The organism is Litoreibacter janthinus, from assembly GCF_900111945.1.
In the GTDB taxonomy this organism is placed as follows: Bacteria; Pseudomonadota; Alphaproteobacteria; order Rhodobacterales; family Rhodobacteraceae; genus Litoreibacter; species Litoreibacter janthinus.
Genome location: NZ_FOYO01000001.1, coordinates 3,081,984 through 3,139,144, shown reverse-complemented (window position 1 = coordinate 3,139,144; position 57,161 = coordinate 3,081,984). Strand labels below are relative to the sequence as shown.

Genomic DNA, 57,161 nt, shown 5'->3' with positions numbered 1-57,161 from the left:
GCGGCTCAGTTTGGGTGAACAGGTTGCGGGTGAAACTGTTCTCGGCCTCCAGCCGGATAATCCAAGGGGCCACATGACCAAGCTCTTCTAGCGCATCGCCGGAGAATAGACATTGATGCTCCAGCCCTGAGCCTAACAGAAGTTCCGGCAGGTCTGGGAGTTTGGCGGCGTCGAGTATGGCGAAGGTTGCCGGTACCGCATCTCCGATGGGCCCAAACAACGACGCGAAAAGCGGGTCCGGCACAGCTTTGCGTTCTGTCGTGTCCGTCTGTGCGTCAAGCGGTGTCAGTTCCGCAATCAGGTCAACCGTTCCGGCCGGATTGGTCGGGTGGTCAGAGTGTGCGGTGGCATCGCTGGCGCCGTTAAGCAGCCAGATGTCTTCCATGATAAAACCCGAATGTTCAATTCAATGCTAAAATGCTTCTTCAGCATGCACCTCGATCATGAGTCGAGCAATGGATTAATCCGCTTTGTTTTCAGGGTGTTGGATTGGGTGGGAGTTGGCTAAGGGCGCGATTTAACTTTAATTTGCTGTGTCAGCTCGCCGCTGTCGCGATTGAAAATGAGGATGCGATCATCGTCTGTCACCACGGCATACCAGTTTGGCGCCTGCGTGAAGGACGCCGCGCGGGTGCCATCGGGGAGGGTAATATAGTCAGGTAAAGCCATGGTTGGCGGCGAGCCGTTCAAGCGGATGACAACCAGTGCAATCATCACTACAAGGCCCACAATCATCGTCGCGGTCAGGGTTGTCACCAGCCGTCGCAGAAACTTCAGATTGGCGGGTTCTTCCGCTGGAAATTCGGGATCACTGTTCATGTCGCCTCAAACTATCGCGGTCGAGATCACTGACGCCCCGCCCGCGCGCCTTGATAAGGCATTGGCATTGTTTGCACCAGTGGATGCGCAGCTCAGCCGCTCGCGATTGGTCAAATTGATCGAAACTGGTGCCGTTTCGCTGGATGGGGCGATTGTGACCGATCCCAAGACAAAGTCGCAGCTTGGGCAGGTATGGATGGTCACGATCGGCGAGGCCGTTGATTACGACACGGTTGCCGAAAATATTCCGTTGGATGTGATTTTCGAGGATGACGCGCTGATCGTGGTCAACAAGCCCGCTGGCATGGTTGTTCATCCTGCTCCCGGCTCGCCCCACGGCACGTTGGTAAATGCTTTGTTGCACCATTGCGCGGACAGCCTGTCAGGCATTGGCGGGGAAAAGCGCCCTGGTATCGTTCACCGTATCGACAAAGAAACCTCCGGCCTGTTGGTCGTCGCCAAAACCGATGTCGCGCATCAGGGACTCGCCAAGCAGTTTGAAAAACACACGGTCGAGCGGCGCTATAACGCGCTGGTCTACGGTGTACCTGAGGCGTCTGATCCTCGCATTAACGGATTGCCCGGCGTCGCCTTCGAGCAAGGGAATATCCTTCGCATTATTGCCAATTTAGCCCGCCATAAAACGGATCGCCAACGACAGGCCGTGGTGAAAAACATTGGTCGCCATGCAGTCACCCGCGCAAGGGTACTGGAACGGTTTGGCAATCCGCCGGTCGTTTCGCTGTTGGAATGCTGGCTGGAGACAGGGCGGACGCACCAAATCAGGGTGCATTTGGCCCATGTCGGTCACTCTCTTGTGGGTGATCCCGTCTATGGCGGGCGGCGTAAACTTGCCAAGAATGCCTTGCCCGAGGCGGCTCAAGATGCCATCCGAGACTTCCCGCGTCAGGCGCTTCACGCAGCTACACTTGGCTTCCAGCATCCCGTTTCACACGAAATGTTGCGGTTTGAGGCACCTTTGCCGCCTGATTTTCAAGCACTTTTAGATGAATTGGGCTGAACTTCTGACAATTATGTGAATACTCGTAACATAACCCTTTTGGAACCAAAGTCGAGTTCCTACATTAATTATTGAGAAACCCGCACAGTCTATGTGCGCACCAAAAACTTGAGCGGGGCGAAACCTGCTCTTATATTTACGATCCGACCAAGCACACCTTTTATGGGGGGCACGATACAATGGCGAATTACACAGGACTGCCAGCTCCAAGTCCGGAGCAAGGCCTGAACCGATATATGCAAGAAATCCGCAAGTTCCCGATGCTGGAGCCTGAGGAAGAATACATGCTGGCCAAGCGCTGGGTGGACCACGAGGACACTGAAGCGGCCCACAAGATGGTCACATCGCACCTGCGTCTCGCGGCAAAGATTGCCATGGGCTATCGCGGCTACGGCCTGCCGACCGCTGAAGTCATTTCCGAGGCCAATGTCGGCCTGATGCAAGCGGTCAAAAAGTTTGACCCCGAGAAGGGCTTCCGCCTCGCAACCTATGCGATGTGGTGGATTCGCGCATCTATTCAGGAATACGTCCTGCGTTCGTGGTCCATGGTCAAACTGGGGACAACCTCGGCTCAAAAGAAGCTGTTCTTCAACTTGCGCAAGGCCAAAAACCGCATCGGTGCCTTGGAAGAGGGCGACTTGCGCCCCGAGAACGTTGCACGGATCGCGCATGATCTGAATGTGACAGAGGATGAAGTGATCTCGATGAACCGGCGCATGTCGGGTGGTGATGCGTCGCTGAACGCGGTTATTTCGGCAGACGGCGAGGGTGCTACACAGTGGCAGGACTGGCTGGAAGACGAGGATGCCGACCAAGCAGGCGACTACGAAGCCAAGGACGAACTGGACACCCGCCGCGAATTGCTGGCGGAGGCGATGGAAGTCCTGAACGACCGCGAAAAGGACATACTGGTGCAACGTCGCCTGCAAGATAAGGCGATCACCCTTGAGGAGTTGTCAGGTCAATATGATGTATCGCGTGAGCGTATCCGTCAGATTGAGGTTCGCGCCTTCGAGAAGCTGCAAGAGCGCATGCGCGCCTTGGCCGCCGAAAAAGGATTGCTTGAGAGCGCCTAATTTTCGCCAAACTGAAACCTTAGAACGGGGCCGTGCAATGCGCGGCCCTTTTTCTTTGGCTGCGGTGGAAGGGGTGCAATGAAGGCAAGCCAGTCAGAACAGCGGGTGCGCGGATGATGTTCTCGCGCATAGCTCCTGTGGTGTTGTTCACTGCGTTCTCGTTGAGCGTAGCCGGTGCGTATGTGAGCGAAGGCCGTCAGCCGCTGACGCGCCCGGGGGTCATGAGCGATGCCCAGATGGAAGCGCTCACCACGTACTACACCGAAATGAAGCTGGCCCTTCAGGTCGGCGATGATGCCCGTTTTGAGGAACTGATCAACCAGCAAATTCAAAACATGCAGTCAGGGGCCACGCAGAGCGTTCAGCCAGACAGGCTTCCTGCGCCATATGGCGAACTGCGCGACTTGTTGATGGACGGCAGCGTCGCGTCGACGAAGGCGCTTTTGGCCCGCCATCCCGATCTGGATTTGAATGCGCCGCAAGGCCGGTATGGGGCCGTTCCGCTGATTTGGGCGACGGGGCATCCGGAGTTCATGCCCGCAATGGTCAGGCTTCTTCTGGAGCACGGTGCGGACCCCAGCTTCGAGGCCGCATCCGGATATACTCTGGTGCACGCGGCGACGTCGCCATTCACCTATTACTCCCAACCTCAAGACATGGACGCGCTTTTGGACATGCTTCCGCCAGAGCTTGCCGTTCAGCCGGACCGACGTGGGCTGACGCCTCTACACCTCGCGCTCATCAATTCCCACACGGTTCAAGCTTCGGGCCTGCTGAACCACGGCGCTGACCCTAATGCACCGCCGCCTCGAAACCTGTCGGTGGAGTTTCAGCCGGGTTATCCCCCGCTCATGATTGCGGGCGGCAATGTTTCGTTGGTGCAGGTCCTGTTAGGTGCGGGCGCTGATCCCACCGCGACAAACCTGCAAGGGCGCAGCATTCTGGACGTGGTGACCGAGGACGCTCGGCAGTCGGAGCTAGAGCTTCAAGACCGCCTCAGCGCCAGCGCCGCAGAGGAAAGCGACCGCGAATATGCCGCCGACTATGCGCGTGCAAGGGACATGATACGCGCGGCCGTCGACGGGCGCTTGGCGCGAGGCGACTAAGCCCCTAGTCTCCGTGCAACCAGCCAAGGGAGATTACCATGACCAAACCGCTCAACTGGGGCATTCTAGGTGCCGCCAAATTCGCCTATGAGCATATGGGCCCTGCCATTCATGCTGCCCGCGGGGCGCATCTGGCAGCGCTGGCCACGTCGTCCGCCGAAAAGTTCGCGGCGTTTTCAGACAAGTTCGGCGCGCTTCGCCACCACGACAGCTACGACGCACTGTTGGCAGATGACACCATCGATGCGGTCTATATTCCCTTGCCAAACAGCTTGCATGTCGAATGGGGCCTCAAGGCGCTAGAGGCGGGAAAACATGTGCTGATCGAGAAACCGGTCGCGATGAAGGCAGATGAGATCGACGCGCTGATCGCAGCGCGCGACCGCACCGGCCTGATGGCCACAGAGGCCTATATGATCGTCCATCACCCGCAATGGCAGCGGACGAAGGCGCTTCTGGCAGAGGGCGCAGTGGGCCGATTGCGGCAAGTGTCGTGCGCGTTCTCTTTCGACAACCGTGACCTTAGCAACATTCGCAACAAGCCCGACATGGGCGGCGGCGCATTGCCCGATATTGGCGTTTATGCGCTTGGCTGCGCGCGGTTCGCAACGGGTGCAGAGTTCGAGAACGTCGCTGCCCAGATCGAATGGGAAAACGGTGTAGACACCATGTCCCGCATTCAGGCCAGCATCGCGGGGGCGGGGTATCAAGGGTATGTCTCCACGCGCATGCATGCCTTCCAAGAGGTTGCGTTTCATGGGGAGGAGGGGATGATAAAGCTGCCCGCACCGTTCAACCCGAATGTCTACGATATGGGCCGGATCGAGCTGCAACTGGCGGATGGCGTCACGCGGGTCGAGCGGTTCCCGGCGGCCAACCACTATGTCAATCAGGTGGAGGCGTTTTGCGCCGCCGTGCAAAACGGGGCGGATTATCCGTGGTCGTTGGAGAACGCCAAGGGCACGCAGGCCACTATTGATGCGGTCTATGCGGCGGCGGGTTAGAGGCCGAGCTCTGCGCGAAGTTTCTTGGTCAGTTTCGCCGCGACCATGTCGTATGAGGCCCGTATATGCGCCTTGAGCTCGGCGTCGGACAGACCGGGCGGCTCGTAGTGCTGTATCCACTTCATCCCGCGTGACGCCAGATAGGGAGCTGGGCGTAGGCCTGGCATATCAGGCAGTATTTCCCAAGCGATATCAGATACTTTGAAGGTGAACGCATCCACTCCGTCGGCCCAACCACACAGCGCGAAGACTTTGGGGCCGACCTTCCACACATCCGCATTGCCCCATTGCACCACATGATTTGTGGCAGTCAGGGTGGCGCAAAAGGCGTTGAATTCGTCTCGGGTCATGGGCGGCTCGTTTGGGATGTTTGGGCAGTGTGATGTGCAGATGCCCCTATGGCAAGGGAGCAGAGTTTACGCGTGTGGATTTCGATTGGCATGGTTGCTACAGAGATTGCAGCACATGCCACGCGTTCCCGTTGCAGGCAGATTTTCAGCATATTGGTGCCAGAATGACATTGAAAACACATACCCTATGACCGCTTCCAACTTGCCCGCGCGGCCCCGCATATCCGACATGAACAGCGCCTTCATCATTGGCAGCGCGCTGACCTTCTTGGCCCTTTGCGCCCTGTTTTGGGGGTTTACAGCGGATGACGCCTATATCGTCGGGCGATACGCAAAGAACGCGGCGGCGGGCCACGGGCTTGTCTACAATTTGGGGGAATATGTAACGGCGCTGACGTCCCCGTTACACGGGTTGCTGGAGACGGGGTTGGCGCTGCTCGGGCTTGATCCGGTGACCAGTTACCGCCTTATCGCGCCATTCGTGGTGCTCGCGGGCTGGTTTGTCGCGCTTCGCCAGACGGGCATTCAGGGGCAGGCTTTGGTCGTGTTCACTGTGGTGGGATTACTGTCGCCATTCTTGGCGCTGTGGACCGTCGGCGGGTTGGAGACCCCGCTGCTGGCCTGTTTTACGACGCTACTGGTGTCCAAACTGATCGTGGTGAACCGTGCGGGAGTGGTCAGCGGCCGCGACTTCGCCATTTTGGGGTTGCTTGCAGGGCTGATGTTTCTGACGCGTTTTGACAGTGTTTTGGTCAGCGTTCCCGTCCTTTTGGCGGTTTTGATAACGCAATACCGGCGACCAGTCATTTGGGCAGGGGCTGCGTTTAGCTTGGCGTTGGCGGTAAGCTGGTTGGTGTTTTCTTGGGCCTATTATGGCGACATTTTTCCGACGTCTTATTACGTGAAATTGGCGGTCGGTGGTCGGCCACCTATTGATAGCCTGTCGGCGCTTTTGAATTTTGTTGTCCTGTCCGGCCTTTTGGTGCTCGTCTTTTTCGTGCGCTCTGGGGATGTGGAAAAGCGAACACCACTGTCGAAAGCAATCTTGCGTGGGGCGGCGATTAGCGCTGTGCTGCTACTGCTTTACGCCAGCCGGTCTTCGGGGCAGCACATGATGTTCGGCTACCGCCTGTTCATGCCGTATCTGATGGCGGCGGGGTTGGTGCTGTCTTTGTCACTTAGAAAAGAGCGCCCAATGTTGACTTCAGGGCTGGTTGGCGGACAGGCCGCGATGATAGGCATCGTCACGTTTTGCGGCGTAAACCCCGCCCCATTGGCGCGGCTTCCGCTGCTGGACCGCGCTTATGCGGAATATGAGTTTATAACCCCCCAAACCTATGGTCTTTTTATGGATATGCTGAAGGCGGATGCGCAAGACGTCGCGGCGCATTGGCAGGAGACTGGCCGAGACGAGCAACCGCGCATCTACTTGCGGACCGGTGGCACGGGCTACTGGTTGCCCGAGTTCTACGTGTTCGAGGCGCTGGTGTCGTACCGTCATGGATGCGGCGTACAAACAGAGGGCTCCATCCTCGGCGCGCATTACATGCAGCAGCTTGGTTTCAGTAAGATGGGAACATATGTCGAGGACAGGGGCCGCGCGCGCGATGATGTGGCGGATGATGCACCACTGATGTTCTCGACGACGCTAGATTGGATGGGCCCGCAGGTAACCGGCTACCTGTATGGGCCGGAGCCAACGCCGCTTGAGCTAAGCACCACAATTGGGGGCGGATGCAGCAAGTCGCAGTAGCGCCCGCCCCCTTGGGGGCAGGCACTTGATCGGAGGGGGTTACTCTTCCATCGCTTCCAATTCGTCGATCATTCCCGAGATCATCGACAGGCCCTTGTCCCAGAATTTCGGGTCGGAGGCGTCTAGTCCAAACGGGGCCAGAAGCTCTTTGTGGTGCTTCGATCCGCCTGCCTTGAGCATGTCGAAATACTTGTCCTGGAAGTCGTCTCCTCCTTCCTCGTAGACCGCGTAGAGCGCGTTTACCAAGCCGTCTCCAAACGCGTAGGCGTAGACGTAGAAGGGCGAGTGAACGAAATGCGGCACGTAGGACCAGAAGGTGTCGTAGCCGTCCATGTATTCGAACGCTGGTCCCAGGCTTTCGGCCTGAACCGACATCCACAACGCGCCGATGTCGTCCGGTGTCAGCTCGCCTTGAGCGCGGGCGGCGTGGAGTTTGCACTCGAAGTCGTAGAAGGCGATCTGGCGCACGACCGTGTTGATCATGTCTTCGACCTTGCCGGCGAGCAGGATTTTACGCTCGGCTTGGGATTTGGCCTTGGACAGCATTTTGCGGAAGGTGAGCATCTCCCCGAAGACCGACGCGGTTTCAGCCAGTGTGAGCGGGGTGGAGGACAACAGCTCGCCTTGGCCCGCGGCGAGGACTTGGTGGACGCCGTGGCCAAGCTCGTGCGCGAGGGTCATGACGTCGCGGGGTTTGCCGAGGTAGTTCAGCATCACGTAAGGGTGCACGTCGGCGACGGTGGGATGGGCGAAGGCGCCGGGGGCTTTACCGGGTTTGACGCCTGCGTCGATCCAGCCGCGTTTGAAGAACGGCTCGGCAATGCCGGCCATTTCCGGGGCGAAGTCGTGGTAGGCCTCCATCACGGTTTGCTGCGCCTCTTCCCAGCCCACCAAGCGCGGGTCTTCTAGTGGCAGTGGCGCGTTGCGGTCCCAGACCTGCATCACGTCAAGGCCTAGCCACTTACGCTTCAACTCGTAATAGCGGTGCGACAGCTTGGGGTAGGCGGCGACAACGGCGTTGCGCAGGGCCTCGACCACCTCTGGCTCTACATGGTTGGCAAGATGGCGGCCGGTTTGGGGCGTGGGCATGCCACGCCAACGGTCTTCGATGTCCTTTTCCTTGGCCAGAGTGTTGTGGACGCGGGAAAAGAGTTTGACGTTCGCGCCGAAGACACGAGACAGTTCGCGGGCGGCGGCCTCGCGCTGGCTGCGGTCAGGATCGGTGAGCAGATTGAGGGTCCCCTCGATGTTCAGCTCGTCGCCGTTCACCGTGAATTGCAAACCCGCGATGGTCTCATCAAACAAACGGTTCCACGCGGCAGCGCCAACCGTGGACTGGTCGTGCAGGAATTTTTCCAGCTCGTCCGACAACTGATAGGGCCGCATGGCGCGCAGACGGTCGAAGATTGGTTTGTAACGGGCCAGATCGGGATCTTGCCCGAACAGCGCATCAAGCTTTTCGTCGGATATGCGGTTGATTTCAAGGGAGAAAAACACCAGGGGCGTGGAGAACGCGGTGATCCTGTCTTGCGCGTTGGCCATGAACTGCGCACGCTCGGCATCGGTGGTGTTCTGATAGTAGCGCAGACCCGCATAGGACATAACGCGACCTGACACGGTGTCGATCTTCTCATAGCGAAGCACACATTCCAGCAGGCCCTTGGCGTCCAGGTCGGCCAGTTTGCCTTCGTAGTCAGAGGCGAAATCGGCGCAGGCTTGCTCCAGCCAGTCCATGTCTCGCTTGAATTCCTTGGCGTCGGGCGCGGTGTACAGATCGCTCAGATCCCAGTCCGGAAGGTTGCCCAATCCTCCGCCACCCTCGGCCAGATCGCGAAGGGGTAGTTTTGGGACGGGCAGGAATGGGGTGTACATGGGAAATCCTTTATTCGTGTTTCCCCGCAACTTATGTGCGGGGGGCAGGGGCAACAAGGCGTCGGTTATCAATTCACGGGGATTAGGCGGAATGGCCGTCCACTGTGGGCGCGCCGCGCGGGCCAAGATCGTCATTATGGACGATCACCCCGTCATCGGTGAACAGGACGACACCATAACCGCCGGGCTCATCGATGGAATGGTCGCTACCTGCGACGCCCAGATACATCGGCGTCTGGTGGCATGTGCCTTTGAAAGTCGCGTAGGGCGTGCCGCGTGCACCACCGGAGATGGTCCGGTGCACATGGCCACAGAGCAGTTGCACCACGTTGGGAAACTCTGCGATCAGTGCGTGGAGTTCGTCATCGTTGCGCAGGCGAATGTCGTCCATCCCGTCGAGGCCCGTCACAAAGGGCGGATGGTGCAAGGCCAAGGTGACCGGTGCACCTTGCGCGGCGACTAGCGCGTCGCGAAGCCAAGCCATGCGGGCTTCACACAGAACACCGGAATGGCGCGGGTTGGCATTGTCGTCGTAACTGTCGAGGCAGATCAGGTGATGATCGCCCAATTGCACGACATGCTGCACATGGCCAGACGGGGTAAGCGGGGCTTCGGGAAACGCCTCGATGAATTTTGCCCGATCATCGTGATTTCCCAGCATGAGCGAGACCGGTACGGCGACATGTGCAAGGAGGTCGCGCAGTCGGGCATATTGGGCGGCGCGTCCGTGATGGGTCAGATCGCCCAAGATCACGAGATGGGCGGCGTCAGGGTGGCTCTGCAACGCGTGATCCAAGACTTCGGTCAGCCGTTCTGCAGGCTCCAGTCCGATGATGTTGCCGCCGGATTCGACCATATGGGTGTCGGTAAGAACAATAAGTTTCATGGCGTTAGGTGATCCTGCTCAAGGCTCCGATACGAGCCGCTCACAAGAGCCTAGCTTCCGGTTTCACCGCTCGCCAGTCAAACCAGCCAAAATCATGACGCCGCCCGCAAAGCGGGCGACATTCAGGTCAAACGTCTTCGAACTCGATAAGCAAATCTTTGGCGTCAATCTGACCACCTGGAACCACGTGGACCGCCTTGATAACGGCGTCACGTTCGGCGTGGATGCCGGTTTCCATCTTCATGGCTTCGATTGTCAGCAGCAGATCGCCTTCCTTGACCTCGGCCCCCGCGCGCGCCGCAACGGTCGCCACAACGCCGGGCATTGGGGCGCCGATGTGGTTCGGGTTGCCGACCTCGGCCTTTGGCATCCGAGCGGTGGCGGACGTCGCTTTGCGGTTTGGCACGCGGATCACCCTTGGCTGGCCGTTTAGCTCGAAGAAGATCTTGGCTTCGCCCGCATCATTGGTTTCGCCTTCGGCCTGCATGCGGATTTCCAGCGTCTTGCCGGGATCAATCTCGGCGCTGATTTCCTCGCCGGGCTCCATGCCATAGAAGAACGTTCGCGTGGGCAAGGTACGCACTGGGCCATAGAGTTCGTGGCGTTCTGCGTAGTCGGTGAAGACCTTCGGATACATCAGGTAGCCGTTCAGATCCTCGTTATCGATCTCCCGCCCGCCCAGCTTCGTGGAAAGCTCGGCGCGGGCGGCTTCCAGATTGACTGGCTCCAGCTTTTCGCCGGGACGGTGGGTCATCGGCTTTTCGCCTTTGAGAATTTTCTTCTGGATTGCCTTGGGCCAGCCACCCGGAGGTTGCCCTAGATTTCCGCGCATCATGTCGATCACGCTGTCAGGGAACGCCACGTCGGTCTTCGGGTCTTCGACTTGCGCGCGGGTCAGGCCTTGTGAGACCATCATCAACGCCATGTCACCGACCACCTTGGAAGATGGCGTCACTTTCACGATATCACCAAACATCTGGTTTACGTCTGCATAGGTCTGCGCGACCTCATGCCAGCGTTCCTCTAGCCCGACGGAGCGAGCTTGCGCCTTGAGGTTGGTGAACTGCCCACCTGGCATCTCGTGCAGGTACACCTCGGAAGCCGGAGCTTGCATGCCGCTTTCAAACGCCGCGTACTGGCCGCGGACCGCTTCCCAGTAGTCAGAAATCTGGCGCACGGTTTTGATGTCTAGGCCGGTGTCGCGCTCGGTGTGGGACAAGGCTTCGACGACGGAGCCGAGCGTCGCTTGGCTGGTGTTGCCCGACAATGCGTCCATGGCGCAATCGACCGCGTCCACGCCTGCAGCTGATGCGGCAAGGATCGACGCAATCGCGCCGCCAGCGGTGTCGTGGGTGTGGAAGTGGATCGGCAGCCCGACCTCTTCCTTCAGCGCTTTGACAAGGATTGTGGCAGAGGCGGGTTTCAGAAGGCCAGCCATGTCTTTCAGGCCCAGAACATGTGCACCAGCGGCTTTCAGCTCTTTGCCCATATCCACATAATATTGCAGGGAATACTTGGCACGATCAGGGTTCAGAATGTCGCCGGTGTAGCAAATGGCACCTTCGCACACCTTGCCGCTTTCGCCCACAGCGTCCATGGCGACGCGCATGTTTTCAACCCAGTTTAAGCTGTCGAACACGCGGAATACGTCCACGCCGGTCTCGGCCGCTTGGCGCACGAACTCCTGCACTACGTTGTCAGGATAGTTTGTGTAGCCCACGCCATTGGACGCGCGCAGCAGCATTTGCGTCATGAGGTTGGGCATAGCCGTGCGCAGATCGCGCAGGCGCTGCCACGGGCATTCCTGCAAGAAGCGGTAGGCGACGTCAAAGGTCGCGCCGCCCCAGCATTCCATCGAGAACAGTTGCGGCATGTTGGACGCATAGGTCGGCGCCACACGGATCATATCGATGGAGCGCATGCGGGTCGCCAGAAGGGATTGGTGACCGTCACGCATGGTGGTGTCGGTGATCAAAAGTTGCTTTTGGTCCTGCATCCAGTCGGCCACGGCTTGTGGGCCGTGATCTTCCAGAATGTTGCGCGTGCCATAAGCGGGCTCGCCCACAGGCTCAGGTGCTTTGGGAATGCGGGCCTCGGCGGGCACAGGACGCCCTTCGGTCTCAGGGTGGCCGTTGATCGTGATGTCCGCAATATAGGTCAGGATCTTCGTGGCACGGTCGCGACGCTTCTTGAAATCGAACAGCTCCGGCGTCTCGTCGATGAACTTGGTATGGTACTCATAGTTCAGGAAGGTCGGGTGTTTGAGCAGGTTTTCCACGAAAGCGATGTTGGTCGATACGCCACGGATACGGAACTCGCGCAGGGCGCGGTCCATGCGTGAGATCGTGGCCTCGGGGGTCGGGGCCCAAGCGGTCACCTTTTCAAGCAGGCTGTCGTAATAGCGGGTGATCACAGCGCCCGAATAGGCGGTGCCGCCATCAAGCCGGATACCCATGCCCGTGGCAGAGCGGTAAGTGGTGATGCGCCCATAGTCAGGGATAAAGTTATTTTGCGGGTCTTCGGTGGTCACGCGGCACTGCAGCGCGTGACCGTCCAGTTTTACGTCATATTGCGACGCGCAGCCGGTGGCCTCGATCAGCGACTTGCCCTCAGCGATCAGGATTTGCGCGCGAACGATGTCGATGCCGGTCACTTCCTCGGTGACAGTGTGCTCCACCTGGACGCGCGGGTTGACTTCGATGAAGTAGAATTTGCCGCTGTCCATATCCATCAGGAACTCGACGGTGCCAGCGCATTCGTAGTTCACATGCTCGCAGATTTTCTTGCCCAACTGGCAAATTTGTTCGCGCTGCGTGCCCGACAGGTAAGGGGCAGGGGCGCGTTCCACGACTTTTTGGTTGCGGCGCTGAACCGAGCAGTCGCGCTCATACAGGTGATAGATCTGGCCATGGCTGTCGCCAAGGATCTGCACCTCGACGTGGCGGGCGCGCTGGATCATCTTTTCCAGATAGCCCTCACCATTGCCGAAGGCGGCTTCGGCTTCGCGGCGACCTTCAAGAACCTTTTCCTCAAGCTCGTCCTCGGAAAAGATCGGGCGCATGCCGCGACCGCCGCCACCCCAAGAGGCTTTGAGCATCAGCGGATAGCCAACTTCGGCAGCTTGCTCTTTGATCTTCGCCATATCGTCGCCAAGAACTTCGGTCGCGGGAATGACAGGCACATCGGCTTCGATTGCAACGCGTCGGGCGGAGGCTTTGTCACCAAGCGCCCGCATCGTCTCAGCCTTTGGGCCGATAAACTTGATTCCGGCGGCGTCGCAGGCATCAACGAATTCAGGGTTCTCGGAGAGCAAACCGTAGCCCGGATGGATCGCGTCAGCGCCCGACATTTTGGCGACGCGGATGATTTCTTCAATGCTCAGATAGGCGGCCACGGGGCCAAGCCCTTCGCCAATCTTATAGGCCTCATCCGCTTTGAAGCGGTGGAGGCCAAGCTTGTCTTCCTCGGCGTAGACAGCGACGGTTTTCTTCCCCATCTCGTTGGCAGCGCGCATCACTCGGATGGCAATTTCGCCGCGGTTGGCAATGAGGATTTTCTTGAAATCGGCCATGGCAGGGCGCCCCTATCTGTGCAGTTGCAGCATGAATAGGCTTAAAGGCGCATGTCGTAAACTGGTTACAACTGGGTATATCTAATTTTTGGTGGCGCTAACACCTACCTGTTTGCTCGAGTTTGCTAGGGCCGGAGCAGCCTGCCGGGCAAGTCGTCCAGCGTTCTCGTGCCCAATTGGCCCATGTTGGAGGCCATATCCTTGGCCAGCATATCCGCCAAATGGGCCGGACCCGCCTCACCCAAGGCCCCAAGCGCGTAGTGCCACGCACGTCCCAGCATCACGAAATCCGCCCCCAATGCGATGGCGCGCAGGATATCGAGACCCCCTTCGATACCGCTATCGAAGATAAGCGGCAAAGTGGTCGCGGCCCGAACGTGGGGTAACGTCTCGATGGTGGCGGGGCCGCCGTCGAACTGGCGGCCGGCATGGTTGGAGACCCACAGCGCGTCCACGCCCTCGTCTTGCAAGCGGGCAGCATCGTCGGCATTGGCCACGCCTTTGATGATCAGCGGGCCGTCCCATTCATCGCGCAAGTATTTGACGTAATCCCAATCCGGCGAGGTGCGCAGCAGGTAGCCAACATGCGCGGTCGAGCTGCGCATGGTCTTGTCGAGTTTTACGCTCTCGGCATAGCCATCCATCAGCTTCATGCGCGGCATCCCAGTCTTGCGGATACCATTGAGCCAAGCGGGGCGCATGGCAGCCTGCACGGCCAAACGACCTGTCAGACGTGGCGGCTGGGTCAGGCCACCACGGGTCTGGCGTTCGCGGCGCGAGGCGACGGGCACATCAACGGTCATAATCAACGTATTGAACCCAGCGGCTTTGGCGCGGGCCATCATGTCTTTGCGGATGTCCGCATCGCGGGGCGGGTACATCTGAAACCACGCGTTCTCGCCAAGATAGGGGGCGACGTCTTCGGGCGTTTGAGTCGCCACGGTGGACATGGAGTAGGGGATGCCTTGGCGGGCAGCTTCTGCGGCCAGCAAGCGCTCGGCGCCCGGCCAGATCAGGCCCGACATGCCGACAGGGGCGATTCCAAATGGCAGCTTGTAGTCGCGGCCAAGGAAGGTGGTGGAAAGATCCGGCGTAAATTCGCCGTGTAGGATGGAGGGGCGCAACAGCACCTCGTCCAACTGGGTGCGATTGCGTTTCAAGGTGGCTTCTTGGCCGGTAGCGCTGTCGAGGTACTCCCAAACGAAATGAGGGATGCGTTTGCGGGCGCGGGCCTTTAGGTCGGACAGTCCGGGGTATTTTGCGTGGTGATCCATTGGGGCGACCTCAGAACTGACCTAGGAACTTATACAGCCGACGTTGCGCGTCGCCGGTCCAGATATTGATATGGCCTGCACCCTGCACTGGGTAAAGCTCCTTTTGCTTCGAGCCTGCGGCGGCAAGGATTGCTCTCCCCATCTCAGGCGGGATCAGGTCATCCTTGGTTCCGTGCAGGATCAACAGCGGGGCCTGCAACTTCGGCGCGCGCTCAATCGAAGGCCAGCGGCTCAACATCAGCCCCGTCGCGATTGGAAGTTGAGGGTGCATATGCGCGGCTACATCTTTGAGCGAAGTGAACGGTGCTTCTAAGGCAACTGCGCGGGGACGCGGTGTGCTTGTTGTGGCGAGGTTGATTGCAACGGCGGCCCCGATGCTCTCGCCGTAAAGGATTGGAACTGTTGGCGTTCCGGTCAGTGTGCCGTCTGTCAGGGCGGCGTAGAGCGCACGAATGTCCTCGGAAATTCCAGCCTCGGTCGGCCAGCCCTTACTGCCATTGCTGCCGCGATAGGAAGGCGCCACGATCCCGTAGCCGCGATCCATCAGGCGCTGCAGTCGAGCCGTGCGTTTCGCAATATGACCCGCGTTGCCATGTAGATACAGTACTGTCGGCTTGCCGCGCTTGGGCGGTGCAGTCCAGACGACCATGTCGCCGACTTTGGTTTCCGTGATGCGCGCGTCCGAAGGGGCAATGGCCCGCGGGTCAAGCGGGTAGACGACCAGTCGTTCCAGCCCGAAATACGCGCCGAAGAAGAGGGAAAGAAGGACAACTGCCCGCAGTAAAACCCGCATTATTCGACCGTATAAGGCAGAGTGCCGCGCTGGTCGTGATCCACGCTGAGCTTGCTTTCAAGTGGCGGGACGGAGCGTTGGTGGCAGTCGCGGCGTGGGCAAATTCGACAGGAAATTCCAATCGGCTCAAAAGCTTGCGGGCTGGCGGGCAACAAGTCGTCTGCGTAGACAAGCGCACTGGCGTGGGTCATCTCGCAACCCAGGGCAATGGCATAGCGACGGGTGGGCGCCGTGAAGCTGCCTCCCGGTTTAGAAACATCGCGCGCGATAGAGATATACCGCACCCCGTCCGGTGTTTCGGCAAGTTGGCGCAGGAAACGTCCGGGCGTTTCGAAGGCGCGATGGACGTTCCACAAGGGGCAGGGGCCACCAAAACGGGCAAATTGCAGGCGGGTTGCAGAATGGCGCTTGGTAATAGTTCCAGCCTGATCCACGCGCACAAAGAAGAACGGAATCCCTTTGGCACCGGGCCGCTGCAGCGTTGACAGACGATGCGCGACTTGTTCGATCGACGCGCCGAATTGGTCTGCCAGTTGCTCCAGATCGTGGCGTGTGGATTGTGCCGCTTGCAAGAACTTCGCGTAGGGCATCAGGGCCGCACCTGCGAAGTAATTGGCCAGTCCGATTTTGGCGATATGGCGCGCGGCGTCAGTTTGGAACCGCGCGAGGTCCAAAGTCGCCTCCAAAAGCTCATTTTGTTCGAGAAGTGCAATCTGGTGCAGCAATTGGAACCGTTGCGTGGAAGGGAGGGCGCTGGCTGCAAGGCGCAGTGCGTTGCTCACCGGATCATAGCGGCGAAGGTTTTTACTATCGGTGAATTGCAGCTCGAACTTGAGGTTGCCAGCACGCAGGATGTCACCGTCTACTGTGCTTGCAAACAGCTCTGCGGCACGGTCGACGGCATCAATGTAATTATCGCAATAGTGAAAGAAGTCGCGAACCTCCTCCCACGGACTAGGCTGCAAATTGGTGGCTTCCTGCCCCAAAACCTCGTCCAACGAGGCGAGCCGCTCATGGGTTTGGCGGTAAGCGCGGTGCAGCTCGATAAAAGCGCGTGACAGCGCAGGGGCGTTTGATGCGGCTAAGCGTAAATCGGCTAAGGGCGGGGCAATTTCGGCAAATATCGGGTCCGACAGGATTTCGGACATGTCTGTGACCATCCGCTCCGCATCGCCGGTGGATAGCTCGGTGACGTCGAAGCCGAACTCGCTGGCCATTGCAAGGACCACAGACGTCGAGACCGGACGGTTGTTGTTCTCCATCTGGTTGAGATAAGGCAGCGATATCCCAAGCTTGGCCGCAAATGCCTTTTGCGTCAGCCCGATACGGGTGCGCAGTTCGCGTAACTTTGTGCCGACATAGAGTTTTCGTGGGGCCATCTTCGGCGCACCTTTGCAAGTTTGCTATGCCCCGTCATAGCCTTTGCAAAGCCGTCTCTCAAGCAGAGTTGCTGGCGCTTTCGCGGCGTAGCACCAACATGATCGACACAAGGCTTGCCGCAGCGCTCAGTAACATCACCCATTGCAACGGGAAGCTGCCATGGCCGTGTTCCAGCAGCGAGCCTGACAGGGCAGCCAGCGCCGCTCCGCCGCCAATCATGATCGCACCGCCTACACCGGATGCGGTGCCTGCCAGATGTGGGCGCACGGACAGAAGGCCAGCAGTGGCATTGGGTAAAACCATGCCATTGCCCAAGCCCACAAAGGTACAAAACGCGAAGAAGGTGAAGGCTGACCCGTAGCCGATTGTCGTGACCAGCAAGGATGCGGCCATTCCGAAGACCAATAGTACGCAGCCGATCAGGATCATGCGGTTCACCCCAATGCTGACGGAATAACGCCCCGAGAAAAGATTGCCGATGAAGTAACCGATGGCCGGGACGCCGAACAGATAGCGCGTCGTGGTGGGCGGGAGCTCATACACGACCGAGGCCACATAGGGCGACCCGCCAAGAAAAGCGAAGAACGCGCCGGAGGCGAACGCGGCGGACATTGCGTACCCCCAGAAACGCGGGGAGGTAAACAGTTCTGGGTAATCTTTGAATTGCGCAAGAAAGCTTACGGACTTTGCTTGATTGGTCTCGCCCTGATCCGCCCAGCAAAGCAGTGCTAGCCCTGCGCCAAAAGCGAAAGTGAACAGGAAAATACTGCGCCAGCCGAAGATCTCGTCGATGAAGCCGCCGATAGTTGGTGCAAACATTGGCACCAGAGACATTCCCATAGTCACATAGCCAATGGTTGAGGCGGCTTCCGCCATTGGGACCACGTCCCGCACGATTGCACGCGACATCACCATTCCAACCGCCACGGAGGCGGCTATCATGCGGAAAGTAAGGAACATTTCGATGGTCTGTGACGCATAACAGCCAATCGATGCCGCTGCAAAGATGACAAGGGCGCCGATCACAATAGGGCGCCGTCCGTAGCGATCCGACAGCGGTCCGATTAGAATTTGCAGCACGGCGGTGAAGGCCAGATAGAGCGAAATTGACAGCTGCATGATGCCGTATTCGGTGTGAAATGCCTCTGTCATCGCCGGGAGCGACGGGAGGAAAATCGACATGTTCATAGCCGACACGCCGGCCAGAAGCACGAGCGTCACAATATGCGGTGGGGTAGCGCGATCAAATAGGCGCGCGGACGAATAACTCATTTCCAGAACGATAGGGGCGGCACTTAGAGAGGTGAACCCATTAGTTCAGCTATTTGCAGCTTTGCATTATTCACCACTGTAAATTTGCTTAATTTGCAAATTTGCCGTTTGGTTCTTTGCCGCATCGCGGCGCAGGTGTAAGTTCCGCCCAACTTATATGGGAGGCCCGCGCCATGAAAGATATCCTCAGCGAATTGGAAGACCGCCGCGAAACGGCCCGCCAAGGGGGCGGTGAGCGCCGCATTGCCGCTCAGCACGCCAAAGGCAAACTGACGGCGCGTGAGCGGATCGAGCTTCTACTTGATGAAGGCAGCTTTGAAGAGTTCGACATGTTCGTGGCGCATCGCTGCACCGAGTTCGGCATGGAAGCCGAGCGGCCCGCAGGGGACGGGGTTGTGACAGGCTGGGGCACCATTAATGGTCGTCTGGTTTACGTGTTCTCCCAAGACTTTACGGTGTTTGGCGGCTCACTCTCGGAAACGCACGCGCAAAAAATTTGCAAGATTCAGGATATGGCGATGCAGAACGGCGCGCCGGTGATCGGTATCAACGATTCCGGCGGCGCACGTATCCAGGAGGGCGTTGCGTCCTTGGCGGGCTACGCGGAAGTTTTTCAGCGCAACATCATGGCATCGGGCGTCGTTCCGCAGATTAGCGTGATCATGGGGCCATGTGCAGGCGGCGCGGTCTACTCGCCCGCCATGACAGACTTCATCTTCATGGTCAGAGATTCGTCTTATATGTTCGTCACCGGCCCTGACGTGGTGAAAACCGTCACCAACGAGGTGGTCACTGCAGAGGAATTGGGCGGCGCGAGCACCCATACCAAGAAGTCCTCGGTTGCAGATGGCGCGTTTGAGAATGACGTGGAAGCCTTGGCCGAAGTGCGCCGTTTGGTCGACTTCCTGCCGCTCAACAACCGTCAGAAAGCTCCGGTTCGCCCGTTCTTTGACGACCCGGCACGCATTGAAGACAGCCTTGATACGCTGGTGCCATCCAACGCGAACACGCCCTACGATATGAAAGAACTGATCACCAAACTGGCGGATGAGGGTGATTTCTTTGAAATTCAGGAAGACTTTGCCAAGAACATCCTGACGGGGTTTGTGCGCCTTGAAGGGCAGACTGTCGGCGTTGTGGCAAACCAGCCGATGGTTCTGGCGGGCTGCCTCGACATCGACTCGTCGCGCAAGGCGGCGCGTTTCGTGCGGTTCTGCGATGCGTTCGAAATTCCGATCCTGACCCTTGTAGACGTGCCGGGTTTCTTGCCGGGGACATCGCAGGAATACGGCGGCGTTATCAAACACGGCGCGAAACTGCTTTTCGCTTATGGCGAGGCCACCGTGCCAAAGGTGACCGTGATCACCCGCAAGGCCTATGGCGGCGCCTATGACGTGATGGCGTCCAAACACCTTCGCGGGGATTTCAACTACGCATGGCCGACTGCCGAGATTGCGGTGATGGGGGCCAAGGGTGCGGTTGAAATCCTGTATCGTGGTGAGTTGGGTGATGCAGAAAAAATCGCCGCCCGAACAGCCGACTACGAGGACCGCTTTGCCAACCCGTTTGTGGCCGCCGAGAAGGGCTTCATCGACGAGGTGATCATGCCGCACTCCACCCGCAAACGCGTGGCGCGGGCCTTCGCATCGCTGCGCGGCAAGTCGTTGAAAAACCCGTGGAAAAAGCACGACAATATCCCGCTTTGAGGTCGTGATGCCGAAATTCCACAACATCTCTGACGCGCCGACACATGTCGCTCCGTTTTCCCATGCCGTGGAAAGCGACGGCTGGGTCATTCTGACGGGCCAAATGCCCACCAAGCCGGGTGGGGCCACGACTGACCCGCTCGAAGCGGGCGTGGAAGCGCAGACGCGTCAGGTGATGCTCAATCTTGAGACCGTGCTGAAGGGCGTCGGGCTTGATCTGAGCCATGTGGTGCAATGCCGCTGCTTTCTGACCGAGTTCGAGCGCGACTATGCGGTGTTTAATGAGACCTACAAAAGCTTCTTCCCTGCCGACCGATTGCCTGCGCGCACGACCATCGGGGTGACGGCTTTGGCCGTCGGCGCTTTGGTAGAGATCGACTGCGTAGCGAGGCGGCCCACATGAAGCTCGCGGCGCTTTTGATGGTTATCGGAACGGGGGCGTTTGCCGCCGAATCAAAGCCGTTGCGCGCTGTGTCAGGCGTAGAATACCTGCCGTTCGAAAATCTGTTCGAGCCGCCCGGAGCATATGATGCTGTGCGACGGATGGTTCGGATGCGTCTGGTTGCCCCACAAATCGCCAATCGGGCGCAGTTCGGATTCGAAGTGATCGAGCCCGACTTTCAGGCGCTCTGCGAGAGCGAAGGCCTGCGGATTGTTGCCGAGTTTGCACCCAATGCGCGTGAAATTGTAGTGTCTGTTGCCTCAGAAGAGGTTCCTTTCGGCGAATCCGCGCCGAATGTCGTGCAATATTTCGACTTGTTCACGGTCGAGGACGGCACCTGCGTTTGGGGCGGAATATGATGAAAACACAAAATGTTGGCCCACAAGGCTCAAGCTGTGGCGCGGATGATGCATTCGCAACACATCGCGCCACAGACACATTGAAGATATATTTTTTTGCCAATGGAACGGCTACCTTGCAGCCAGGTTACATTTCTGTGACCCCTAATGTGTGCGAGGAAGGAGTGGGGATTAGCCCCATTAATGATTCGTCAGACCAAAACAGGAGACTCAGATGTCCAAGAGCATCAAAGCAATCGCCGTCTTCGGCTTCGTTGCAATCGTCGCAGCTTGCGGCGGCCAGCAAGAAGAAGAAGTTGTTATTGTTGAGCCAGTTGCTGCAGAGCCAAGCTACAACAAGTACTAATATATTTGCGGGGCGGGCTTCTCGCTACGCCCCGCAAAACCCCTCCGGCCAGACGGCTTCCACTAGGCCTGTCGCCGAATCGCTTTTCTCAAAACTTGATCTGACCTCGAAACGCGCCCGCGCGAGCAGTTGGCGTTTGCGCTACGGCTGGGGCAGTCCCAAGGACGTTCGCGCAAAGGTTTCGACATGCTGAAGCATAAAGGGTTCCCCTCACGGCTGCCGGGGACGGATTTTCAATTTACGATTCGCCGCGACAACAAGAACGGCCCCACGCCGTTGATTGCGCGGGAACGCTACGCCGACAGACGCCCTGCGGATCGACGCGCAGATGCCGGGTTCATGTGGGCGCTGGTGCAGCACTTCGGGGATGAACCGTTCGAGCGTGGCAATCTCGATGCTGGGCGCCTGAACTGGGTCTTCGGTCGCGAAGTCGTGCCCGCAGAAGAGCCTTTCGATCCCGCGAGTTACGAGGCGCTTCTGCGGATCGATATGAACCGCGTGCAGGCGACTTTTCCGAACGCTTTTGCTGAGGAATTCATCGAGTAATGGGCGGGATTGTGCTTCCATTTGACGGAATTGAGCGAAATGATGCTCAATTTGACGCTAGGGCAACATCCTTGTTTTCTCGCTCGCTGGCGCGTCGCATCCTAGGGGTGCAAGTCAATCCCTCCAGCACAGCGATGGACCTGCAAGTACAAGACCGTTACCCTTCCCCTCTAAAGAGGTCTGCTTTTGCGAGCAGACCTCTTTTTTTATTCAGATCAAGCGGCTGGCGGCATTGCGCCGATGCTCACCCTGTGCGACGCGCAGTTTTCCGCCCGATCCGGGGCGTTTCAAATAAAATGAAACTTTTCCCCGTGTTCAGGTGTTGGGTCTCCAAGAGTAATCAAGGAGAACCCCAATGCGTAAGACACTCATCACTTCGACTTTTATCGCCGCGGCCTTCGCTCTTTCAGCTTGTGACAGCGACGCTGAACGCGGCCTTGTGGGCGCCGGCGCCGGCGCGGCCATTGCCTCTGCAACTGGCGGTAGCGCAGTCACTGGTGCCGTTATCGGCGGCGCCGCTGGCGTGTTCTGTGACGACGCCGGCATCTGCAAATAAAAACCAGACAACCGACAACAAGACCAACAGGGCCGGGATGCGCGCAAGCGCGTCCCGGCCTTTTTTGATGCAAGACCCCCAGTCAATCGGCTGGGCAAGAGGGGACCTGACCTAATGTTCAAGAAAATCCTGATCGCCAACCGCGGCGAAATCGCCTGCCGCGTTATCAAGACCGCACGTAAAATGGGCATTAAAACGGTGGCCATTTATTCGGACGCCGATGCGCAGGCACTTCATGTGCAGATGGCGGATGAGGCGGTCCATATCGGCCCTGCGCCAGCGAACCAGTCCTACATTGTGATCGACAAGGTCATGGCCGCGATCAAGGAAACCGGCGCCGAGGCGGTGCACCCCGGCTACGGTTTCTTGTCTGAGAACTCCAAATTTGCCGAAGCACTGGAGGCAGCTGGCGTCGCCTTTATCGGGCCACCTGTCGGCGCGATCGAGAAGATGGGGGACAAGATCACCTCCAAAAAAATCGCCCAAGAGGCAAAGGTGTCTACGGTGCCGGGCCATATGGGCCTGATCGAGGACGCGGACGAAGCCGTGAAGATCTCCAAACAGATCGGGTATCCGGTGATGATCAAAGCCTCCGCTGGGGGTGGCGGCAAAGGGATGCGCATCGCTTGGAACGACGAAGACGCCCGCGAGGGGTTCCAGTCTTCCAAGAACGAGGCCGCCAACAGCTTTGGCGACGACCGGATTTTCATCGAGAAGTTCGTGACCCAGCCACGCCACATTGAAATTCAGGTTCTGGCAGACAGCCACGGCAACTGCATCTATCTGGGGGAGCGTGAATGCTCCATTCAGCGCCGCAACCAGAAGGTAATTGAAGAGGCCCCGTCGCCTTTCCTTGACGAAGCCACCCGCAAAGCCATGGGAGAGCAGTCCTGCGCCTTGGCGCAAGCCGTGGGCTACAGCTCTGCTGGTACGGTGGAGTTTATCGTTGATGGGGAGCGCAATTTCTACTTCCTCGAGATGAACACCCGCCTGCAGGTGGAACACCCTGTGACCGAGTTGATCACAGGTGTCGATCTTGTCGAACAAATGATCCGCGTCGCTTACGGCGAAAAGCTGGCCTTGACCCAGAAGGACGTCAAGTTGAACGGCTGGGCGATGGAAAGCCGTCTATACGCAGAAGACCCGTATCGCGGCTTCTTGCCCTCGATTGGCCGCCTGACCCGCTACCGCCCTCCTGCAGAAAAGCACACGGACAAGCGTGCCGTGCGTAACGACACGGGCGTCTACGAGGGCGGCGAGATTTCGATGTATTATGACCCGATGATCGCCAAGCTTTGCTCTTGGGGGCCAACCCGCGGCGACGCCATCGAGCATATGCGTGTTGCTTTGGACAGCTTCGAGGTGGAGGGCATTGGCCACAACCTGCCTTTCTGTGCCGCTGTGATGGACCACCCGAAATTTGTGTCAGGCGACATCACCACCGCCTTTATCGAGGAAGAATACCCTGAAGGGTTCGAGGGCGTTGCCCTGCCCAAAGACACTTTGGCACGTATCGCATCCTCGGCTGCCGCAATGCACCGCGTTGCCGAGATTCGTCGCGCTCGCATTTCGGGCACGATGGACAACCACCGCCGCAAGGTGGGCAAGGACTGGGTCGTCACGCTGCAAGGCGAGAGCTTCGAGCTGAAGATCAAAGCTGACAAGAAAGGCGCCACCGTGACCCACGCGGACGGCACCAAGCACCGTGTGACCTCCAAATGGACACCGGGCGACAGCCTTGCAAAGTTGAAGGTCAATGGCGACAAGTTGGTGCTGAAGGTTGACAAGATTTCAGGCGGCTTCCGTATGCGCCACCGTGGTGCAGACCTGAAGGTCCATGTGCGCACGCCGCGTCAGGCGGAACTGGCGTCTTTGATGTTGGAGAAACTGCCGCCCGATACGTCCAAGCTGTTGCTCTGCCCGATGCCGGGCCTGATCGTCAAAGTCGATGTCGCAGTCGGAGACGAGGTTCAAGAAGGCCAAGCGCTTTGTACCGTCGAGGCGATGAAAATGGAAAACATCCTGCGTGCCGAGCGTAAGGGCAAGGTCTCCAAAATCAACGCCAATGCCGGTGACAACCTCGCAGTGGACGACGTCATCATGGAGTTCGAATAACCCGCGATGGCCATGCTCGCCGACATCATCGACCCACGCGTCCAGCAGGCGATTGTCGGCGGGTTCTTCGTGGCGGTGGGCTGGGTCTATAACGGCTACCGCAACCGAAAGCGGGAGCGGCGACGGCGGCTCGAAAAGATGCAGGACGTCCAGACCGCTCTGATTGCCGAGATTGACCATTACGTCGTCACGCTCAAACAGTTCGATCTGGCCGCAACCTGGAGCCGGATCGTCACCGCGATGGAAGAGGATGACAGCTACATCCCTGTGGTGCCAAGCGAGCGCAATGACACGGTGTTCAGCGCGCTCATCGCGGAGATTCACGTGTTGCCGGAGCCGGTTATCCAGCCTGTCGTGGGCTACTACAATCAGGTGTTTGCGGTGGACGCGATCATCGACGACCTGCGGTCAGAACTGTTTCGCGAAATGGACCAGGTGCAACGTATCGGCATGTACACCGATTACATCGCGTTAAAGCAGGAAGCACTTGCACGTGGAAGATCTGCCCTGCGCGCGTTGCGCGAAAGCACGGGCCGAGGGTCCGTTTCTAGTAGCCGGGGCGTGGTCCCGTCTGACCAGTCATAGGGGGAGGAGATTTTGGCGTCTTTGACATATCACTCACCTCTGGGCTTAGCGGTCGGGCGGAATGCCCTTCCTGCACTTAATATAGGTAGCTTCGCGTTAAGACGCAATGAAGCACGCCGTCAATCGTTCAATTCTGCGTCTTGTGCGGCCCGCATTTCTTTGAGTTCCTGTAGCCGCAGCGGCATCTTGTCGATGGCGCGCGTGATCTCTCGGATGTCCCACGGGGACGGCTTGCGCAATTCGACCTCTCCGTCCTTACCGATCAGCACCATCATGAACCCACGCGGGCGCAGTTTGGTGCGAATATCGGACGGGGTTTTGGGATCCGTATCTACCAAAATCACGACCTCACGGTCGATCAGGGCCTGCGGGCGCGCCTCCAACAGCTCGATTTGGCGCTTGAAGCGCGGATCGGCGGGGGTGTCTGCAAAGACCACGACGGGCCGTTTCAGCCAAAGAAAATCGCTCAAATTCGCTTCAACTGCATCATATGGCCCGATCGCAGTGGGGTCTTCCAATGCCCCTTCCGGCAGCCCTTCAGCTACGGCCTGCAAAGAAAAAAATGTAGAAAAAACAAATAAGATAGCGTGTTTCATTGAAGCTCCTTCTGCCTCTAATATAGGGGGCATTCGCGGGAATGGAATGGTCAGCTTGGCGGCAATTGCGCCAACACGGCCTGTTAAGCGCTTGGTCAGCCTTTCGGCACACAAAGATCGCTCTAGCCAGTCGCATTGGGCGGCGGGTGTCATGGGGGCGAACATCGTGGAAATTTGCCTGCATCTAGGGGCGCACCGAACCGGCTCGACAGGTTTGCAACTGTTGCTTTGCAGCCAACGCCCCGCTTTGAGGCGTGCCAGCATCACATACTGGGGACCGGAACGCACGCGTGGTGGCCTGCTGGCAGGGTTGGTCAAGAACCCGCAGCATTTGACGGCGTCTGACATCAGTTTGGGCAAACGCTCCTGCGGGCGGCTTCGGATGGAGCTTTCACGTTTGGAGCAGGGTGGAGCGCAAGCCGCAATCCTGAGCGAGGAAAATCTGATTGGCACGATGGCGCAAAATCTGGAATCGGTGCGTCTTTACGCCCAAGTCGCGGATCGCCTGACACGCGTCGCTCCGGCCTTCGATAGGCGTGCCTTACGCATCAGCCTTGCGATCCGTGCCTATGATTTGCACTGGGCATCGCAACTGGCCTTTCGGGTGAAAGCAGGGGCGGTTTTGCCAACGATTGCGGATTTGGACCGTCTGGTGACGCAACCGCGACGCTGGCGCGATGTGATCGCGGATATCGGTGCGGTTTTTCCAGATGCTGAACTTGTGGTTTGGCCCTTCGAAGGCTGGGTCGCCAACCCCGTGCCTTTGATCCATGCCCTTATCGGGCGCCCTGTGATGCTTGGTCCTATGGGAAAGCCACACAAAGCAAACGCCTCCGCCCCCGCGGCGGAGCTTGCGGAAATTGCAGCCGAACGCGGCGATCTGGATGGGGCCTTGCGGCTCGCCTCCGCCGGGCTTGGCGCACGATACATGCCTTTTAACGCCGATCAGGCGTGGAAGCTTCAAGAAGATTACCGCGCGGATATCGCCTGGCTCGAAGCCGGTGCAGATGCCCGCGTGACCTACCTCAACCCGACCGAAGGCACATTCGGCGGGGCAGACATGACAGAAGGAAGCCACCATGACGGACAAGAAAGAAGCGTGGGAAACGCGCGCTGAAAAAGAACTGCGCGGCCGCCCGCTAGAAGATCTGACTTGGGACAGCCCGGAAGGCATCGCGATTCAGCCGGTTTATACCGAAGAGGATGCGACAGATCTGGAGCATATGGGCTCCATGCCGGGCGAGGGCCCGTTTACCCGTGGCCCACGCTCGACAATGTATACAGGTCGTCCTTGGACCATCCGCCAGTATGCAGGCTTCTCAACCGCCGAGGAATCCAACGCGTTCTACCGCAAGGCGCTTGATGCAGGTCAGCAGGGCGTCTCGGTCGCGTTCGATCTGGCAACGCACCGTGGATATGACAGCGACCACGAGCGTGTGGTGGGTGACGTTGGCAAGGCCGGTGTGGCCATCGACAGCGTTGAGGACATGAAGATTCTGTTTGATGGCATCCCGCTGGATAAGGTCTCCGTCTCGATGACGATGAACGGCGCGGTGATCCCCGTGCTGGCATCCTTCATTGTGGCTGGGGAAGAGCAGGGCCATGACCGTGCGGTCCTGTCTGGCACGATCCAGAACGACATCCTCAAAGAATTCATGGTGCGCAACACCTACATCTACCCGCCGGAGCCCTCGATGAGGATCGTGTCCGACATCATCGCCTACACCGCGTCCGATATGCCGAAGTTCAACTCGATCTCGATTTCCGGCTACCACATGCAAGAAGCCGGCGCGAACTTGGTCCAAGAGCTGGCATTCACGCTAGCGGATGGGCGCGAATATGTGCGTGCGGCGATTGCAAACGGGATGGACGTCGATGCGTTCGCAGGCCGGTTAAGCTTCTTCTTTGCCATCGGCATGAATTTCTTCATGGAAGCCGCGAAACTGCGCGCGGCCCGGTTCCTGTGGCACAAGATCATGAGTGAGTTTAACCCCAAGAAAGAAGGCTCTTTGATGCTGCGGACGCATTGCCAGACCTCCGGCGTGTCGTTGCAGGAGCAGGACCCCTACAACAACATCGTGCGCACGGCTTATGAGGCCATGTCTGCGGTGCTGGGCGGCACACAATCGCTGCATACCAACTCGTTTGACGAGGCCATTGCGTTGCCCACAGCGTTCTCGTCGCGCATCGCACGCAACACCCAGCTGATTTTACAGAACGAAACCAAGGTCACCAAGGTCGTCGACCCGTTGGCAGGGTCTTACTATGTCGAGAAGCTTACCGCTGATCTGGCGGACGAGGCGTGGAAGATCATCGAAGAGATCGAAGAGATGGGCGGCATGACCAAAGCTGTGGCCACTGGCATGCCTAAATTACGCATCGAGGAAGCAGCCGCTTTGCGCCAGGCACAGGTTGACCGTGGAGAGGAAGTGATCGTCGGCGTCAACAAGTTCCGTTTGGACAAGGAAGACCCGATCGACATTCTCGATGTGGACAATGTCGCCGTCCGATTGAGCCAGATCGAGCGGCTCGACAAGATCAAAGCCACCCGCGACCAAGCCGCGTGCGATGCGGCTTTGGCAGCTCTTGAAGGCGCGGCCAAGTCTGGGGATGGCAATTTGCTGGCCCTGGCAGTGGATGCCGCGCGGGCCCGCGCAACAGTTGGAGAGATTAGCATGGCAATGGAAAAAGCATTCGGTCGCCACCGCGCAGAGGTGAAGACCTTGGCGGGCGTCTATGGCGCAGCTTACGAGGGTGATGCAGATTTCGCCGCGATCCAGAAAGACGTGGAGAACTTCGCAGAAGAAGAGGGCCGTCGCCCGCGTATGCTGGTGGTAAAGATGGGCCAAGATGGTCATGACCGCGGCGCAAAGGTGATTGCCACCGCCTTCGCAGATATCGGCTTTGATGTGGATGTCGGCCCGCTGTTTCAAACACCGGAAGAGGCAGCCCAAGACGCCGTCGATAACGATGTGCATGTGATCGGCATCAGCTCGCAAGCGGCAGGCCACAAAACCTTGGCGCCGAAACTGGTGGAGGCGTTGAAAGCCGCCGGGGCAGGCGACATCCTTGTGATCTGCGGCGGGGTGATCCCGCAGCAGGATTACGACTTCCTCTACAACGCAGGCGTGAAAGCGATCTTTGGCCCCGGGACCAATATTCCGGAAGCGGCAAAAGACATCCTTGCCCTGATCCGCAAGGCACGTAAGTGATGGGAAAGCGTGCGCTCATCCTTCTTGGGATGGGCGCGGGTGCGATCTGGGCGCTGGCGGCGATCCCGTTGGCGCGCATGGCGTCATGGCAGGTTAACATGCCATTAACCGAAGCTCTGCCCTTCGCGCTTTTGCCGGGCGGTGTCATGTTGCTTTTGATGATTGGCCGTCTTGCGCAACGACGCTTCTTTGACGATAGGATCATCGACGGCGATGCCTATCCCGTAGGTTCCGCCGCCGAGATTGATCAGCGCGTCCTGCGGAATTCTGTTGAGCAATTGATGCTTTGCCTTCTGCTTTGGCCCTTTATCGGGACAGTTCTTGGGGCAGGGCCAATCTTGCTGCTTGGCGCGTCCTTCGGGGCGACGCGTCTGCTGTTTTGGTTGGGCTATCACCTGTCGCCCCCACTGCGCGGCTTCGGCTTTGCTGCTGGCTTTTACCCAACAATCACGTTCTTGGTGTTCGCGCTCATCATAGCGATTGAGGACGGGCGCTTTGCTGTCGTGATGCCTTGAAGGCGGACTTAAAGCGGCTATTTGGCCAGAAGGGGCAGTGTTGGCATCAAGACCATCAACGACGCAGGCGCGCTGGGTCTTGAGCTTGCCTGCCAGCATCTCGCGCTTCAATTGCTGCCCCTTGGGAAGAAGTAGATCGCCATGATCCCGTCCTTGCCCCAATGGATCAGCGCCTTTGACAGCCCCTCATCGTTCAAAGTCCGCGACAGATTGGCATTCAGAAAGCTGTCATAGGCTGGGCTAAGTCAGGAATGCGCGACCAAGTGTGCGGCGACAGCAGGCAACGTCAACAAGATGGCCCGGATGCGTCGTGCTTGAAGACCCTGTCAAGCGCGTGGGCGAGGCTTATGAGCGTCCCCTTGTCCTTACCAATGTGAATGACTTGCGCTTCAAGCCGGGGCGGGAATTCGTCAAAGAATTGCAAGGCTCTGGGGCAGGTTTTTCGCTTCAGAACCGCGCAAGCCTTGAAACCGGACCCGCCATAGGTCACATCTGGTCGAGAAAGAGGGATGCTCATGGCGCTACCAGTCCGAGAACAGGCAAAATATTGGGGCATCGCGACGGCGGTGTTCTTAGTTGCGCTTTGGTATCTTGGCGATGTGATGCTGCCGTTCATCGTGGGCGGTGCGATCGCTTACGGGCTTGACCCTATGGCGGACCGGTTGGAACGTATGGGCGCCAGTCGCGTGGTTGCCACCACAATCATCAGCCTTATTGCGCTCTTCGTATTCATCCTTCTGGCCGTGCTCATCGTGCCGATGATTGTCAGTCAGGCCGCAGGATTGTTCGAAAGCGCGCCGGATTTGTTTGCGCGGCTGCGCGACTTCCTGTCCGAGCGGTTTCCTGATCTGGGCGATGCGAATTCCACACTGCGCCAGTCGCTTGCGTCCATTGGTGCGACCATTCAGGAACGCGGTGGGGCGTTCGCCAAAAGCGTGTTCTCCTCGGCCTTGGGCGTTATCAACGCGGTGGTGTTCATCGTCGTGGTGCCCGTCGTGGCGTTTTACATGCTGCTCGACTGGGACAACCTGATTGCCAAGATCGACACGCTTTTGCCGCGGGACCATGCCCCACAGGTTCGCAAGATCGCGGCGGATATCGACAAAACACTCGCTAGCTTCGTGCGCGGGCAATTGACTGTCTGCACAATTTTGGGCGTCTTTTACGCCGTTGGCCTCATGCTCGTGGGGCTGCAATTTGGTCTCGTTGTCGGGTTCATCGCGGGCCTGATCTCGTTTATCCCCTACATCGGCGCCGTGATCGGCGGTGTATTGGCCGTTGGCTTGGCGCTGTTCCAGTTCTGGGGGGAGCCTGCAATGATCGGCGCTGTGGCTGCTGTTTTCGTGGCGGGTCAATTTCTTGAAGGTAATGTGCTCACACCGAAACTCGTGGGCGAAAGCGTGGGGCTGCATCCGGTCTGGCTGATGTTCTCACTATCCGTATTCGGCACGCTCTTTGGTTTTGTCGGGATGCTGGTCGCCGTTCCTGTCGCTGCCGCCTTGGGCGTGGTGGCACGCTTCGGTGCGGAGCAGTATCGCACAAGCCGGCTCTATAAGGGGCTGGACAACGACGAGACGCCGGAAGGCACTGAATAGCCCCATGCCCGAGCAACTGGCCTTTTCATTGCCCGCGAAAGAAGCGCTGGGCCGCGACGATTATTTTGTGTCCGGCGCAAACGCGCTGGCGGTTGCCGCTGTCGAAAGCTGGGCTGATTGGCCGTTGAACAAGATGGTCCTGATCGGGCCGCCCGGATCGGGGAAAACCCACCTTGCAATGGTCTGGGCACATGAGGCCGGCGCGCGCGTCGTTGGGGCTGATGCGCTTGATGACCCGATGGCGCTGGCCCAAGGCCCTTTGGTGGTCGAAGACCTGCATCTGATCGTGGGCGATCGTGCCAAGGAGACCCAAGCCTTCCATCTGCACAATCTTATGCAGGAGGGGGGGCATCCGCTCTTGATCACATCAGCCATTGCGCCTGCGCGCTTGGATTTCGCCGTCGCAGATCTCAAAAGCCGTATGGAAGGGACATCCCTTGCCACACTCGAAGCGCTGGACGACGCGCTTCTGATGGCCTTGGTGATGAAAATGTTCTCTGACCGTCAAATCGCTCTGAAGCCTGATCTGCTCAGCTACATCCTGCCACGGCTGCCGCGCAGTTTTGACGCGGTGCGCAGCTTTGTGGAAGCCATAGACGCTCGTGCCTTGTCCGAGAAACGCCCCATCGGCAAAGGTCTGGCCCGTGATGTTTTGGCCGAGATTGTCGACCTTTAGCCGCGTGCTCACTGGACAGCGCCGCGCATTATCCTCACATTCGTCATCGTGACGTTACATTCTCAAATCAAGACGCTTCCTATGAGTGGTGCCGACTTTCTGACCGCCGATTACCCCGAACCTGTCGAGATCGCCGATCTGGATACGCAGGGGCCAAGCCGGTTTTTCAACCGCGAGCTGAGCTGGCTCGCGTTCAATTGGCGTGTGCTGGACGAGGCTCAGAACCCTCGGGTGCCGTTGATGGAACGCGTACGCTTTCTTGCAATTTCTTCCACCAACCTTGACGAGTTCTACACCGTGCGTGTGGCAGGACTTCGCGAATTGGCAAATGCGGGCAATCGCACGCCGTCCTCGGACGGGCGCACGCCCGAAGAGCAATTGGTGCTGATCGACGAAAACGCCCGCGCGCTGATCACAAAGCAGGACGTAGTTTGGGAAGCCCTGAAGGACGAGATGGAGGCCAGCGGCATTTGGCTGCTTGAAGCAGACGATCTGACTGATCCGGACCGCAAGTTTCTTGATCGCTATTTTATGTCGAACGTCTTCCCTGTGCTTTCGCCTCTTGCAATCGACCCGGCGCACCCGTTCCCGTTCATTCCGAATGAAGGCTTTTCCCTAGCGTTGCAGATGGAGCGGCCCGCCGACGGCCGCACGTTGCAAGCGCTTTTGCCGATCCCTGCGCAGATTGATCGGTTCATTTCTATGCCCTGCGAGCCGGGCGAGATGCGCTTCTTGCCGATGGAGCAGTTGCTGATGTTGAAAATCAGCGAGATGTTTCCGGGATACGTGCCGACCGGCCATTGCGCCTTCCGGCTGCTGCGCGACAGCGATCTTGAGGTTGAAGAAGAGGCCGAAGATCTTGTGCGCGAATTCGAGGTTGCCCTGAAACGCCGCCGTCGCGGCGAGGTGGTGCGCCTCAAGATGAGCGCCAACGCGCCGACAAAGCTGCGCAATCTGGTGATGAAGTCGCTGGAAGTTACAGAAAATGACGTGGTGGAAATCTCAGGCATGATCGGCTTGTCCGATCTTGGGGAACTGGTGTCCGCCGCACCGCCGGACCTGCTTTGGACACCCTTCAGCCCGCGTGTGCCAGAACGGGTGCAGGACAATGACGGCGACATGTTCGCAGCCATTACCCAGAAAGATATGCTGCTGCATCATCCTTACGAAAGCTTCGACATGGTCATCCGCTTTCTGGCGCAAGCCGCGCGGGATCCGAATGTGGTGGCGATCAAGCAGACGCTGTATCGGACCTCAAACGAAAGCCCCATCGTGGACGCGCTGTGCGAAGCGGCAGAGAACGGCAAGTCTGTCACTGCGCTTGTGGAGCTGAAAGCCCGCTTTGACGAGGCCGCGAATATTCGCCAGTCGCGTAAGTTGGAACGCTCCGGCGCGCATGTGGTTTACGGGTTCATCAACTATAAGACCCATGCCAAAATTAGCACTGTGGTGCGCCGCGAAGGCGACACGCTTGTGACCTACACCCACTACGGGACCGGCAACTATCACCCGATTACAGCCCGCATTTACACTGACCTGAGCCTGTTCACCTGCGACGCGTCCCTGGGCCGCGACGCGACCAAAGTGTTCAATTATATCGGCGGCTACGCCCAGCCAGAGCATCTTGAGAACCTGTATCTATCTCCGACAGGCATGAAGCAAAAGCTCATCAAGATGATCGACAAAGAGGCGGAATATGCCGCCGAGGGCAAACCGGCCGAAATTTGGGCCAAGATGAATGCTGTGGTTGAGGCTGACGTCATTGACGCGCTTTATCGGGCGTCACAGGCAGGGGTGAAGATCAGCCTCGTCGTGCGCGGTATCTGCGCCGTGCGGCCCGGTATCAAAGGCTTAAGCGAAAATATCCGCGTGAAGTCGATTGTGGGCCGCTTTCTGGAGCATTCTCGCATCGTTTGTTTTGGCAATGGCCACGGGCTGCCGTCGAAGAAAGCCAAGGTCTACATATCCTCGGCGGACTGGATGGGGCGCAATCTGAACCGCCGCGTTGAGACTTTGGTCGAGATCACCAACAAGACGGTGCAAGCGCAGGTGATGAGCCAGATTATGGCCGCCAACCTTGCTGATACGGCGCAAAGCTGGATCCTGTCGCCTGACGGCTCTTACGTGCGGGCGGATGTTGAAGGGCAGGAAAACCCCTTCAACTGCCACCGCTTCTTTATGGAAAACCCGTCCCTGTCTGGCCGAGGCTCAGCAGGGGCAGGGGACGTGCCGGAATTGACCCACACCAAGGATTAAGCGGGAACGGCCACGGGTGTGGCGGCCAGCGCGCGGCTTGTTGCCCACGCGCCTGCGACCATGCTTGCCAGAGCCAGAAGCGCTGCGACACTCAGGGCCGCAGAGCCACTGAGGCCCGCGCCAACGGTGCAGCCGCCCGCCAAAACGCCGCCGAACCCCATCAACACAGCGCCCAAAGTGTAACGCCCTGTCTGTGCCGCGCTCTCGAAGGACGCGGTTTGCAACTCGCCACGGATCGCGGCGCTCGCGAAGCTGCCGGCCAAGATGCCACCAAGGAAGCCTGTGCCAAAGCCCGCAGGCACGGCCGTAGAGGCAATGATCCAGAACAATGTGTCGGCCCAAGGCAAAGTGAAGGCCGCAGACTGGATCGCCAGAGGGTCGAATTCGTCGAACAGCAGAACGCTCGTGATGGCCCAGCCAAGGACAGGCACCAGCCCGATGACCGCGCCCAGCAAAACATTGCGCCAGGACGGGCGGAAACGGACGACAAGCCACGCTGCAGCCAATACCGCAACCGCACTGCTCAGTGCCGCACCGCCGGAGAGCTCGGTAAAAGACGCGAAAGGCAGATCAATAGTGAAGGAGCTGAGGCCAACCCGAAGCGGCGACAGGACGCCTTTGAGCATCGCGTGGGCCGTGATCGCAAACACAAGCAGCACAGTGGCTGCCCGCAGATTGCCCGTGGCGCTCAGCACGGTCAGGCGCGACACGCAGCCACGCGTCAGCACCATGCCCGCTCCGAATGCGGCACCACCAAGGATAACAGCAAGAACGGCAAGGTCGCTGGATAGGAAGCGGTGCTCTTCGATGGCGATGAAGCCCATGGTGCTGGCGACTTGAAAGGCTACGATGGCTGTGGCAAAGGCCGTGACCCAAACCGCGCCCGCTGCCCCGCGATCCTCACTGTCGACGGCCACCGCACGTCGCAGGCAGAAACGCGAAATCTGGGCCGCGATGCCGAACAGGAGGCCAAGCCCCAGCCCGAACAGCAGTTGCAAAGTGCGGGCCTCAAGCCCCCAATCAAAGGATTCCAGCAGCATGGTTTTTCTCCGAGTAACTCTCGTGCGGGATATCGGTCTAAATTGAGCGGTGTCAAATGTCGCGAAGGGGATAATATTCCTCGAAGTCGCTCTAGTCTTGGAAAGTGTTCCAGCCGGCCAATGTGCGAACAATACTTGTACTGCATTTTATCCGCTTTCTATCGCTTGGTCCCTATTTTGGCTCAGTCCGCTGACTGAGAGGACAGAACACTACTCGACTTGCCCTTGAGGAGTTAAATCCGCGCAGTATGGCCTTTCACATTGACGCCTTGCCGCCCTAACCGCATGGTCAGGGTCAATCCAAGAAGCGTGAGCGAGGCAAGCTTTGGACGGACAACACGATGAAGATGGTCCTTTCGGCCGCCCCTTGTTCAATGACCCCAAGTCAAAGGCGCTGAAGCGGGTGGGGGCGATTGATGTCGGCTCCAACTCAGTGCGGATGGTTGTGTTCGACGGTGCCGCACGCAGTCCCGCGTATTTCTTTAACGAGAAAGTCATGGCCGGGCTGGGCGCAGGTTTATCGGAAACCGGCCATTTGAACCCGGAAGGGCGAGACCGTGCGTTGGCTGCTTTGCGGCGCTTTGCACTTTTAGCGCAGGGGATGGGCGTGTCGCCTATGACTTGCGTTGCAACAGCGGCGGTGCGTGATGCTGCGGACGGGCCAGATTTCCGTGCAGAGGTCGCCCGCGAGACAGGGCTGAACCTATGGGTCGCCGAAGGCGTCGAAGAAGCCCGTTTATCGGCACAAGGAGTATTCCTTGGCTGGCCCGAGGCACAAGGTTTGATGTGCGATATCGGCGGTTCGTCGATGGAGTTGGCAGAGCTTGGAGAAGGGGTCGTCGGGCGGCGTGTGTCGTCGCAGATTGGCCCGCTCAAATTGATGAGCATGAAAGGCGGCATCAAAGCGCGCAAGGCGCTGATAGACGAAACGATTGATGATCTTCGCGCGCAGATCGATGGTGACTATGAAACACTGTTCCTTGTTGGTGGCTCATGGCGGGCCATTGCACGTCTTGACATGGAGCGGCGGGGCTACCCCCTTAAAGTGCTTCACGAATACCGGATGACCGCCAAATCCATTCTGCAAACAGTCAAATGGATCAGCAATTTCTCGGTGGACGAATTGCGGGCAATGACTGGCAACTCCGAGGCGCGGATGCGGCTTGTGCCGATTGCCTCGCAAGTGCTCAAATCACTGATCCAGCGCTTCAAGCCGCAATCCGTGGCTGTGTCCAGTTACGGTATTCGTGAAGGGCTCCTTTACGAGCAGATGCCGTTCGAGCTGAAACGCCGCGACCCGCTTATTGAGGCCTGCCGTTACGACGAAGCGATGAACGCCCGTATTCCCGGTTTCGGCAAGTTTCTGTTTCGCTTTATTGAACCTTTGTTTGAAAAGGCATCTCCCGAACGTATACGATTGGTTAAGGCTGCTTGCCTTTTGCATGACGTGAGCTGGCGTGCGCACCCCGACTACCGCGCGGAGGTGTGTTTCGACAACGCGACCCGCGCCAACCTTGGCGGTCTGGATCATCCGGGGCGCATTTTCCTTGGGACGGCGTTGTTGCACCGCTACAAAAATTCCCGCTCCGGCACTCACTTTCAAGAGCTGTTCGATCTTCTGTCGGAGAAGGAACTCCGTGATGCTGAGGTGTTGGGCAAGGCTATGCGATTTGGTGCGATGTTCTCGGTCCAAAGGCCTGAACTGATGGGGCAGCTGAAGTGGCACCCCAAGAAGCGGTTGCTGAAGCTCAAGCTGCACCCCGATACCAAAGCCTTGTTCGGCGAAGTGGCGCAGGCGCGGTTTGCCTCTTTGGCATCGGCGCTTGAGGCGGAAACGCTCGTCACCTGAGCAGGGACAAATTGCACAAATGTTGAAAATCCCTGCGCCCCAACTTGGCAATGGGCGGGCATTGGCGTAACTCGGATGCAACCACTCATGAGAGAGACCCAGAAGCCATGCGCCTGTCCCGCTATTTCCTCCCCGTCCTGAAAGAAACCCCCGCAGAGGCGCAGATCGTGTCGCACCGCTACATGCTGCGCGCTGGTATGATCAAGCAATCCGCTGCCGGCATCTACTCTTGGCTGCCACTGGGCTACAAAGTGCTGCAAAAGATCGAGAAAATTGTGCATGAAGAGCAGCAGAAAGCGGGCCACCTGCCAATGCTGATGCCGACGATCCAATCTGCGGACCTATGGCGCGAAAGCGGTCGCTACGACGATTACGGCGAAGAGATGCTGCGCATAAAAGACCGCCATGACCGCGACATGCTGTTCACGCCAACCGCCGAGGAATTGATCACCGACATCTTCCGCTCCCATGTGACCAGCTACAAAGATATGCCGTTGACCATGTATCAGATCCAGTGGAAATTCCGCGACGAACGTCGCCCGCGCTTTGGCGTCATGCGGGGCCGCGAATTCTACATGAAGGACGGCTACAACTTTGATTTAACAAAGGAAGACGCGCTGCACGCCTATAACCGCCATCTGGTCAGCTACTTGCGTACTTACGAGCGTATGGGCCTCCAAGCGATCCCGATGCGGGCTGATTCCGGTCCGATTGGTGGTGACGATACACACGAATTCCTGGTGCTGGCAGATACCGGCGAGTCCGAGGTTTTCTACGACAGCGCCGTGACCGACCTGACCTTCGGCGACCGCGACATCGACTACGATAATGTCGAGCAATGTGCGGGCGTCATGGAAGAGTTCACAAACCTCTATGCCCGCACGGACGAGACCCATGACGAAGCATTGTTCAACGCGATCCCGGAAGAGCGCCGCAAGACTGCGCGGGGCATTGAAGTCGGGCAGATTTTCTACTTCGGCACCAAGTATTCCGAGGCGATGAACGCCGTGGTGCAAGGGCCGGACGGCAAGCAGGTTCCTGTGCATATGGGTAGCCACGGCATTGGTGTGTCCCGCCTTCTAGGGGCGATCATCGAGGCTTCGCACGACGACAAGGGCATCATCTGGCCGGAAGGCGTGACGCCGTTCCATGTGGGTATCGTGAACCTCAAGCAGGGCGACGAAGAGGCCGACGGGGCTTGCGAGGCGCTGTACAAGTCGCTCACCGCTTTGGGACTCGAGCCGCTTTATGATGACCGTAATGAGCGGGCAGGCGGCAAGTTTGCCACGATGGACCTGATCGGCCTTCCATGGCGCATTACAGTTGGCCCGCGTGGTTTGAAAAACGGTGTTGTTGAGCTCACCTCGCGCCGCACAGGCGAGAGCGTTGAAGTGTCGCCCGAAGAAGCCGTCAAAAAAGTCGCAGCGATCTACGCGGTTCACTGATGCGCACGGTCCTGGCATATGGCGACAGCCTCACATGGGGTTCGTGTCCTGAGGAGGGCGGGCGTCATGCCAAGGCAGACCGCTGGCCCACGCTGCTGGCGGACTTGACCGGGCTTGATGTCGTCGCAGACGGGCTTCGGGGACGGACCACCGCCTTTGACATGACGGTCAGCCCTGCCGACATGAACGGTGCCGCGATGCTGCCTTCGGTGCTGCATTCGCATGCGCCGCTTGATCTGGTGATCGTGATGCTTGGCACAAATGATGCCTATTGTGGGGTCGACCCCGGAATGGCTGCGCGTGGCATGGCGCGGTTGATCGAGATCGTGCGTCATCATCCTTACCGGACACCGTGCGAGGTACCTCAGGTGATGGTCGTGGCCCCGCCGGTCATCGTGCCAAGTTCGGGCATCACCCAAACCATGATCGACGCCAGTAACGCGTATCGCGGATTGGTTGCTCAGGTGGCTAAGGACAGCGAAGCGGCGTACTTTGACAGCAATAGCGTCGCAGTGTCCTCGCCATTGGATGGCTTCCACCTTGATGTGGAAAACACGCGCGCGATCGGCACGGCATTGGCCCCGTTGGTTACACGATTGTTGGCTTAAACGCCGCTATATTAGCTTCGCAGGGCGGGCGGTCAGTCTATGAAAGCATCCGCGCGGTGCCCCGCCTGCCGCTCCCAATGGATCGGAAGCGTTCGTCCATAGAGTTGTTCCGTGCGTTCCGGGCTACCAACCATTCCCGGCTCTTCCACGTAAGAGAAAATCGCCACATAGCGCGGCCTGTCGCCCCTTAACGGCGCGACGCGATGCAACGAATAGCGACCTCTGAACAACTGGAGGTCACCGGGCTCAAGCTCTAGCGTTGTCACCTTGTCTGACGTTCCGTCCAGCACATGCTTCACTTCATCGAAATTCTCGTCGCCCTCGCGGATGCCCGGCGCATACTCGAATGCGCCACCTGCGTCGGCGTTCTGGATCGCAAGCGTCACGGTGAAATTGTTGGTATCGAAATGCCAAGGAAACCCGTTTCCTTCACTGGCCATATTTACAATCACATCCGCCAAGGGATCGGCATAGCGGTAGAATTTTTCCTCCTGAAGGCAATCCTGAATGAATGCGTCAAACCCGTCAAAATCGTGGACGGATCGCAGTGCCCCGTCTTTTCGGAAATTGTCCGCCGGGATGAATGCGTTGGATCGGTCAAAAAACTGTCGACGGGGGTCATCCGCTGGCAGGGAAGGATCATCTTTAGTGAAATAGGCATTCGTTCGGTTGAAGGACTTGTGCCCGTTCTCTGCGACGCTTTCGGCCTCTGCGGTGAGGGCGGCGATGCCGTCTTGAGTCAGAAATCCCTTCAAGACCGCGCAGCCGTCGCGATCTAGGTTCTCTCGTGCGCTCTTCAAAACCGCGTCACGCTCGGAGCCCTTTTTGTGAATAGGATAACGAGTAAGATTGATAAGGCTTGCTCCAGAATGATCCATATTAACCTCGCTGCTTCTTTCACCGATCTAGGAACATTTTCTGAAGGCGATCTGGCCTAAAAGCGACACGCTTGGCTGTCGGAAAAAGCAGCGACTTTCCCTATCGATTTGACGATATCGTAAACAAAAGGGGCGCCCGAAGGCGCCCCGATAAATGTCATGTCGCTTTGAACCTAGTGCTCGTATTTCTTGATTTCGCCAGATTTGAGGCGTGAGGCGTAGGAGTTCAACTCCGTACGCACCAACTTCATCAGGAAGTAGAGGCAGAAGATGTTGACCACCGCCATGGCGAAGATCGCCGCGTCGGAGAAGTCGATCACTGGCCCAAGGCTTGCGGCCGCGCCGATTACGATGAACACGCAGAAGATCAGCTTGAAAACCAGCTCGGTCGTTTTGCCTTCACCAAACAGGTAGGTCCAAGCCTTCAGGCCATAATAGCTCCAAGAGATCATGGTCGAGAAGGCAAACAAGACCACCGCAATCGCCAGCACATAGGGGAACCAGCTGATGCCCGACGCAAACGCGGCCGAGGTCAACGCGACGCCCGAGTTGCCGTCGACAGTGGCAATCGCAGAGCCTGCTTCGTTGAGCATGTAGTTGCCCGTCGCAGGATCAATGATCAGTTGCTGCGAGATCACGATGACAAGTGCTGTCATAGTGCAGATCACAACTGTATCGATCAGCGGCTCCAGCAAGGAAACAAACCCTTCGGTGATTGGCTCTTTGGTTTTCACCGCCGAGTGCGCAATCGCCGCGGAACCCACGCCCGCCTCGTTCGAGAAGGCGGCCCGTTTGAAACCTTGGATCAGCGCGCCGACCATACCGCCTGCGACACCCAAGCCGGTGAAAGCCCCAGCGAAGATCTGGCCAAAGGCCCAGCCGATTTTGTCATAGTTGACCAGCAAGATGATCAACGCAGCGCCGACATAAAGGATGCCCATGAAGGGAACCACTTTCTCGGTCACAGCGGCGATGGATTTAACACCACCCACGATCACCACGAAGACAACCGCGGCAAATATGATGCCCGTGATCCAGCCGGGGTAGTCGCCGACAATGCCCGAGATTTGGGCATGTGCTTGGTTGGCTTGGAACATGTTCCCGCCGCCCAATGCGCCAAGGATACAGAAGACCGAAAACAGGATGGCCAGAATCTTACCGCCCGGAAGTCCCAGCTCGGTAAAGCCTTTGGAGATGTAATACATCGGGCCACCGGACACGGTGCCGTCTGGATATTCGTTCCGATATTTCACACCCAACGTACACTCAGTGAACTTCGAGGCCATGCCCAGAAGACCCGCGAGGATCATCCAGAACGTCGCCCCGGGACCACCGATGCCGACGGCGACGGCCACACCGGCGATGTTCCCAAGGCCCACTGTGCCAGAAAGCGCGGTTGCCAGCGCTTGGAAGTGGCTGACTTCGCCCGCATCATTCGGATCGGAGTAATCACCCTTTACCAAACCAATGGCGTGGCTGAAAAAGCGGAACTGAACAAATCCGAAATAGATGGTGAAGATCGTGGCAGCGACTACCAGCCACATCACGATCCAAGGAAACGCCGTGCCCGGAAGGGGCGCGAAGATGAAGCTCACGAACGGGCCCGTTGCGGCTGCAAAGGCTGCGTTCACGCGAGCGTCGAGGCTGGCTGCCTCTTGTGCCAGTGCCGGGCCGGCGGTGGCCGCCAGCGCAGCAGCAGAGGCTGCGACTTGGTTGAAACGTGTCATGTCAGCCTCCTTAATTGACGACCGTGACGGGCACACTTGCCTCCATCACGAGATTTGCGGTTGAGCTGCCAAAGATCCGTTTTGACAAGCCGGATTCCGTAGAACGCCCGACAATGATCTGCGTGGCACCAGTTTCCTTGGCGATGTCGTTCAAAGTGTCGGCGACATTGCCGTGCCGCACGCGGCCAGTGGCTGTCAGGCCGCTGTCTGTCAGTGATTTGACTGCGGGCGTCACCACGCGCTCTTGAGCAGTGGAAATCTCTTCTTCGCGCCGCTTGTGACGTTGCGCGTTTTCTTCAGCGGTTTGGAAGGAATAGGGCGACCATTCAATAACATAGACCACAAGCATTTCGCAGGCGCCAATTTGGCCTGCTAGGGTTTTTGCGAACTCAAGCGCGCGCTCCCCCGAGCTGTGACCATCTAGGCCAATTACCAATTTAGTTGACATTCTACTGTCTCCCGTTGCGACCGCCCGTTTATGGTTTGCGCGTTGGCGAGAGATCGATGACTTCAAGTTTGAAGGCCTAAGCGCATGATGGCGGGCGTGATTTTCTTTGATCTCTCACTAAAGAGTGTAGTCGAATTTATTGAAACGCTACGGCAAATCCTGCCAATCCACGGTGAAAATCCCCAAATTTGACGACGATTGCAGGCGAAATGACCTTACGGCACCAATCTTGCCAGCCTTCTGGGCTAAGCTGGATCTTCGGCAACATGTCGCCGCCAGAGGCTTGACCCGCACTTGGGATCAGCGCAAACGTGACGCAAAACCTAAGCTGGAGAGCGCAGTTGAGCAGCAACAGCCCCACCACCACCCCTCCGTTTGCGGGGTTTGAATGGATGATCGCATGGCGTTACTTGCGCGCCAAACGCGCCGAGGGTGGCGTGTCGGTGATGACATGGATCAGCCTGATCGGCATTACTCTGGCAGTGGCCGCGCTGATCATCACCTTGGCCGTGCGTTCTGGCTTTCGGTATGAGTTCGTCGATACCATTTTGGGGGCCAACGCGCATGTCACGGTCTATTCCTCTGGCCAGACCAGCGAGAATGGAACCTATGCGCAGGTCATTCAGGACTATGACGGTCTGACCGCCAAAATGGCTGAAGCGAATGGCGTGGTGCGTGCCGCACCTTTGGTGAAGGGGCAGGTTATGGCGGCGGCTACCTCGGGGAATGCAGCGGCTGAGGTCTATGGCATCCGTGCCGCAGATTTGGCCGGTGTGCGCCGCGTGGTTCAGCCGGAACAGAAGTTGGGCGATTTGGCGCAGTTCAACGTGGCAAACAATGGCATGACAATCGCCATAGGTTGGGGCGTTGCCCGCAGCTTGGGCGTGTCCGTTGGCGACAAGGTCAAACTGATCTCACCCAACGGAACAAAGACTGCGTTTGGCACGTCGCCGCGCATCGTGGCGTTCGAGGTCGTCTATATTTTCCAAGTGGGCCGCTACGACATTGACCGCACGCGGGTCTACATGCCGTTTGACAAGGCGCAGGAATATTTCAACCGCGAAGGCGTTGCCGACGAGATTGAGGTGATCCTTGATGATCCGGAGAACGTCAGCAAACATGAGCGGGATTTGCTGATGGCGGCTGGCGACGGAGCGCTGCTCTGGACATGGCGTGACAGCTCCGGTGCGTTTTTGCAGGCGCTGGAAATGGAAGACAACGTAATGTTCCTGATCCTGTCCGTGCTGGTTCTTATCGCCTCGATGAACATCGTATCCGGTCTGATTATGCTGGTGAAAAACAAGGGGCGCGACATTGGCATTCTGCGTACGATGGGCTTGTCTGAAGGCTCTGTGCTTCGGGTGTTCTTCATCTGCGGGGCGTCAATCGGGGTGATCGGAACGATCCTCGGGATGATCCTTGGGTGCCTCTTTGCCATCTATATCGACCAGATTTTCGGGATCGTGAACTGGGTTGCTGGGGGCGGTGTATGGGATCCGTCAATCCGGTTAATCTCCAAGCTGCCCGCGCGGCTTGAGTGGGGCGACGTGTTGTCCGCTATATCACTGTCGCTGTTCCTCAGCTTTGTTGTCACCATCTTTCCGGCCCGCCGTGCCGCCCGCATGAACCCTGTGGAGGCCTTGCGCTATGAGTAACGCTGCATTGCTGCTCGACGGGGTCGAGAAGGTCTATAATTCAGGCAAGCCAAACGAGATTGCCGTCCTGCGCGGTGTCCATCTGGAACTCGCCCCAGGGGAGGTCGTGGCCATGGTCGCACCATCCGGCGCGGGGAAATCGACGCTACTGCATATTGCAGGACTTCTGGACACGCCCGATGCCGGCAATGTGGTGATTGCTGGTGATGACCTCAGCGGTAAAAGTGATCGTGCGCGCACCGCCGCGCGGCGCTCCAAAATCGGGTTCATTTATCAGTTTCACCACTTGCTGCCGGAATTCACAGCGCTGGAAAACATCGTGCTACCGCAACTGGCTGCGGGCCTCTCCAAGCACGAAGCCGAAGCTCATGCGCTTGATTTGTTAGGGAAGGTCGGTGTTGCACAACGTGCCTCCCACCGTCCGGGCGAGCTATCGGGCGGTGAGCAGCAGCGCGTCGCCTTTTGCCGCGCGTTGGCAAACAAGCCGGGGTTGCTTCTGGCGGACGAACCGACGGGCAACCTTGATCCGGGCACGTCCGATCAAGTGTTTGACGCGTTGATGACGCTGGCGCGGAGCACGGGGCTCGCCGCGCTGATTGCCACGCATAACCTAGGCCTCGCGGGTCGTATGGACCGCGTTGTGCGTTTGGAAAACGGGGTTCTGGTGGACGCCTAGGCGTCCGCTAGCGCGCCCATGAACAGCTCGACTGCTGCATCATAAACCTCGGCCTGCACATCCGGCGTGTCCATGACCACCTCATGCTCCGCGCCCTCAACCATCCGCAACTCGCCATTGTGCCAGCGCGCCATGCGGTCGTGGATCGCCTTGGTGTCGACGATACGCTCGTTCGTGCCAAGGAAGGTAATCGTCGGAACATTCGGGGTCGGGCTCAGCGATAAGGCGCGGCATTCCTTCAGCGCTTCGTTGAGCCACGCAAAGGACGGGCCGCCCAAGGCCAGATCAGGGTAGGCAACCAATTGCTGGCGCATCCCCTCATACATCGCCATATCGCGGGTCAGCATGTTGTCTTCGAACGGCTGCGCCAGAACGTAGGACACCTCTGATGTGCCAGGGGCCAACAGATTTTCGAATTTGGTTTGACGGGTGAGGGTCGATAACGCCCAGCCCGCGCCGCGGCGGAGCGGATCAAGTGCGATTCCCCACATTGGGCCGGTGAAAACAGCACCATCTACGGGTAGCCCTTCCATAAGGGCGCGCAACCCAATGCACCCGCCCATGGAATGCCCCAGCAAGCCCATGGGGCTTGGCAGGTCCAATTCGGGCAAGGCCGCCATTACAGCGGCAATATCCTTTTGGTATTCCTGAAAGTCGCTCACATGACCGATGAGCCGGTTGGGCAATGCGCGATCCGCCAACCCTTGGCCACGCCAGTCAACTGCAACGGCAGAGAAGCCACGATCCATGAAGCCTTTCGCGGCAGCACCGTATTTCTCGATATATTCCGTTCGGCCCGGAAAAAGCAGCACGGTGCCTTTGTCACCACCACTCCACACGCCAATGCGAATGCGAACGCCATCAGACGTGGTCAGCCAATAAGCACGGCCACCATCAGGGCCGTTTGCGACATCGGCATGGAAAGGGGCAGGGGTCAGGGTCACGACAGGACGGAGCCCAGTTTCATCGCGGTGCCCATGTCACCATCGACGGTGAGTTTGCCGGACATGAACGCAGCGGTCGGGTTCATGTCGCCATCAAGAATGGCCTCAAAGGTGTCCGCGTCTGCGGTCATAGTGCACTCTGCTTCTTCGTCGCCAGCGCGCACGCCGTCGCCATCGACCATGATGGAGCCTTCGCCCTCAATCACGAATTTCACGGAGCCATCAAAGCCGCCGTCCATTTTGCCTGCGAGGGCAGCTACTGCCTGATTGATTACGTCGCTCATAAGAGAGTCTCCTGAAAAAGTGATGAGGCGGGTGCCTGCGCCTTTTGATTTTTGCAAATCACCCGCTAGAGTTAAAGGCGTTATGAAAGTTTCGCGCTCAGTCCTCAATATTTTCGTTACGGCATTTCTGTCGGTTTCAGCTTTTACGCTGCCAAGCGTGGCAGATGAAGCGAAACTCGATGATCTTTACGCCGAATTGGCCCAACCGGATATAAAAGACTGGGAGGGGGTCGAGCGGAAGATCTGGAAAGAATGGTCCCGCTCCGGCTCTGCATCGATGGATTTACTGCTGAGTCGCGGGCGGAAAGCGATGGAGCAGGGGGATTTTGCCAAGGCGATTGACCATCTAACCGCGCTCACCGACCATGCGCCCGACTTTGCCGAAGGCTGGAACGCCCGCGCTACCGCGTTTTTCAACGCAGACGAATTCGGCCTGTCAATCGTGGACATCCAGCGCGCCTTGGCCCTGAACCCTCGCCATTTCGGCGCATTGCAAGGCTTGGGCCGGATACTTGAGGAACTTGAGAGGGAAGAGGACGCATTGGCTGCCTATCAGGCCGCCGCTGCTATACATCCCCACCGCGAAGGCCTAAAAGAGGCCATCGAGCGGTTGGAGCGCAAAGTCTCCGGTCAAGACGTCTAGAGACACTGCAGGCCAACACAGTTTGGCCCCCGAAAACTAAGGGCCAGATATGAGCCAACAGGCACGCATCACTGCGGTTCTTGGCCCGACCAACACCGGCAAAACCCATTACGCGATTGAACGGATGCTGGCGCATCGGACTGGCATCATTGGCTTGCCGCTGCGCCTTCTGGCGCGCGAGGTTTATGACAAGATCGTCGCGTTGCGCGGCCCGTCCGTCGTGGCCCTGATCACTGGCGAAGAACGGATCGTGCCGGACCGCGCCGCCTATTGGGTCTGCACTGTTGAGGCCATGCCCGAAGGGATGGGCGCGGATTTTCTGGCGGTGGATGAGATCCAGCTTTGCGCAGACCCAGAGCGGGGCCATGTCTTTACGGATCGTTTGTTGCGCTCTCGCGGGCTGCACGAGACGCTGTTTATGGGCTCCGACACGATGAAAAGCGCCATCGCGGCGCTGGAGCCGAAGGCGCAGTTTCTGCGGCGGGAGCGATTTTCGGAATTAACCTACACAGGTTCGAAAAAGATAAGCCGACTGAAGGCACGCAGCGCGATTGTGGGGTTTTCTGTTGAGAATGTGTATGCAATCGCCGAGCTTATCCGCCGCCAAAAGGGCGGATGTGCAGTCGTTATGGGCGCACTTTCGCCGCGCACACGAAACGCGCAGGTCGAAATGTATCAAAACGGCGATGTGGACTATCTGGTCGCCACGGATGCGATCGGCATGGGGCTGAATCTGGACGTGAGCCACGTGGCGTTCTCTGCGCTAACCAAGTTTGACGGGCGATCCATGCGGCGGTTGCAGCCCAACGAATTGGCCCAGATCGCGGGCAGGGCCGGTCGGTTCATGCAACCCGGCACTTTCGGGGTGACGGGAGAGGCCCCGCCCTTGGAGGAAGAGGTTGTCGAGGCCATCACCTCCGCGCGGTTCACGCCGATCAAGAAATTGCAGTGGCGCAATGACAGGCTTGAGTTCGGATCAATCGGGCGGCTGCTTCAAAGCCTCGAGATGCGCACAAGTCACGATTGGCTCAGCCGCGCACGGGATGCAGATGACGTCGTCGCGCTGAAGGCTCTGCGCGATGTGGTAGAGGTGGATGCACGCGTCTCGACCCCGCATGACGTCAAACTGCTCTGGGATGTCTGTCGTATCCCTGATTTCAGGGGAATCAGCCAAGGGGAACATTCGGCGCTGCTGGAGGTTATCTTCGGCTACTTGCACGACAAAGGTCAGGTGCCACGCGATTATCTGGCTCGCCAGATTGCGCGCATTGACCGCTCGGACGGGGACATCGATACACTGTCCAAGCGTCTGGCGTACATCCGCACCTGGACGTATGTGGCTCAGCGCAAAGGGTGGGTGCAGGACGAAACTCATTGGCGCGGGGAAACCCGTGCTGTAGAAGACCGCCTGTCAGATGCGCTACACGGCGCGCTGACTCAAAGATTTGTCGACCGGCGCACATCAGTGTTGTTGCGGCGGTTGAAGCAGAAGGAGAGCCTCGTGGCTGACGTGAACGACAAGGGTGAAGTGACGGTTGAGGGCGAGATCATCGGCCGTCTTGATGGGTTCCGCTTCCGGCAGGATCAAACGTCGAGTCCGGATGAGGCGAAAATGCTGCGTCAGGCGGCACTGGCGGCGCTGACGCCGCACTTCAACCTGCGTGCAGACAAATTCTACAATGCGCCCGATACAGAAATGGACTTCACCGAGCAAGGTGGCCTGATGTGGGGCGACATGGCGGTGGGCAAGCTGGTCAAAGGCTCTGATGCGCTTAAACCCGAGGTGGAAGCTTTCGTTGACGAAGAAGCCGGCGCGGATGCTGCCGAAAAGGTGAAGCGCCGCCTGCAACACTTTATCGACCGCAAGATCGCCGCCGCTTTCGAACCGATGATCGCCATGTCTAAGGACGAAGCGCTGAGCGGTCTGGCGAAAGGCTTTGCGTTCCAGATGTCCGAAGCTCTGGGCGTCCTGACCCGTGAGGCGGTGGCGTCTGACGTGAAAGCGTTGGACCAAGACGCCCGTGCAGCCCTGCGTAAGCACGGCATCCGGTTCGGCCAGTTTACTATTTTCATGCCTCTGCTGCTGAAGCCTGCCCCCACGCGTTTGCGTTTGGTGCTGTGGTCGCTGCAAAAAGATCTGGCCGAGTTCCCTGAAGCTCCGCCTCCGGGTCTGGTCACGGTCCCAGCGGTTATCGACGCGCCCGAAGGCTACTACACCCAAGCGGGGTATCGTCTGGCGGGCGACCGCGCGATCCGTATCGACATGCTCGAACGCCTTGCCGACCAGTTGCGGGCCGAAGACAGCCGTGGCGGCTTCGAAGCCAAGGCGGATATGCTGTCGATCACCGGTATGACGCTGGAACAGTTTGCCAATCTGATGTCCGGTCTCGGTTACAAGGCCGAGCGGGCTGAACGTCAGAAAGTTAAATCGGTTCAAGAGGTTATCCCCGGGGCCGCTAAGGACGTTGCCAAAGATACCCCCGTTATGGACGTCGCCGAAGATGCCGCCGCTGGCGCCATCGCGGGTGAGGCGTCGCCCGCTTCTGCGGCAGACGTCGTAACACCTGACCTCGCGGATGAAGGGATTGCGCCGATTGCGGAGACTCCCGCAGATCAACCGGTTGCCGATCCGATCCCAGAGGTGTCCGAGACAGAAACACCTATCGGCCAAGCCGCCGACGCCGCTGTTGAGACCACAGAGATGGAAGTGTTCTACACCTTCACTTGGGGCGGCTTTGGTGTGCGCAAGCCACGTGAAGGTGGTCGCCCGCAAGGTGAAGCGCGCGGCAAGGGCAAGCCACGCGGCAAGCCAAAGGGCAAAGGTGGTCCACGCGACAACAACAAGGCGCAGAATTATCAGGCCCGTCCTCCGAAGAAGGAGAAAGCCATTGATCCTGATAACCCATTCGCGGCGGCCCTGATGGGGCTGAAAAAAGACTGACCGACGACGCGCCAAAAATTCGCCTCGACAAATGGCTCTGGCATGCGCGGTTCTTCAAAACCCGCACGCTGGCGGCCAAGCAGGTGAGTGGCGGACATGTGCGGGTCAACGCCAACAAGGTCGATAAGGCCGCCACCAAAGTGGGGCCGGGGGACACCTTGACCTTTCCGCAAGGCACCCAGATCAGGGTCGTGGAAATCGCTGCGTGCGGGCTGCGTCGCGGCCCCGCGCCAGAGGCACAGGCGCTCTATCTGGATAAATCGCCCGTGCAGCAAGCAAAGCCTAAAGCGCCGGGCGCTGACCGTGTTGGCGGGCGACCCACGAAAAAAGATCGCCGCAGTTTGGACCTTTCACGGGATCGTGGCCTTGAATGATTGCGCTGTCGGGCTTAGGACAATCGCGGTAAGAAAAATCGGACATAGCTCATGACATATATCGTCAACGACGCCTGCATCGCCTGCAAATACACGGACTGTGTTGAAGTCTGCCCGGTAGATTGTTTCTACGAGGGGGAGAACATGCTGGTGATTCACCCCGATGAATGCATCGACTGCGGCGTGTGTGAGCCCGAATGTCCCGCCGATGCGATCCGTCCCGATACCGAGCCGGATATGGAGAAGTGGGTCGAGTTCAACCGTAAGTATTCGGAAATGTGGCCGGTTATCATCACCAAGAAAGACCCTCTGCCAGAAGCGGAAGAGCGTGATGGCGAAGCAGGCAAGCTGGAGAAGTATTTCTCCGAGAAGCCCGGCGAAGGCGGCTAAGGTCGATTCGGCCTTTTCGCGTGGCTGCAGTCGCGGCCAAACGCCTGTAAACAATGCTTCACTGCGGCATAAGTGCCGTCAGGCTTTAGAATGTCGCTTTTTTGTGATATGATTCCTCTTAAGGAAAACCGACGTAAGGGCCGAAAGAATGCCCGCGTCCCAAACCAGACATGACAGTAGATTGACCGGAGGCGTTTCTCCGGCCCGTCTTTTTCGCTGTGCAAGAAGGGCGTTCCCCGCGGGGAACGAATGTATATGAGCAAGAAGAAACAAGACTTTAGCCCCAACGAGTTTGTCGTTTACCCCGCCCACGGGGTTGGCAAAATCGTCAACATCGAAACCCAGGAAGTTGCGGGAATCGAGTTGGAGCTTTTCGTCGTCTCGTTCGAGAAGGACAAGATGACCCTGCGTGTTCCAACGCACAAGGCGCTGGAAGTTGGCATGCGTCCGCTGTCCTCGCCGGATCTGGTCGGGCAGGCGTTCAAGACCCTCAAAGGCAAAGCCCGCGTAAAGCGTGCGATGTGGTCGCGCCGTGCTCAGGAATATGAACAAAAGATCAATTCCGGCGACCTGATCGCGATTGCCGAAGTGGTGCGCGACCTGCACCGCCATGGTGACCAGCGTGAGCAAAGCTATTCCGAACGTCAGTTGTATGAAGCGGCTCTGGAACGCCTGACGCGTGAAATCGCAGTGGTTCAGGGCAATGACGAGCCTTCGGCGATGAAAGAGATCGACGACGTGCTGGTAAGCCGCTCCGCAGCCTGAGACCGAGCGATGATCGAGATTTTAAGCCGCGCGCCGTAACGGGCGGGCGGCTTTTTCTATATTTCGCCGCGTGTTTCACGCGTCGACCGGCTGGGGGCGTTGCCCCCAGACCCCCAGAGTATTTTTCACCAAATGGAACCTAAAGAACCAGAGCGCAAATCGCGCCGAGCACCGCAATTTCGGTGATTTGCTGTGTCGCGCCGAGAATGTCGCCAGTTTGACCGCCGATTTTTTTCTGCGCAATGGTGCGGCAGACGATGAGGGCCGCAGCGGCAAACAGAAGGGGCCAGAGGCCAGCCAGACCGAATGCCAGCAGGGTTGCAAGGGTTGCGATTCCGGCGGCGATGCGCGGGGCGTCCTTGCCGGGACGCCCGGTTAGTTTTGAAAGACCTGTGCTTCGCGCATTCGGAAGTGCTCCCATAAGGGAGGCCATCGCCGCGCGGGATGCCATGGCTGCGATTAAAAGAGGGCTCCATAGATAGCCAGCGGACATAAGGGCGCTCAGGGCGCTCCAGCGGAGCGCGAAGCCGGAGATAAGCGCGATCGTGCCGTAGGCCCCGATATGGCTGTCTTTCATGATCTCCAAGCGGCGTTCCGGCGTCGTACCCCCCCATAGGCCGTCGGCGGTATCGGCCAGCCCGTCCTCGTGCATCGCGCCGGTGAGCATGGTCAAGCTGAGGAGGATCGCGGCGGCAGTCATGTCGACGGGCAGGCCCAAAGCAAGCAGGAGCCAGCCTAAGACCGCTGCCAGAAGACCGAGAAGAAATCCGACAAGCGGATAGGCCCATGCGGCCAAAGCTGCGGGGCGGTTCGCGTCCCAGTGGCGCGCGGGCAAGGGAAGGCGCGTCAGTAAGCCGAGCGCCACCCAAATATCTTCACGCTTGAGCGGGCTTGTGTCGGAATTGTCCATAAGGTGACGCCGTCATCCACTTGTGTCTGTGCGCCTCAGGGGTAAACAGATGCAACAGGTAATACAATTGCGAGCAGATCATGGCCCAGTTTTCCACCCTTTCCGAATTTGCGGAACTTTTGGCGCAAGCGCCTGATGCAGATGCGCAGGCAATCGATGCTGCGCAAGAGCGAAACCGCCAGCTTACCAAGCCGCCCGGAGCCTTGGGGCGCTTGGAGGAGTTAGCGATTTGGTATGCAGGGTGGCGCGGCACGGGACGTCCGGCACTTGAAGCGCCTCAGATCGTGGTGTTTGCAGGCAATCACGGCGTCTGCGCGCAGGGCGTTTCAGCCTTCCCGCCGGAAGTGACCGTTCAGATGGTTGCGAATTTCGAGCATGGGGGGGCAGCCATTAACCAGTTGGCCAAGGCGTTCGGGGCGAAGATGGATGTACATTCGCTTGAGCTGGACCGCCCGACTGCGGATTTCACCCAAGCGCCGGCGATGAGTGAGGCGGACTGCGTTGCAGCCTTGCAGATTGGCTGGGATGCAGTCGATGCCTCAGCAGACTTGCTGGTGACGGGGGAGATGGGGATCGGCAACACGACGGCAGGGGCGGCTCTTGGCGCGGCCTTGTTCGGCGGCGCGGGGGCGGATTGGGTCGGGCGCGGCACTGGCGTCGATGACGCGGGGCTGGCGAACAAGGCACGTGTTGTAGACGAAGGACTGGCGTTGCATACGTCCCGCGCGCCGCTGGAGGTGTTGCGCTGCCTTGGCGGGCGAGAATTGGCTGCGATGGCGGGCGCGATTGCTGCGGCGCGGGCTCACCGGATTCCCGTAATCCTCGACGGGTTCATCTGCACCGCTGCCGCCGCGGTGTTGGAAAAGGCGCAGGCGGGGGCTTTGGATCACTGCATCGCCGGACATCTGTCGGCCGAAGGCGCGCATCACAAGATGCTGGACGGGCTGGGAAAGGAGCCGTTGTTGTCGTTGGGCCTGCGCTTGGGTGAAGGGTCCGGCGGGGCGGCAGCAATCGGCGTGCTGAAGGCTGCAGTGGCCTGCCATTCCGGCATGGCGACCTTCGCAGAGGCAGGTGTCAGCGACGGCTGATTATTCCGCCGCTTCTACCACTTCGGGCTTGGTCAGCTTGGCCAGCAGTTCCACTTCCAGATCGCGGTTCAGGGCCTTGGCGCGTTCCAGATAGGCCTCGTTCTCGCTGACAGGAATCTTGGGATCCCAGAGATCGGCCAAGTCGGACATGGCGTTGCGATCCATACGGAAGAACGCGACCTCTTGTTCGTGAGCGTCGTGCTCTGTCAGACCCATTTCCTCGAGTGCATAACGTCCCGCGCGCAGGGAACTGTCGAACATCTCGCGCACAATTTTGTCGGCCCCAGCCTTATAAAGTTCGAACACATGCACGCGGTCGCGAGCGCGGGCGATGATCTTGAGATCAGGGCGTTCCTTGCGGGCGAATGCCACGATTTTGACCGCGGATTTCGGGTCATCCAAGGCAACCACCAGAACTTTGGCGTCAGCCAAACCAGCAGCGTGAAGCATTTCTGGGCGGGTCGGATCACCGAAATAGCCCTTGAAGCCAAAACGGCGCATCAGTTGGATTAATGGCAGATCATGGTCAAGCACGGTTGTCTGGAAACCTGAGCTTTGGAGCAGGCGGTTGACCACCTGACCAAAGCGGCCGATGCCAGCGATGATGATCGGTTGCTGATCGTCGATATGGTCGTGAGGGACGGCGATGCTTTGTTCCAGAAAGCGGTGTTGTAACTTGTCATAGGCGATGAACAACAAGGGCGTCAAAAGCATCGAAAGGGCGATTACAAGAAGCAGGGTCTCCGACATTTCGGTAGGCAGCACGTTTTGCTGAACAGTGAAACTGGTCAGCACGAAGCCGAATTCACCGGCCTGCGCCAGTCCCAATGTGAACAGCATCCGGTCGCGCCCTTTGATCTTGAACAGGATGGCGAGCACGAACAGGACAGCGGCCTTGATGGACATCATGCCAAGGGTCAGCCCTAGGATGACGAAAGGGGCGCTCATCAAGGTGGCAAAGTTGATGCCCGCACCGACGGTGATGAAGAACAGCCCGAGCAAAAGTCCTTTAAAGGGCTCGATGTCGGCGGCCAACTCGTGGCGGAATTCGCTGTTGGCCAGCACCACACCTGCAAGGAAAGCCCCAAGGGCGGGGGATAAGCCCACCAGCACCATCAATGCGGCGACACCGACAACAAATAACAAGGAGACTGCCGTATACATCTCGCGGAGCTTTGCGCGGTGGATGTAGCGGAAGATGGGTCGCGTCAGGTAATGGCCGCCGACGACGATAAGAATGATTGCCGCTAGCGTTACCAATGTGACGCCCCAGCCGGGCAACCCCTGCAGCATGAGCATGACCTCGCTTGCCGCCCCGTGATCGGTATCTGCATGGGCGTCGTCGAGGGCGGCACGGGTGTTCAGACCGGGCCAGACCAACAGCGGCACCAACGCCAGCATCGGGATGACCGCGATGTCTTGTGTCAACAAGACCGAGAAGGCAGATCGCCCGCCATTTGTCCCCATGAGTGACTTTTCGTTCAGTGTTTGCAATACGATAGCGGTCGAAGATAAAGCAAAAATCAAGCCAATCGCGGTCGCGCCGTGCCACGGGACACCCAACGCCATTGCGGCTGCAAGGATCAGGCCCGTTGTCAAACTGACCTGAAGTCCACCCAGCCCAATCAGCCTGTGCCGCATGTCCCACAAGGCGCGCGGCTCCAGCTCCAGCCCGATGATGAACAGCATCATGACCACACCGAACTCGGCGAAATGTTGAAGGTTCTGGGTCTCGGATCCGACCAACCCTTCCAGCGGGGCGATGATGATGCCTGCCGTCAGATACCCCAACACAGAGCCTAACCCCAAACGCACAGCCAACGGCACTGCCACGCAGGCCGCAAGAAGGTAGAGGGTTGATGCGAAGAGGAAGGAATCCATTTGCTGCCCTTGTTGTGTCGTGGGTTACGCTGTTGCTAGCGTACGGGGATGGCTCGACCGAAATATAGCAAGATTTGTAACATGTGTTTGCATTATTCAGGTCTTGTCAGTTTGGAGGCATAATTAGCCATGCATGATCGTATTCCAACCGAAGTCTCTAATGTTTTCGATGCTCTGCCGCCAGAAACGGCTGAGGTTTTGCGCGCCACGCGTCTGAAAATTCTGACTCAGGCTGCGGCGGCCGACGGAGTTGGGCCGCTGACCGAGACGCTGAAATGGGGCGAGCCTGCCTACCTTACCAATGCGCCGAAGACAGGCACAACCATAAGGCTGGGTCAAATCGGTGGAGCGCCCGCGATGATGGTTCCGTGTAGCACCACGATCATAGAAGATGCCCGCGCGATATTCGGTGATCTACCCGACCTGTCCGGCAAACGGGGACTGATCTTGGGCGGCGCGTCCGAAGTGTTGTACTACGTGATAGACGCTGCGCTGTGCTACCACTTGCGCAAATGCCGTGCGGTCGTTGGTTAATGCGTCAATTCGTGACGGACTTGCCCATAGGTGATCAGCGAGAAAACGACTGTTCCGCCAACAATATTCCCCAGCAGAACGGGAAAGAAGAACCCCATCAACGCGGGCCATATGGTGAGCTGACCTGTCACCATCAGTAACGCCATTTCCACGGACCCAGCGACAACATGGGTGAAGTCGCCTGCCGCGATAAGCCAAGTGAATATTAACACCACCCAGAAGCCGAAGCCTTCGGAATTGGGCAGCATCCAGACGATGGCAGCGACGATCATCCCCGCTGGAATGGCGCGAAAGAAGCCCTCGCTCGCCGGCATTCCTGTGGCGTGGTGGGAGAGATCCATCAACGCAGGAAGCAATTCCGGTGGAAGGGCGGGCGTATGTGCATACAGGATCGCGATTGCGAAGGCACCGACCACGTTGGCCATCAGAACCACCGCCCAGAGCCGTGCGACGCGACCGAGCATGCGCAGACTGGGGCGTGACATCAAGGGTAGCACGGTGGTGATAGTGTTCTCGGTGAACAGCTGCATTCCCCCGAGGATCACCACCAAGAAACCGAGTGAGTAACCCAGATTTTCGAGGAGGTGGCGCCAAGGCGCGTCAGGGAGGTAGGTGCGGAATATGCCTTCGCCCAGCACGGACAGGCTGATCATGATGCCCGCAGCCACGCCGGACCACATCAGCGAGCGGATCGGGCGTTCAAGCTCCTCTTCGCCCTCGCGGCGCACCACCTCGAAGATCAATTTCGCTCCAAGGCTTTGGGCGTCTTCGATTGAGCGGTCGTGTTTTTCTTTTTGTTGCCGGGATTTCGGGGCCATGTCATCGCGCCTTTAAGGAATATTTATATACGTTAACTGTTTAAAGGATTTTCTCTTTGAGGAAACTCTCAAGGGTGTGCCCTTTTCGATGAACGATCTGGGCGCCTAAATGGTTCCAGCCATGCCGCAAAAAGAAAGACAGTGCCTAATGACTGGATTCAGAGGTCAGCCTTGGCACGGCTGCGCCGCGGGCGACGCACACGCGGCTTGTTGCTCAGGGCTATAGAACTCTCTTTTGCCGGTATGAACCGCGTCAAAGAACACCGCATAAATCGCGGGACCGTCACCTTTGGCGAACCGGCGCAGCGTCAGGTCACGCGGGCGCGAATTCTGTAAGCGTCGCGGTCCCAGAGGCGGCCCTCCATGATCTCTTGCAGTGTTGTGGCGGCGCCCATGATGTCATCGTGGCTCACATAAAGAGGGGTTATGCCGAAGCGCAGAATGTCCGGCGCGCGAAAGTCGCCGATGACCCCGTGGGCAATGAGCGCCTGCATGATCGCGTAACCTTCGGAATGCGTGAAAGACACCTGACTGCCGCGTTGCGCGGCGTTGCGTGGGGACGCAAGGGTTAGTTCGGGACAGCGGGTCTCGACCTCATTGATGAACAACTCCGACAGCTCGACGGCGCGGGCGCGGACATCCGTCATATCGACCATATCCCAAATATCGAGTGCGGCCTCCAGCGCGGCAAGCTGGATCACGGGTGGGGTGCCGACGCGCATCCGCTCGATCCCCGCACCAGGTTTGTAGGTCAGGTCGAAGGCAAACGGTGCTGCATGGCCTAGCCAGCCAGATAAGGCGGGGTTCACTACCTCTGCGTGACGCGGGGCGACGTAGATGAAAGCGGGGCCGCCAGGGCCGGAATTGAGGTATTTGTAGCTGCACCCGATGGCGAAATCGACGTTCGCGCCTGCAACATCCACCGGCACCGCCCCAGCCGAGTGTGCCAAATCCCAGACCGCAATCGCGCCTGCTTTGTGGGCCAGGTCCGTCAGGCGTGCCATGTCGTGCATCCGCCCCGACCGGTAATCCACTTGCGTCAGCATCATTACGGCAATGTCTTCGCCCAGCGCCGCCTCTACCTCTTCGGGGGCCACAACGCGCAACTCCAAGCCACGATCAAGCATACGGATCAGCCCTTCGGCCATGTAAAGGTCTGACGGGAAATTGCCGCTGTCGGACAGGATAACCTTGCGGTCTGGGTTCAGTTCCAGCGCCGAGGCGAGCGCTTGATAGACCTTGATCGACAGGGTGTCGCCCATAACCACGTGACCGGCCTCAGCCCCGATGAGCCTGCCAACGCGGTCACCCACGCGGGAGGGCTGCTCCATCCATCCCGCCTTGTTCCAACCGGTGATCAACATCTCGCCCCATTGGTCGCGGATCATTGCATCGACGCGATCCTGCGCGGCGTAGGGCAGGGGGCCAAGCGAATTGCCGTCCAGATATGTCATGCCCTCAGGCAGATGAAACATGGCGCGTGTCGTCTTGAAGATGTCCATTTCGCGATCCTTATACCTGTCCGCCTGCGATTTCGATTGTTTGGCCGTTGACCGAGCCTGATCCAGCCCCGCACAGCCA

53 protein-coding genes (2 of these 53 cut by a window edge) are annotated in these 57,161 nt (G+C 58.6%); 31 read left to right on the top strand and 22 right to left on the bottom strand.

All coding sequences use genetic code 11. From position 1 onward, the window contains the following. Positions 1–385, bottom strand: partial view of a DUF4123 domain-containing protein gene (locus BM352_RS15680; protein WP_090218718.1) — the 5' end (the start) only. 1,100 nt of this gene lie to the left of the window's left edge; 385 of the gene's 1,485 nt are visible here — the first part of the coding sequence; the start codon lies at positions 383–385; its stop codon lies beyond the left edge, outside the window. Between the two features lie 119 nt (positions 386–504). Continuing rightward, positions 505–819 (bottom strand): DUF6476 family protein, encoded by a 315-nt coding sequence (locus BM352_RS15675; RefSeq protein ID WP_090218715.1) that lies wholly within the window; start codon positions 817–819, stop codon positions 505–507. Here BM352_RS15675 and BM352_RS15670 point away from each other — a divergent pair. The 4 genes from BM352_RS15670 (at position 818) to BM352_RS15655 (ending at position 5,026) form a co-directional block, all read left to right on the top strand. Beyond that, complete coding sequence (locus BM352_RS15670) at positions 818–1,840, top strand: RluA family pseudouridine synthase (protein ID WP_090218713.1); 1,023 nt, start codon at positions 818–820, stop codon at positions 1,838–1,840. The two genes, BM352_RS15675 and BM352_RS15670, sit on opposite strands and share 2 nt — an antisense overlap. Before the next feature lie 179 nt (positions 1,841–2,019). Further along, positions 2,020–2,916: an RNA polymerase sigma factor RpoH gene (gene rpoH / locus BM352_RS15665; protein WP_090218710.1), complete on the top strand. Its 897-nt coding sequence runs from the start codon at positions 2,020–2,022 to the stop codon at positions 2,914–2,916. Positions 2,917–3,029: 113 nt separating this feature from the next. Then, positions 3,030–4,022, top strand: coding sequence for an ankyrin repeat domain-containing protein (locus BM352_RS15660; RefSeq protein ID WP_090218707.1), 993 nt, complete (start codon positions 3,030–3,032; stop codon positions 4,020–4,022). Between the two features lie 38 nt (positions 4,023–4,060). Then, positions 4,061–5,026 carry a Gfo/Idh/MocA family protein gene (locus BM352_RS15655; RefSeq protein ID WP_090218704.1) on the top strand — a complete coding sequence of 322 codons (966 nt, stop codon included), beginning with the start codon at positions 4,061–4,063 and terminating at the stop codon, positions 5,024–5,026. On the opposite strand, the gene BM352_RS15650 is transcribed toward BM352_RS15655, so the two are convergent. Beyond that, positions 5,023–5,376 (bottom strand): MmcQ/YjbR family DNA-binding protein, encoded by a 354-nt coding sequence (locus BM352_RS15650; RefSeq protein ID WP_090218702.1) that lies wholly within the window; start codon positions 5,374–5,376, stop codon positions 5,023–5,025. The two genes, BM352_RS15655 and BM352_RS15650, sit on opposite strands and share 4 nt — an antisense overlap. A 187-nt stretch (positions 5,377–5,563) precedes the next feature. Here BM352_RS15650 and BM352_RS15645 point away from each other — a divergent pair, with 187 nt between their 5' ends. Further along, positions 5,564–7,129, top strand: coding sequence for a glycosyltransferase family 39 protein (locus tag BM352_RS15645; protein WP_139229850.1), 1,566 nt, complete (start codon positions 5,564–5,566; stop codon positions 7,127–7,129). A gap of 39 nt (positions 7,130–7,168) precedes the next feature. Here the strand turns inward: BM352_RS15645 and BM352_RS15640 are convergent, their stop codons facing one another. The 7 genes from BM352_RS15640 to BM352_RS15610 all read right to left on the bottom strand — a co-directional run bounded on the left by BM352_RS15640 (position 7,169) and on the right by BM352_RS15610 (position 18,177). Then, positions 7,169–9,001: a M3 family oligoendopeptidase gene (locus tag BM352_RS15640; RefSeq protein WP_090218697.1), complete on the bottom strand. Its 1,833-nt coding sequence runs from the start codon at positions 8,999–9,001 to the stop codon at positions 7,169–7,171. A gap of 82 nt (positions 9,002–9,083) precedes the next feature. Next, positions 9,084–9,887: a phosphodiesterase gene (locus tag BM352_RS15635; protein WP_090218696.1), complete on the bottom strand. Its 804-nt coding sequence runs from the start codon at positions 9,885–9,887 to the stop codon at positions 9,084–9,086. A gap of 127 nt (positions 9,888–10,014) precedes the next feature. Beyond that, entirely contained in the window at positions 10,015–13,458 is a 3,444-nt protein-coding gene (locus tag BM352_RS15630; protein ID WP_090218694.1) for a pyruvate carboxylase, read from the bottom strand. Positions 13,459–13,583: 125 nt separating this feature from the next. Beyond that, positions 13,584–14,732, bottom strand: coding sequence for an alpha-hydroxy acid oxidase (locus BM352_RS15625; protein WP_090218692.1), 1,149 nt, complete (start codon positions 14,730–14,732; stop codon positions 13,584–13,586). A gap of 10 nt (positions 14,733–14,742) precedes the next feature. Then, on the bottom strand, positions 14,743–15,525 hold the full coding sequence (locus BM352_RS15620) for an alpha/beta hydrolase (RefSeq protein ID WP_090218690.1): 783 nt from the start codon (positions 15,523–15,525) through the stop codon (positions 14,743–14,745). After that, positions 15,525–16,904, bottom strand: a complete 1,380-nt coding sequence (locus BM352_RS15615; protein WP_090218687.1) for a helix-turn-helix domain-containing protein — start codon at positions 16,902–16,904, stop codon at positions 15,525–15,527. The genes BM352_RS15620 and BM352_RS15615 overlap by 1 nt, the downstream gene beginning before the upstream one ends. A gap of 58 nt (positions 16,905–16,962) precedes the next feature. After that, positions 16,963–18,177 (bottom strand): multidrug effflux MFS transporter, encoded by a 1,215-nt coding sequence (locus BM352_RS15610; RefSeq protein WP_090218685.1) that lies wholly within the window; start codon positions 18,175–18,177, stop codon positions 16,963–16,965. 173 nt (positions 18,178–18,350) lie between these two features. Here BM352_RS15610 and BM352_RS15605 point away from each other — a divergent pair, with 173 nt between their 5' ends. The 8 genes from BM352_RS15605 to BM352_RS15575 all read left to right on the top strand — a co-directional run bounded on the left by BM352_RS15605 (position 18,351) and on the right by BM352_RS15575 (position 24,832). After that, positions 18,351–19,883 carry an acyl-CoA carboxylase subunit beta gene (locus BM352_RS15605; protein ID WP_090218683.1) on the top strand — a complete coding sequence of 511 codons (1,533 nt, stop codon included), beginning with the start codon at positions 18,351–18,353 and terminating at the stop codon, positions 19,881–19,883. 7 nt (positions 19,884–19,890) lie between these two features. Continuing rightward, a complete protein-coding gene (locus BM352_RS15600; RefSeq protein ID WP_090218680.1) occupies positions 19,891–20,286 on the top strand; it encodes a RidA family protein in 396 nt (131 codons plus the stop codon). After that, positions 20,283–20,684, top strand: coding sequence for a DUF6497 family protein (locus BM352_RS15595; RefSeq protein WP_090218678.1), 402 nt, complete (start codon positions 20,283–20,285; stop codon positions 20,682–20,684). Before BM352_RS15600 ends, BM352_RS15595 begins: the two co-directional genes overlap by 4 nt. A gap of 214 nt (positions 20,685–20,898) precedes the next feature. After that, complete coding sequence (locus BM352_RS19250) at positions 20,899–21,030, top strand: hypothetical protein (RefSeq protein WP_281245121.1); 132 nt, start codon at positions 20,899–20,901, stop codon at positions 21,028–21,030. A gap of 186 nt (positions 21,031–21,216) precedes the next feature. Next, the gene (locus tag BM352_RS15590; RefSeq protein WP_090218676.1) at positions 21,217–21,576 is read left to right on the top strand and encodes a hypothetical protein; all 360 of its coding nucleotides are present in this window, start codon (positions 21,217–21,219) and stop codon (positions 21,574–21,576) included. Between the two features lie 355 nt (positions 21,577–21,931). After that, entirely contained in the window at positions 21,932–22,132 is a 201-nt protein-coding gene (locus BM352_RS15585; protein WP_090218674.1) for a hypothetical protein, read from the top strand. Positions 22,133–22,246: 114 nt separating this feature from the next. Next, positions 22,247–24,247 carry an acetyl-CoA carboxylase biotin carboxylase subunit gene (locus tag BM352_RS15580; RefSeq protein WP_090218672.1) on the top strand — a complete coding sequence of 667 codons (2,001 nt, stop codon included), beginning with the start codon at positions 22,247–22,249 and terminating at the stop codon, positions 24,245–24,247. 6 nt (positions 24,248–24,253) lie between these two features. Next, positions 24,254–24,832: a hypothetical protein gene (locus tag BM352_RS15575; RefSeq protein WP_090218670.1), complete on the top strand. Its 579-nt coding sequence runs from the start codon at positions 24,254–24,256 to the stop codon at positions 24,830–24,832. A gap of 119 nt (positions 24,833–24,951) precedes the next feature. On the opposite strand, the gene BM352_RS15570 is transcribed toward BM352_RS15575, so the two are convergent. Further along, positions 24,952–25,428: a DUF4174 domain-containing protein gene (locus BM352_RS15570; protein ID WP_090218668.1), complete on the bottom strand. Its 477-nt coding sequence runs from the start codon at positions 25,426–25,428 to the stop codon at positions 24,952–24,954. A 91-nt stretch (positions 25,429–25,519) separates the two neighbouring features. Between BM352_RS15570 and BM352_RS15565 the strand changes: the two genes are divergently transcribed. From BM352_RS15565 to BM352_RS15535, 6 genes are all read left to right on the top strand, one after another. Then, positions 25,520–26,545, top strand: coding sequence for a hypothetical protein (locus tag BM352_RS15565; RefSeq protein ID WP_175500707.1), 1,026 nt, complete (start codon positions 25,520–25,522; stop codon positions 26,543–26,545). Next, on the top strand, positions 26,508–28,640 hold the full coding sequence (gene scpA / locus BM352_RS15560) for a methylmalonyl-CoA mutase (RefSeq protein WP_090218665.1): 2,133 nt from the start codon (positions 26,508–26,510) through the stop codon (positions 28,638–28,640). Before BM352_RS15565 ends, scpA begins: the two co-directional genes overlap by 38 nt. Then, complete coding sequence (locus BM352_RS15555) at positions 28,640–29,155, top strand: MAPEG family protein (protein WP_090218663.1); 516 nt, start codon at positions 28,640–28,642, stop codon at positions 29,153–29,155. The genes scpA and BM352_RS15555 overlap by 1 nt, the downstream gene beginning before the upstream one ends. 515 nt (positions 29,156–29,670) lie before the next feature. Then, positions 29,671–30,750, top strand: coding sequence for an AI-2E family transporter (locus BM352_RS15545; RefSeq protein WP_090218659.1), 1,080 nt, complete (start codon positions 29,671–29,673; stop codon positions 30,748–30,750). Positions 30,751–30,754: 4 nt separating this feature from the next. Then, the gene (locus BM352_RS15540; RefSeq protein ID WP_090218656.1) at positions 30,755–31,426 is read left to right on the top strand and encodes a P-loop NTPase family protein; all 672 of its coding nucleotides are present in this window, start codon (positions 30,755–30,757) and stop codon (positions 31,424–31,426) included. A gap of 81 nt (positions 31,427–31,507) precedes the next feature. After that, positions 31,508–33,682 (top strand): RNA degradosome polyphosphate kinase, encoded by a 2,175-nt coding sequence (locus BM352_RS15535; protein ID WP_090218654.1) that lies wholly within the window; start codon positions 31,508–31,510, stop codon positions 33,680–33,682. On the opposite strand, the gene BM352_RS15530 is transcribed toward BM352_RS15535, so the two are convergent. Continuing rightward, positions 33,679–34,722 carry a YeeE/YedE family protein gene (locus BM352_RS15530; protein ID WP_090218652.1) on the bottom strand — a complete coding sequence of 348 codons (1,044 nt, stop codon included), beginning with the start codon at positions 34,720–34,722 and terminating at the stop codon, positions 33,679–33,681. The two genes, BM352_RS15535 and BM352_RS15530, sit on opposite strands and share 4 nt — an antisense overlap. Before the next feature lie 325 nt (positions 34,723–35,047). Here BM352_RS15530 and BM352_RS15525 point away from each other — a divergent pair, with 325 nt between their 5' ends. From BM352_RS15525 to BM352_RS15515, 3 genes are all read left to right on the top strand, one after another. Continuing rightward, entirely contained in the window at positions 35,048–36,571 is a 1,524-nt protein-coding gene (locus BM352_RS15525) for a Ppx/GppA family phosphatase (RefSeq protein WP_090218649.1), read from the top strand. 107 nt (positions 36,572–36,678) lie between these two features. Next, complete coding sequence (proS, locus tag BM352_RS15520; protein WP_090218647.1) at positions 36,679–38,016, top strand: proline--tRNA ligase; 1,338 nt, start codon at positions 36,679–36,681, stop codon at positions 38,014–38,016. After that, complete coding sequence (locus tag BM352_RS15515) at positions 38,016–38,624, top strand: GDSL-type esterase/lipase family protein (protein ID WP_090218645.1); 609 nt, start codon at positions 38,016–38,018, stop codon at positions 38,622–38,624. Before proS ends, BM352_RS15515 begins: the two co-directional genes overlap by 1 nt. A gap of 32 nt (positions 38,625–38,656) precedes the next feature. Here BM352_RS15515 and BM352_RS15510 read toward each other — a convergent pair whose 3' ends face one another. The 3 genes from BM352_RS15510 to BM352_RS15500 all read right to left on the bottom strand — a co-directional run bounded on the left by BM352_RS15510 (position 38,657) and on the right by BM352_RS15500 (position 41,677). Continuing rightward, positions 38,657–39,502: a HalD/BesD family halogenase gene (locus BM352_RS15510; RefSeq protein ID WP_090218643.1), complete on the bottom strand. Its 846-nt coding sequence runs from the start codon at positions 39,500–39,502 to the stop codon at positions 38,657–38,659. Between the two features lie 173 nt (positions 39,503–39,675). Next, the gene (locus BM352_RS15505) at positions 39,676–41,229 is read right to left on the bottom strand and encodes an alanine/glycine:cation symporter family protein (RefSeq protein ID WP_090218641.1); all 1,554 of its coding nucleotides are present in this window, start codon (positions 41,227–41,229) and stop codon (positions 39,676–39,678) included. A 10-nt stretch (positions 41,230–41,239) separates the two neighbouring features. Then, complete coding sequence (locus BM352_RS15500) at positions 41,240–41,677, bottom strand: universal stress protein (RefSeq protein ID WP_090218639.1); 438 nt, start codon at positions 41,675–41,677, stop codon at positions 41,240–41,242. 392 nt (positions 41,678–42,069) lie between these two features. Between BM352_RS15500 and BM352_RS15490 the strand changes: the two genes are divergently transcribed. Both BM352_RS15490 and BM352_RS15485 read left to right on the top strand, forming a co-directional pair. Next, the gene (locus tag BM352_RS15490; protein ID WP_090218635.1) at positions 42,070–43,332 is read left to right on the top strand and encodes a lipoprotein-releasing ABC transporter permease subunit; all 1,263 of its coding nucleotides are present in this window, start codon (positions 42,070–42,072) and stop codon (positions 43,330–43,332) included. Next, a complete protein-coding gene (locus tag BM352_RS15485) occupies positions 43,325–44,008 on the top strand; it encodes an ABC transporter ATP-binding protein (protein WP_090218632.1) in 684 nt (227 codons plus the stop codon). Before BM352_RS15490 ends, BM352_RS15485 begins: the two co-directional genes overlap by 8 nt. On the opposite strand, the gene BM352_RS15480 is transcribed toward BM352_RS15485, so the two are convergent. Then, the gene (locus BM352_RS15480) at positions 44,005–44,952 is read right to left on the bottom strand and encodes an alpha/beta hydrolase (RefSeq protein WP_090218630.1); all 948 of its coding nucleotides are present in this window, start codon (positions 44,950–44,952) and stop codon (positions 44,005–44,007) included. The genes BM352_RS15485 and BM352_RS15480 overlap by 4 nt on opposite strands. Then, positions 44,949–45,236 (bottom strand): SCP2 sterol-binding domain-containing protein, encoded by a 288-nt coding sequence (locus tag BM352_RS15475; RefSeq protein ID WP_090218628.1) that lies wholly within the window; start codon positions 45,234–45,236, stop codon positions 44,949–44,951. Before BM352_RS15475 ends, BM352_RS15480 begins: the two co-directional genes overlap by 4 nt. 82 nt (positions 45,237–45,318) lie before the next feature. On the opposite strand from BM352_RS15475, the gene BM352_RS15470 reads away from it, so the two are divergent. From BM352_RS15470 to BM352_RS15450, 5 genes are all read left to right on the top strand, one after another. Beyond that, positions 45,319–45,879: a tetratricopeptide repeat protein gene (locus BM352_RS15470; protein WP_139229848.1), complete on the top strand. Its 561-nt coding sequence runs from the start codon at positions 45,319–45,321 to the stop codon at positions 45,877–45,879. A gap of 49 nt (positions 45,880–45,928) precedes the next feature. Next, on the top strand, positions 45,929–48,820 hold the full coding sequence (locus BM352_RS15465; RefSeq protein WP_090218626.1) for a helicase-related protein: 2,892 nt from the start codon (positions 45,929–45,931) through the stop codon (positions 48,818–48,820). Further along, the gene (locus BM352_RS15460; protein ID WP_090218623.1) at positions 48,817–49,194 is read left to right on the top strand and encodes an RNA-binding S4 domain-containing protein; all 378 of its coding nucleotides are present in this window, start codon (positions 48,817–48,819) and stop codon (positions 49,192–49,194) included. Before BM352_RS15465 ends, BM352_RS15460 begins: the two co-directional genes overlap by 4 nt. Before the next feature lie 51 nt (positions 49,195–49,245). Beyond that, positions 49,246–49,584: a ferredoxin FdxA gene (gene fdxA, locus BM352_RS15455; protein ID WP_090218620.1), complete on the top strand. Its 339-nt coding sequence runs from the start codon at positions 49,246–49,248 to the stop codon at positions 49,582–49,584. Between the two features lie 255 nt (positions 49,585–49,839). Further along, positions 49,840–50,349 carry a CarD family transcriptional regulator gene (locus tag BM352_RS15450; protein ID WP_090220346.1) on the top strand — a complete coding sequence of 170 codons (510 nt, stop codon included), beginning with the start codon at positions 49,840–49,842 and terminating at the stop codon, positions 50,347–50,349. A 139-nt stretch (positions 50,350–50,488) separates the two neighbouring features. Here the strand turns inward: BM352_RS15450 and cobS are convergent, their stop codons facing one another. Next, on the bottom strand, positions 50,489–51,259 hold the full coding sequence (gene cobS, locus BM352_RS15445) for an adenosylcobinamide-GDP ribazoletransferase (RefSeq protein WP_090218617.1): 771 nt from the start codon (positions 51,257–51,259) through the stop codon (positions 50,489–50,491). Positions 51,260–51,339: 80 nt separating this feature from the next. On the opposite strand from cobS, the gene cobT reads away from it, so the two are divergent. After that, entirely contained in the window at positions 51,340–52,347 is a 1,008-nt protein-coding gene (gene cobT, locus BM352_RS15440; protein ID WP_090218615.1) for a nicotinate-nucleotide--dimethylbenzimidazole phosphoribosyltransferase, read from the top strand. Here the strand turns inward: cobT and BM352_RS15435 are convergent, their stop codons facing one another. Continuing rightward, positions 52,348–54,228, bottom strand: a complete 1,881-nt coding sequence (locus BM352_RS15435; protein ID WP_090218613.1) for a cation:proton antiporter domain-containing protein — start codon at positions 54,226–54,228, stop codon at positions 52,348–52,350. A 129-nt stretch (positions 54,229–54,357) separates the two neighbouring features. Between BM352_RS15435 and BM352_RS15430 the strand changes: the two genes are divergently transcribed. Continuing rightward, positions 54,358–54,762 carry a hypothetical protein gene (locus tag BM352_RS15430; protein WP_090218610.1) on the top strand — a complete coding sequence of 135 codons (405 nt, stop codon included), beginning with the start codon at positions 54,358–54,360 and terminating at the stop codon, positions 54,760–54,762. On the opposite strand, the gene BM352_RS15425 is transcribed toward BM352_RS15430, so the two are convergent. The 3 genes from BM352_RS15425 to BM352_RS15415 all read right to left on the bottom strand — a co-directional run. After that, positions 54,759–55,580: a formate/nitrite transporter family protein gene (locus BM352_RS15425; protein ID WP_090218607.1), complete on the bottom strand. Its 822-nt coding sequence runs from the start codon at positions 55,578–55,580 to the stop codon at positions 54,759–54,761. The genes BM352_RS15430 and BM352_RS15425 overlap by 4 nt on opposite strands. Positions 55,581–55,888: 308 nt before the next feature. Beyond that, entirely contained in the window at positions 55,889–57,082 is a 1,194-nt protein-coding gene (gene kynU / locus BM352_RS15420) for a kynureninase (protein WP_090218605.1), read from the bottom strand. Positions 57,083–57,092: 10 nt separating this feature from the next. Continuing rightward, on the bottom strand, positions 57,093–57,161 hold the final stretch of the coding sequence (locus BM352_RS15415) for an SDR family NAD(P)-dependent oxidoreductase (RefSeq protein ID WP_090218603.1). Its footprint extends 684 nt past the window's final position; the window shows 69 of its 753 coding nt (coding positions 685–753); its start codon lies beyond the right edge, outside the window — the gene reads right to left on this strand; it ends in the stop codon at positions 57,093–57,095.

Bases quoted from the DNA above. Each gene is read 5' to 3' on its own strand.
- kynU (WP_090218605.1), bottom strand. From the start codon at position 57,082: ATGGACATCTTCAAGACGACACGCGCCATGTTTCATCTGCCTGAGGGC.
- BM352_RS15465 (WP_090218626.1), top strand. From the start codon at position 45,929: ATGAGCCAACAGGCACGCATCACTGCGGTTCTTGGCCCGACCAACACC.
- BM352_RS15635 (WP_090218696.1), bottom strand. From the start codon at position 9,887: ATGAAACTTATTGTTCTTACCGACACCCATATGGTCGAATCCGGCGGC.
- BM352_RS15535 (WP_090218654.1), top strand. From the start codon at position 31,508: ATGAGTGGTGCCGACTTTCTGACCGCCGATTACCCCGAACCTGTCGAG.
- BM352_RS15500 (WP_090218639.1), bottom strand. From the start codon at position 41,677: ATGTCAACTAAATTGGTAATTGGCCTAGATGGTCACAGCTCGGGGGAG.
- BM352_RS15540 (WP_090218656.1), top strand. From the start codon at position 30,755: ATGCCCGAGCAACTGGCCTTTTCATTGCCCGCGAAAGAAGCGCTGGGC.
- BM352_RS15510 (WP_090218643.1), bottom strand. From the start codon at position 39,502: ATGGATCATTCTGGAGCAAGCCTTATCAATCTTACTCGTTATCCTATT.
- cobT (WP_090218615.1), top strand. From the start codon at position 51,340: ATGGCCCAGTTTTCCACCCTTTCCGAATTTGCGGAACTTTTGGCGCAA.
- BM352_RS15595 (WP_090218678.1), top strand. From the start codon at position 20,283: ATGAAGCTCGCGGCGCTTTTGATGGTTATCGGAACGGGGGCGTTTGCC.
- BM352_RS15570 (WP_090218668.1), bottom strand. From the start codon at position 25,428: ATGAAACACGCTATCTTATTTGTTTTTTCTACATTTTTTTCTTTGCAG.
- BM352_RS15580 (WP_090218672.1), top strand. From the start codon at position 22,247: ATGTTCAAGAAAATCCTGATCGCCAACCGCGGCGAAATCGCCTGCCGC.
- proS (WP_090218647.1), top strand. From the start codon at position 36,679: ATGCGCCTGTCCCGCTATTTCCTCCCCGTCCTGAAAGAAACCCCCGCA.
- fdxA (WP_090218620.1), top strand. From the start codon at position 49,246: ATGACATATATCGTCAACGACGCCTGCATCGCCTGCAAATACACGGAC.
- BM352_RS15545 (WP_090218659.1), top strand. From the start codon at position 29,671: ATGGCGCTACCAGTCCGAGAACAGGCAAAATATTGGGGCATCGCGACG.
- BM352_RS15600 (WP_090218680.1), top strand. From the start codon at position 19,891: ATGCCGAAATTCCACAACATCTCTGACGCGCCGACACATGTCGCTCCG.
- BM352_RS15475 (WP_090218628.1), bottom strand. From the start codon at position 45,236: ATGAGCGACGTAATCAATCAGGCAGTAGCTGCCCTCGCAGGCAAAATG.
- BM352_RS15670 (WP_090218713.1), top strand. From the start codon at position 818: ATGTCGCCTCAAACTATCGCGGTCGAGATCACTGACGCCCCGCCCGCG.
- BM352_RS15555 (WP_090218663.1), top strand. From the start codon at position 28,640: ATGGGAAAGCGTGCGCTCATCCTTCTTGGGATGGGCGCGGGTGCGATC.
- BM352_RS15590 (WP_090218676.1), top strand. From the start codon at position 21,217: ATGCTGAAGCATAAAGGGTTCCCCTCACGGCTGCCGGGGACGGATTTT.
- BM352_RS15605 (WP_090218683.1), top strand. From the start codon at position 18,351: ATGAAAGATATCCTCAGCGAATTGGAAGACCGCCGCGAAACGGCCCGC.
- BM352_RS15505 (WP_090218641.1), bottom strand. From the start codon at position 41,229: ATGACACGTTTCAACCAAGTCGCAGCCTCTGCTGCTGCGCTGGCGGCC.
- BM352_RS15610 (WP_090218685.1), bottom strand. From the start codon at position 18,177: ATGAGTTATTCGTCCGCGCGCCTATTTGATCGCGCTACCCCACCGCAT.
- BM352_RS15660 (WP_090218707.1), top strand. From the start codon at position 3,030: ATGATGTTCTCGCGCATAGCTCCTGTGGTGTTGTTCACTGCGTTCTCG.
- BM352_RS15585 (WP_090218674.1), top strand. From the start codon at position 21,932: ATGCGTAAGACACTCATCACTTCGACTTTTATCGCCGCGGCCTTCGCT.
- BM352_RS15515 (WP_090218645.1), top strand. From the start codon at position 38,016: ATGCGCACGGTCCTGGCATATGGCGACAGCCTCACATGGGGTTCGTGT.
- BM352_RS15530 (WP_090218652.1), bottom strand. From the start codon at position 34,722: ATGCTGCTGGAATCCTTTGATTGGGGGCTTGAGGCCCGCACTTTGCAA.
- BM352_RS15485 (WP_090218632.1), top strand. From the start codon at position 43,325: ATGAGTAACGCTGCATTGCTGCTCGACGGGGTCGAGAAGGTCTATAAT.
- BM352_RS15425 (WP_090218607.1), bottom strand. From the start codon at position 55,580: ATGGCCCCGAAATCCCGGCAACAAAAAGAAAAACACGACCGCTCAATC.
- BM352_RS15435 (WP_090218613.1), bottom strand. From the start codon at position 54,228: ATGGATTCCTTCCTCTTCGCATCAACCCTCTACCTTCTTGCGGCCTGC.
- BM352_RS15625 (WP_090218692.1), bottom strand. From the start codon at position 14,732: ATGGATCACCACGCAAAATACCCCGGACTGTCCGACCTAAAGGCCCGC.
- rpoH (WP_090218710.1), top strand. From the start codon at position 2,020: ATGGCGAATTACACAGGACTGCCAGCTCCAAGTCCGGAGCAAGGCCTG.
- BM352_RS15430 (WP_090218610.1), top strand. From the start codon at position 54,358: ATGCATGATCGTATTCCAACCGAAGTCTCTAATGTTTTCGATGCTCTG.
- BM352_RS15640 (WP_090218697.1), bottom strand. From the start codon at position 9,001: ATGTACACCCCATTCCTGCCCGTCCCAAAACTACCCCTTCGCGATCTG.
- scpA (WP_090218665.1), top strand. From the start codon at position 26,508: ATGACGGACAAGAAAGAAGCGTGGGAAACGCGCGCTGAAAAAGAACTG.
- BM352_RS15470 (WP_139229848.1), top strand. From the start codon at position 45,319: ATGAAAGTTTCGCGCTCAGTCCTCAATATTTTCGTTACGGCATTTCTG.
- BM352_RS15620 (WP_090218690.1), bottom strand. From the start codon at position 15,525: ATGCGGGTTTTACTGCGGGCAGTTGTCCTTCTTTCCCTCTTCTTCGGC.
- BM352_RS15645 (WP_139229850.1), top strand. From the start codon at position 5,564: ATGACCGCTTCCAACTTGCCCGCGCGGCCCCGCATATCCGACATGAAC.
- BM352_RS15630 (WP_090218694.1), bottom strand. From the start codon at position 13,458: ATGGCCGATTTCAAGAAAATCCTCATTGCCAACCGCGGCGAAATTGCC.
- BM352_RS15675 (WP_090218715.1), bottom strand. From the start codon at position 819: ATGAACAGTGATCCCGAATTTCCAGCGGAAGAACCCGCCAATCTGAAG.
- BM352_RS15615 (WP_090218687.1), bottom strand. From the start codon at position 16,904: ATGGCCCCACGAAAACTCTATGTCGGCACAAAGTTACGCGAACTGCGC.
- cobS (WP_090218617.1), bottom strand. From the start codon at position 51,259: ATGGACAATTCCGACACAAGCCCGCTCAAGCGTGAAGATATTTGGGTG.
- BM352_RS15490 (WP_090218635.1), top strand. From the start codon at position 42,070: ATGATCGCATGGCGTTACTTGCGCGCCAAACGCGCCGAGGGTGGCGTG.
- BM352_RS19250 (WP_281245121.1), top strand. From the start codon at position 20,899: ATGTCCAAGAGCATCAAAGCAATCGCCGTCTTCGGCTTCGTTGCAATC.
- BM352_RS15575 (WP_090218670.1), top strand. From the start codon at position 24,254: ATGGCCATGCTCGCCGACATCATCGACCCACGCGTCCAGCAGGCGATT.
- BM352_RS15655 (WP_090218704.1), top strand. From the start codon at position 4,061: ATGACCAAACCGCTCAACTGGGGCATTCTAGGTGCCGCCAAATTCGCC.
- BM352_RS15650 (WP_090218702.1), bottom strand. From the start codon at position 5,376: ATGACCCGAGACGAATTCAACGCCTTTTGCGCCACCCTGACTGCCACA.
- BM352_RS15450 (WP_090220346.1), top strand. From the start codon at position 49,840: ATGAGCAAGAAGAAACAAGACTTTAGCCCCAACGAGTTTGTCGTTTAC.